The sequence below is a fragment of the Rhizobium azibense genome (assembly GCF_004342325.1).
Classification (GTDB): Bacteria; Pseudomonadota; Alphaproteobacteria; order Rhizobiales; family Rhizobiaceae; genus Rhizobium; species Rhizobium etli_B.
The window spans coordinates 170,795-227,942 of sequence record NZ_SMBJ01000002.1 but is presented as its reverse complement, the minus strand read 5'-3'; the positions used below and the strand labels follow the sequence as shown (position 1 = coordinate 227,942).

52 protein-coding genes and 2 pseudogenes are annotated in these 57,148 nt (G+C 59.3%); 26 read left to right on the top strand and 28 right to left on the bottom strand.

Features of this window, described 5'->3' with window-relative positions; all coding sequences use genetic code 11:
- The first annotated feature begins 28 nt into the window (after nucleotides 1–28).
- The 5 genes and pseudogenes from EV130_RS05230 to EV130_RS05210 all read left to right on the top strand — a co-directional run bounded on the left by EV130_RS05230 (nucleotide 29) and on the right by EV130_RS05210 (nucleotide 4,999).
- Nucleotides 29–1,278 (top strand): annotated as a pseudogene (locus EV130_RS05230) (sensor domain-containing diguanylate cyclase).
- Between the two features lie 391 nt (nucleotides 1,279–1,669).
- A complete protein-coding gene (locus tag EV130_RS05225) occupies nucleotides 1,670–2,083 on the top strand; it encodes a hypothetical protein (RefSeq protein ID WP_074064841.1) in 414 nt (137 codons plus the stop codon).
- Between the two features lie 67 nt (nucleotides 2,084–2,150).
- Nucleotides 2,151–2,399 carry a hypothetical protein gene (locus EV130_RS05220; protein ID WP_074064840.1) on the top strand — a complete coding sequence of 83 codons (249 nt, stop codon included), beginning with the start codon at nucleotides 2,151–2,153 and terminating at the stop codon, nucleotides 2,397–2,399.
- A 538-nt stretch (nucleotides 2,400–2,937) separates the two neighbouring features.
- Entirely contained in the window at nucleotides 2,938–4,020 is a 1,083-nt protein-coding gene (locus EV130_RS05215; protein ID WP_074064839.1) for a YihY/virulence factor BrkB family protein, read from the top strand.
- A gap of 577 nt (nucleotides 4,021–4,597) precedes the next feature.
- Complete coding sequence (locus EV130_RS05210; RefSeq protein ID WP_074064838.1) at nucleotides 4,598–4,999, top strand: hypothetical protein; 402 nt, start codon at nucleotides 4,598–4,600, stop codon at nucleotides 4,997–4,999.
- A 714-nt stretch (nucleotides 5,000–5,713) separates the two neighbouring features.
- On the opposite strand, the gene EV130_RS05205 is transcribed toward EV130_RS05210, so the two are convergent.
- Nucleotides 5,714–5,893, bottom strand: coding sequence for a hypothetical protein (locus EV130_RS05205; RefSeq protein WP_074064837.1), 180 nt, complete (start codon nucleotides 5,891–5,893; stop codon nucleotides 5,714–5,716).
- 148 nt (nucleotides 5,894–6,041) lie between these two features.
- On the opposite strand from EV130_RS05205, the gene EV130_RS05200 reads away from it, so the two are divergent.
- Nucleotides 6,042–6,554 carry a DUF2937 family protein gene (locus tag EV130_RS05200; RefSeq protein WP_074064836.1) on the top strand — a complete coding sequence of 171 codons (513 nt, stop codon included), beginning with the start codon at nucleotides 6,042–6,044 and terminating at the stop codon, nucleotides 6,552–6,554.
- A 788-nt stretch (nucleotides 6,555–7,342) separates the two neighbouring features.
- On the opposite strand, the gene EV130_RS05195 is transcribed toward EV130_RS05200, so the two are convergent.
- Nucleotides 7,343–7,636 carry a hypothetical protein gene (locus tag EV130_RS05195; protein WP_074064835.1) on the bottom strand — a complete coding sequence of 98 codons (294 nt, stop codon included), beginning with the start codon at nucleotides 7,634–7,636 and terminating at the stop codon, nucleotides 7,343–7,345.
- 409 nt (nucleotides 7,637–8,045) lie between these two features.
- On the opposite strand from EV130_RS05195, the gene EV130_RS05190 reads away from it, so the two are divergent.
- The 6 genes from EV130_RS05190 (at nucleotide 8,046) to EV130_RS05165 (ending at nucleotide 14,143) form a co-directional block, all read left to right on the top strand.
- On the top strand, nucleotides 8,046–8,768 hold the full coding sequence (locus tag EV130_RS05190; RefSeq protein WP_132554164.1) for a FadR/GntR family transcriptional regulator: 723 nt from the start codon (nucleotides 8,046–8,048) through the stop codon (nucleotides 8,766–8,768).
- A complete protein-coding gene (locus tag EV130_RS05185) occupies nucleotides 8,765–9,931 on the top strand; it encodes a PLP-dependent transferase (RefSeq protein ID WP_074064833.1) in 1,167 nt (388 codons plus the stop codon). Before EV130_RS05190 ends, EV130_RS05185 begins: the two co-directional genes overlap by 4 nt.
- Nucleotides 9,932–9,969: 38 nt before the next feature.
- Nucleotides 9,970–11,229, top strand: coding sequence for an ABC transporter substrate-binding protein (locus tag EV130_RS05180; RefSeq protein ID WP_074064832.1), 1,260 nt, complete (start codon nucleotides 9,970–9,972; stop codon nucleotides 11,227–11,229).
- An 86-nt stretch (nucleotides 11,230–11,315) separates the two neighbouring features.
- Nucleotides 11,316–12,248: a carbohydrate ABC transporter permease gene (locus EV130_RS05175; RefSeq protein WP_074064831.1), complete on the top strand. Its 933-nt coding sequence runs from the start codon at nucleotides 11,316–11,318 to the stop codon at nucleotides 12,246–12,248.
- Nucleotides 12,249–12,252: 4 nt separating this feature from the next.
- Entirely contained in the window at nucleotides 12,253–13,083 is an 831-nt protein-coding gene (locus EV130_RS05170; protein ID WP_074064830.1) for a carbohydrate ABC transporter permease, read from the top strand.
- A gap of 4 nt (nucleotides 13,084–13,087) precedes the next feature.
- A complete protein-coding gene (locus EV130_RS05165) occupies nucleotides 13,088–14,143 on the top strand; it encodes an ABC transporter ATP-binding protein (RefSeq protein ID WP_074064829.1) in 1,056 nt (351 codons plus the stop codon).
- Between the two features lie 66 nt (nucleotides 14,144–14,209).
- Here EV130_RS05165 and EV130_RS05160 read toward each other — a convergent pair whose 3' ends face one another.
- The 6 genes from EV130_RS05160 to EV130_RS05135 all read right to left on the bottom strand — a co-directional run bounded on the left by EV130_RS05160 (nucleotide 14,210) and on the right by EV130_RS05135 (nucleotide 19,954).
- A complete protein-coding gene (locus tag EV130_RS05160) occupies nucleotides 14,210–15,247 on the bottom strand; it encodes an MBL fold metallo-hydrolase (protein ID WP_074064828.1) in 1,038 nt (345 codons plus the stop codon).
- A 41-nt stretch (nucleotides 15,248–15,288) separates the two neighbouring features.
- Nucleotides 15,289–15,951 (bottom strand): peroxiredoxin, encoded by a 663-nt coding sequence (locus EV130_RS05155; protein WP_074064827.1) that lies wholly within the window; start codon nucleotides 15,949–15,951, stop codon nucleotides 15,289–15,291.
- Nucleotides 15,952–16,146: 195 nt separating this feature from the next.
- Nucleotides 16,147–17,190 carry a sulfate/molybdate ABC transporter ATP-binding protein gene (locus EV130_RS05150; RefSeq protein WP_074064826.1) on the bottom strand — a complete coding sequence of 348 codons (1,044 nt, stop codon included), beginning with the start codon at nucleotides 17,188–17,190 and terminating at the stop codon, nucleotides 16,147–16,149.
- Between the two features lie 10 nt (nucleotides 17,191–17,200).
- Nucleotides 17,201–18,073, bottom strand: a complete 873-nt coding sequence (cysW, locus tag EV130_RS05145; protein ID WP_074064825.1) for a sulfate ABC transporter permease subunit CysW — start codon at nucleotides 18,071–18,073, stop codon at nucleotides 17,201–17,203.
- Entirely contained in the window at nucleotides 18,063–18,920 is an 858-nt protein-coding gene (gene cysT, locus EV130_RS05140) for a sulfate ABC transporter permease subunit CysT (protein ID WP_074064824.1), read from the bottom strand. Before cysT ends, cysW begins: the two co-directional genes overlap by 11 nt.
- A gap of 8 nt (nucleotides 18,921–18,928) precedes the next feature.
- The gene (locus EV130_RS05135) at nucleotides 18,929–19,954 is read right to left on the bottom strand and encodes a sulfate ABC transporter substrate-binding protein (RefSeq protein ID WP_074064823.1); all 1,026 of its coding nucleotides are present in this window, start codon (nucleotides 19,952–19,954) and stop codon (nucleotides 18,929–18,931) included.
- Nucleotides 19,955–20,255: 301 nt separating this feature from the next.
- Between EV130_RS05135 and EV130_RS32875 the strand changes: the two genes are divergently transcribed.
- Nucleotides 20,256–20,588, top strand: coding sequence for a hypothetical protein (locus EV130_RS32875; RefSeq protein ID WP_155774559.1), 333 nt, complete (start codon nucleotides 20,256–20,258; stop codon nucleotides 20,586–20,588).
- A gap of 49 nt (nucleotides 20,589–20,637) precedes the next feature.
- On the opposite strand, the gene EV130_RS05125 is transcribed toward EV130_RS32875, so the two are convergent.
- The 12 genes from EV130_RS05125 to EV130_RS05070 form a co-directional block, all read right to left on the bottom strand.
- Nucleotides 20,638–21,330: a response regulator transcription factor gene (locus tag EV130_RS05125; RefSeq protein ID WP_074064822.1), complete on the bottom strand. Its 693-nt coding sequence runs from the start codon at nucleotides 21,328–21,330 to the stop codon at nucleotides 20,638–20,640.
- On the bottom strand, nucleotides 21,327–24,035 hold the full coding sequence (locus EV130_RS05120) for a sensor histidine kinase (protein ID WP_132659502.1): 2,709 nt from the start codon (nucleotides 24,033–24,035) through the stop codon (nucleotides 21,327–21,329). Before EV130_RS05120 ends, EV130_RS05125 begins: the two co-directional genes overlap by 4 nt.
- Before the next feature lie 63 nt (nucleotides 24,036–24,098).
- Nucleotides 24,099–24,668, bottom strand: a complete 570-nt coding sequence (gene kdpC, locus EV130_RS05115; protein WP_074064820.1) for a potassium-transporting ATPase subunit KdpC — start codon at nucleotides 24,666–24,668, stop codon at nucleotides 24,099–24,101.
- 12 nt (nucleotides 24,669–24,680) lie between these two features.
- Nucleotides 24,681–26,768, bottom strand: coding sequence for a potassium-transporting ATPase subunit KdpB (kdpB, locus tag EV130_RS05110; RefSeq protein ID WP_074064819.1), 2,088 nt, complete (start codon nucleotides 26,766–26,768; stop codon nucleotides 24,681–24,683).
- 185 nt (nucleotides 26,769–26,953) lie between these two features.
- Nucleotides 26,954–28,657, bottom strand: coding sequence for a potassium-transporting ATPase subunit KdpA (kdpA, locus tag EV130_RS05105; RefSeq protein ID WP_132659500.1), 1,704 nt, complete (start codon nucleotides 28,655–28,657; stop codon nucleotides 26,954–26,956).
- Between the two features lie 33 nt (nucleotides 28,658–28,690).
- A complete protein-coding gene (locus EV130_RS05100) occupies nucleotides 28,691–28,780 on the bottom strand; it encodes a K(+)-transporting ATPase subunit F (protein WP_074064817.1) in 90 nt (29 codons plus the stop codon).
- A 446-nt stretch (nucleotides 28,781–29,226) separates the two neighbouring features.
- Entirely contained in the window at nucleotides 29,227–30,414 is a 1,188-nt protein-coding gene (locus EV130_RS05095) for a galactarate dehydratase (RefSeq protein ID WP_074064815.1), read from the bottom strand.
- A gap of 12 nt (nucleotides 30,415–30,426) precedes the next feature.
- Nucleotides 30,427–31,644, bottom strand: coding sequence for a mandelate racemase/muconate lactonizing enzyme family protein (locus EV130_RS05090; RefSeq protein ID WP_132659498.1), 1,218 nt, complete (start codon nucleotides 31,642–31,644; stop codon nucleotides 30,427–30,429).
- A complete protein-coding gene (locus tag EV130_RS05085; protein WP_132554150.1) occupies nucleotides 31,641–33,368 on the bottom strand; it encodes an ABC transporter ATP-binding protein in 1,728 nt (575 codons plus the stop codon). The genes EV130_RS05090 and EV130_RS05085 overlap by 4 nt, the downstream gene beginning before the upstream one ends.
- Nucleotides 33,369–33,375: 7 nt before the next feature.
- A complete protein-coding gene (locus EV130_RS05080; RefSeq protein ID WP_132554148.1) occupies nucleotides 33,376–34,497 on the bottom strand; it encodes an ABC transporter permease in 1,122 nt (373 codons plus the stop codon).
- An 11-nt stretch (nucleotides 34,498–34,508) separates the two neighbouring features.
- Nucleotides 34,509–35,495, bottom strand: coding sequence for an ABC transporter permease (locus tag EV130_RS05075; protein ID WP_074064811.1), 987 nt, complete (start codon nucleotides 35,493–35,495; stop codon nucleotides 34,509–34,511).
- A gap of 95 nt (nucleotides 35,496–35,590) precedes the next feature.
- Nucleotides 35,591–37,528 (bottom strand): ABC transporter substrate-binding protein, encoded by a 1,938-nt coding sequence (locus tag EV130_RS05070; protein WP_074064810.1) that lies wholly within the window; start codon nucleotides 37,526–37,528, stop codon nucleotides 35,591–35,593.
- A gap of 287 nt (nucleotides 37,529–37,815) precedes the next feature.
- On the opposite strand from EV130_RS05070, the gene EV130_RS05065 reads away from it, so the two are divergent.
- From EV130_RS05065 to EV130_RS32870, 11 genes and pseudogenes are all read left to right on the top strand, one after another.
- Nucleotides 37,816–38,529: a FadR/GntR family transcriptional regulator gene (locus EV130_RS05065; RefSeq protein ID WP_074065687.1), complete on the top strand. Its 714-nt coding sequence runs from the start codon at nucleotides 37,816–37,818 to the stop codon at nucleotides 38,527–38,529.
- Between the two features lie 22 nt (nucleotides 38,530–38,551).
- Nucleotides 38,552–39,382: an NAD-dependent epimerase/dehydratase family protein gene (locus tag EV130_RS05060; RefSeq protein WP_074064809.1), complete on the top strand. Its 831-nt coding sequence runs from the start codon at nucleotides 38,552–38,554 to the stop codon at nucleotides 39,380–39,382.
- Nucleotides 39,379–40,254 (top strand): SMP-30/gluconolactonase/LRE family protein, encoded by an 876-nt coding sequence (locus EV130_RS05055; protein WP_132554146.1) that lies wholly within the window; start codon nucleotides 39,379–39,381, stop codon nucleotides 40,252–40,254. Before EV130_RS05060 ends, EV130_RS05055 begins: the two co-directional genes overlap by 4 nt.
- Before the next feature lie 15 nt (nucleotides 40,255–40,269).
- On the top strand, nucleotides 40,270–41,211 hold the full coding sequence (locus EV130_RS05050) for a dihydrodipicolinate synthase family protein (protein WP_074064807.1): 942 nt from the start codon (nucleotides 40,270–40,272) through the stop codon (nucleotides 41,209–41,211).
- An 83-nt stretch (nucleotides 41,212–41,294) separates the two neighbouring features.
- Nucleotides 41,295–42,881: an ABC transporter substrate-binding protein gene (locus tag EV130_RS05045; protein WP_074064806.1), complete on the top strand. Its 1,587-nt coding sequence runs from the start codon at nucleotides 41,295–41,297 to the stop codon at nucleotides 42,879–42,881.
- A gap of 6 nt (nucleotides 42,882–42,887) precedes the next feature.
- Nucleotides 42,888–43,985: an ABC transporter permease gene (locus EV130_RS05040; protein ID WP_132659496.1), complete on the top strand. Its 1,098-nt coding sequence runs from the start codon at nucleotides 42,888–42,890 to the stop codon at nucleotides 43,983–43,985.
- Nucleotides 43,986–43,990: 5 nt separating this feature from the next.
- Nucleotides 43,991–44,926 carry an ABC transporter permease gene (locus EV130_RS05035; RefSeq protein WP_132554144.1) on the top strand — a complete coding sequence of 312 codons (936 nt, stop codon included), beginning with the start codon at nucleotides 43,991–43,993 and terminating at the stop codon, nucleotides 44,924–44,926.
- Nucleotides 44,923–45,780, top strand: a complete 858-nt coding sequence (locus tag EV130_RS05030; protein WP_132659494.1) for an ABC transporter ATP-binding protein — start codon at nucleotides 44,923–44,925, stop codon at nucleotides 45,778–45,780. The genes EV130_RS05035 and EV130_RS05030 overlap by 4 nt, the downstream gene beginning before the upstream one ends.
- On the top strand, nucleotides 45,777–46,523 hold the full coding sequence (locus tag EV130_RS05025) for an ABC transporter ATP-binding protein (protein ID WP_074064803.1): 747 nt from the start codon (nucleotides 45,777–45,779) through the stop codon (nucleotides 46,521–46,523). Before EV130_RS05030 ends, EV130_RS05025 begins: the two co-directional genes overlap by 4 nt.
- A 177-nt stretch (nucleotides 46,524–46,700) precedes the next feature.
- Nucleotides 46,701–47,156, top strand: a pseudogene (locus EV130_RS05020) (SDR family NAD(P)-dependent oxidoreductase); the annotation flags it as partial.
- A gap of 116 nt (nucleotides 47,157–47,272) precedes the next feature.
- Nucleotides 47,273–47,620: a hypothetical protein gene (locus tag EV130_RS32870; protein ID WP_207900860.1), complete on the top strand. Its 348-nt coding sequence runs from the start codon at nucleotides 47,273–47,275 to the stop codon at nucleotides 47,618–47,620.
- Between the two features lie 96 nt (nucleotides 47,621–47,716).
- Here EV130_RS32870 and EV130_RS05010 read toward each other — a convergent pair whose 3' ends face one another.
- From EV130_RS05010 to EV130_RS05000, 3 genes are all read right to left on the bottom strand, one after another.
- Entirely contained in the window at nucleotides 47,717–48,118 is a 402-nt protein-coding gene (locus EV130_RS05010; protein ID WP_074064802.1) for a RidA family protein, read from the bottom strand.
- A gap of 122 nt (nucleotides 48,119–48,240) precedes the next feature.
- A complete protein-coding gene (locus EV130_RS05005) occupies nucleotides 48,241–48,981 on the bottom strand; it encodes an SDR family NAD(P)-dependent oxidoreductase (protein WP_074064801.1) in 741 nt (246 codons plus the stop codon).
- 267 nt (nucleotides 48,982–49,248) lie between these two features.
- Nucleotides 49,249–50,106, bottom strand: a complete 858-nt coding sequence (locus EV130_RS05000; protein ID WP_074064800.1) for an alpha/beta fold hydrolase — start codon at nucleotides 50,104–50,106, stop codon at nucleotides 49,249–49,251.
- Between the two features lie 134 nt (nucleotides 50,107–50,240).
- Here EV130_RS05000 and EV130_RS04995 point away from each other — a divergent pair, with 134 nt between their 5' ends.
- Both EV130_RS04995 and EV130_RS04990 read left to right on the top strand, forming a co-directional pair.
- Nucleotides 50,241–50,810 (top strand): TetR/AcrR family transcriptional regulator, encoded by a 570-nt coding sequence (locus EV130_RS04995; protein WP_081377250.1) that lies wholly within the window; start codon nucleotides 50,241–50,243, stop codon nucleotides 50,808–50,810.
- A 131-nt stretch (nucleotides 50,811–50,941) separates the two neighbouring features.
- A complete protein-coding gene (locus tag EV130_RS04990) occupies nucleotides 50,942–51,739 on the top strand; it encodes a carbon-nitrogen hydrolase family protein (protein ID WP_074064799.1) in 798 nt (265 codons plus the stop codon).
- A 113-nt stretch (nucleotides 51,740–51,852) separates the two neighbouring features.
- Here the strand turns inward: EV130_RS04990 and EV130_RS04985 are convergent, their stop codons facing one another.
- From EV130_RS04985 to EV130_RS04965, 5 genes are all read right to left on the bottom strand, one after another.
- A complete protein-coding gene (locus EV130_RS04985) occupies nucleotides 51,853–53,451 on the bottom strand; it encodes an MFS transporter (protein ID WP_074064798.1) in 1,599 nt (532 codons plus the stop codon).
- Nucleotides 53,448–53,891 carry a DoxX family protein gene (locus EV130_RS04980; protein WP_074064797.1) on the bottom strand — a complete coding sequence of 148 codons (444 nt, stop codon included), beginning with the start codon at nucleotides 53,889–53,891 and terminating at the stop codon, nucleotides 53,448–53,450. Before EV130_RS04980 ends, EV130_RS04985 begins: the two co-directional genes overlap by 4 nt.
- Before the next feature lie 168 nt (nucleotides 53,892–54,059).
- Entirely contained in the window at nucleotides 54,060–56,042 is a 1,983-nt protein-coding gene (locus EV130_RS04975) for an amidohydrolase (RefSeq protein ID WP_074064796.1), read from the bottom strand.
- Nucleotides 56,042–56,347: a XapX domain-containing protein gene (locus EV130_RS04970; protein ID WP_132552973.1), complete on the bottom strand. Its 306-nt coding sequence runs from the start codon at nucleotides 56,345–56,347 to the stop codon at nucleotides 56,042–56,044. Before EV130_RS04970 ends, EV130_RS04975 begins: the two co-directional genes overlap by 1 nt.
- A gap of 48 nt (nucleotides 56,348–56,395) precedes the next feature.
- On the bottom strand, nucleotides 56,396–57,091 hold the full coding sequence (locus EV130_RS04965) for a hydrolase (protein WP_074064794.1): 696 nt from the start codon (nucleotides 57,089–57,091) through the stop codon (nucleotides 56,396–56,398).
- Between the last annotated feature and the right edge of the window lie 57 nt (nucleotides 57,092–57,148).

Genomic DNA, 57,148 nt, shown 5'->3' with positions numbered 1-57,148 from the left:
CCATGAACCTTTGAGGAGAGACGCGGAAATGGCAGGGGCAAGACCATTCGGGAAGTCAGTTGCAGAGGCCGCCCAGCGGGAAAGAGCCCGCTTGGCTGCACTGGAACGCTTCGACTCGACACGCCAAGAGACGAAGGTTTCGATCGGGTGGTGCGGCTGATCAAGGAAATCTTCGCAATCGATATCGGAATCGTCTCGGTGATCGATGCACATCGTCAATGGTATAAGGCCTGCTCGGGCCTTTCATCCGATGAGGTGCCGCGCGAAAACACGTTCTGCCGCTACGTCGTGGACTGCGAAGAACCAATCGTCGTGGAGGATTCCACCAAGGATCCGCGGTTTTCGAAGCATCCGGCGGTGACGGGCGAGTCCCACATCCGTTTTTATGCAGGCGTCCCGTTGAAAACGCATGACGGACACGCAATCGGTACGGTGTGCGCGATAGATCGCAGGCCAAGATCATTCGGCAGCAAGGATCTGGCGATCCTCACCGAGCTTGCAGGTGCCGCCATGGACCGGATCGAATTGCTGCAATCGGCAGCCACCGACAGCCTGACCGAAGCTCTTACGCGGCGCGCCTTCAAGCAGGAAGCGGAGCAATTCATCTCTCTGGCTTTGCGGCACAAACACAGTCTTTCCTGTGTCGTCTTCGACATCGATCATTTCAAGCGGGTCAACGACACCTATGGTCATGCTGCCGGAGACGAGGTTCTCAAAACTGTCGCTTCAACATGCAGGACAGCCCTGAGGGCCAGCGATCTGTTCGGCCGCCTCGGAGGCGAAGAGTTTGCCATTATCCTTCCCCATATCGACCGGGAAGGCGCAATTGCAGTCGCAGAAAAACTGAGGACTGCGATCTCGTCGCAGGAAGTCTGCGGCGACTATGGCACGCTGAGCGCGACAGCCAGCTTCGGAGTTTCGGCACTCTCGATCGTCAGCAAAGACATCGAGACACTTCTGGCCCAGGCGGACGCGGCGATGTATCAGGCCAAGCATAAGGGACGAAATCGTTGCGTTTCGTGGAGTTCCATTCAAACGGACCCGACGACGGGTAGCCGTCGTCGGGTCCTGAAGGCCGGTTCCATCATTTTTAACGATCGACGTTCAACCATCGACTGCACCATTAGGTCTCTTGGTAGCGATAGCGCCGGGCTTTCCGTTTCAAACTCGGCCGGTATTCCTCCCGAGTTCGTTCTGGCCATTAAAGGAGAAGGTTTCGAAACGGGTTGTCAGGTGATCGCCCAGGACCGGCAACACATGGAGGTGGCGTTCAGATAACGTCAGGCACGTTTGAAGTGCACGCATAAGCGAATGAACTGCCGAGGGCAGTTTCGCGCGCCGCCTATGAAGGGCTGGACCAAAAGACCATGATGGAACTGGAGATGGTCCGCTACGACAAAAACGGGTGAAGGACCTCGACAGGTTGAGGACCCGGAAAGCTGCAAGCGCTGTATGCCGGACAGTTCCATAGGTTGCAGTCCTTCCGAGGCGGTGCATCGCTGGGATCCGCTTTTACAGCGCAGCCCATCGGGCTGGACTGCGCACCCAGACGCTGCATCATCCAGTTCGGTGCCGTAGCAATGCCACTGCGAGGTCCAAAGTCTAGTGCGCTTGAACCCAGGACCGGCTGCTCCAGTTAACGTGGAAAGACCATATTAGGGAGACCGCCATGCCGCCTCGCAAAAGAACCGATACCGCGCCCTTGGTTGCCAAGGGTGCCAAGATAGGCGAGCCTGTCCCCAAGGCGATTGTCGACACCAAAACCGCCGCGGTAGGCATTCCGCCTCAGCCGGACTATGATCCTCGTGAAGAGATCAGCGCCCTGCGAAAGCAGATGGAGGTGTTGCGGCAACAGATTTCCGAAGCCGCGCAAACCGTGAGGGGTGGCGCAAGACAAGCCGCACGCCAGACTGAAGCAACGGTCAAGCTCTATCCTGTTTCATCACTCCTGGCCGCCGCGGCGGTCGCCGGTGCGTTTGCCTTTGCGATCGCCAGTCTCCGGTCATCGACCCCTCGTTCACGCTACGACCGGGTGCTCGACGAAATCCGCGATCTTTACGACCGTATCCGCGACCGTCTTTAGTGACATTTAGGGATTGCCTATCGATCGATTCTCCCCCACGCTGCGTCATGCAAGCGAGGGGACACGCATGCTCGAAGTCATTATACGCCGCTGCCTGGACATCGTCGACCGGACCGAACGCTTGATCGAAAAGGCGAGAAGGCTGATCGGAAGTGGAAGTCTCGACGACGTCGAGGCATATCGAATACACACGGAGATCGAGCGCCTTACGGACCTCGTCTTCATTATGGACGACGCAGCGCGGATTCTTCGCCGGACATTCGAGCAACGTCCGGAGATGGCTCGTGCATATCCGGCTCACGTGACCCTGCAGTAAGACCGCCGCCACCGCCCCGATATGACGCACGCTGCTATATTCATTCGGGCGCATCTGGTGCCGTCAAGCTGCCTCCCAAGAAGCGGCTCCGTGACGCTGCTTCCGTGGCAGCAGAAAAAATCGGTCCAGCGAGATCGCTTACTCGTTGATGGGCAGCAATCCCTCATGATCTGCCGACACAGAGAAGCTCGCAGGCGCGAGGTTTTGCGAACCTTGTCACTGGCGAGGAACAAACCTACCCATTGATGGTTCATGAGATGCGGCAGCCGCCGTGCGTGATGCCGCATGCTGAAACCGAAGCACAAAAAACTCGGCGAAGCCAGGACGCGGAAAAAACACGCGCGTGGCTCTGTATTCGAAGATTGATCAACGCTGAAGATCGCAACAGAAGTCTCTAACAAGGCTGTTCAATCGCATACGACGTTCATGATGCTTTCAGGTCGGTCGAGGTGACGGACAAATCTTAGCGTCAGCAAGGCAACAGCGACATCAAGAAGAAGCGTGGCCAACTGCTATTTCTGCTGAAATGGAATTACCTATGCTCAGTCGTCCGCACATCAACCTGTCGAGCATCGCCACCCTCCTTGTCGTTGCGGGCTGCGTACTCGTCGCACTGAAGGGTACGCACGCAGACACGCCAAATGGATCAGTGGAGACCGAGCTCGAGGCTGGCCGAGGAAGGGACGCAAGCGTCCCCGAGGCGATACCTGTGAAGGGCTTACGCGACGTCTTCTGGCGGGTGGTTCACGAAGTCGTCGATGATCGTGTGACACTCATCGCAGCCGGAGTGACGTTCTACCTCTTATTGGGTTTGTTCCCCTCGCTGTCGGCACTCGTCGCGCTATACGGGCTGATTGCGGATCCGGCCACCATGGCTGACCATCTCCGCGAGCTGTCCGGACTGCTTCCGCCGGGCGCTTTCGATCTCATCGCCGATCGCATCAAGAGCCTCGCCGAAAGCCGCAACTCGACGCTTGGCATCACTTTCTTCATTGGCCTTGCCATCGCCCTTTGGAGCACCCACAGCGGGACTTTGGCGATCTTCGATGCGATGAACGTGGCTTATGAAGAAAAGGAAAAGCGGGGACTGATCAAGCTTAACCTCGTCGGGCTGTGCTTCACTTTCGGCGCGATGCTTTCTGCTGCCCTAATGATAGGGCTGGTCGCTGTCATGCCTGTAGTGCTTTCCTATCTTTGGCTCGACCTATTCAAGGAGCACCTGGCCCTGCTTCTGAGATGGCCGTTGTTGCTTTTGATAGCGGCGGCAGCGACCACCGCCGCCTATCGCTTCGGTCCGAGCCGCGAGCCCGCCAAGCTCCGATGGATGACATGGGGTGCCTTTCTCGTTACCCTTTCATGGTTTGCAATGTCGGTTGTATTTTCGTTCTACCTCAACCACTTCGCCAACTACAACGCGACCTACGGCACCCTGGGTGCGCTGATGGGTTTTCTGGTCTGGATCTGGCTGTCGATCGTCATCCTGATCGTGGGAGGCGAGCTGAATGCGGAGCTTGAACACCAGACGGCGAAGGACACTACCACGGGGGCGCCATTGCCAATGGGATCACGCGGAGCCTATGTGGCGGACACTCTCGGCGAGACCGCAGACGGGCTGCGCTGAGGGATGCCTTCGCAGCCAGTTTGGCGCCATCGAAATCTTCGAGAACCGCTGCCCCCTTATGCGAGTCTGCCCAATATTGGCAAAGAAAAGCCAAGCAGCCGTCGTAAGTCGCGCGTCCGCTTCATCGCCGCCGAAACTTCGATAGGAAACCAGTCCGTCCGCGTTTCCTTTGTCCATGAAGGACCGGTGGAACGAAGCCAGGGTTTGCTCCCAGCGCAGGGCAGGCGATATGACGCCGATGCTGGCACGAGAGAAGCGCGTGGAACACACCCGCTCGATCCGGCGGGAACAAGGATTTTGCCCATTCTGTCCGCCGTTCAGGGCCCCAAGCCTTGGACGTTTTAGGATAGTTCGACCTGAATACCGCTTGCCATTGAACAGTCTGATACCTGCATCTTGCCTTTTAGGCAGAGGCCATAATGCGTTCTCCAAACGCCGCCAGCCAGATGAACGGGCGCTCGAAGCACTGTAAGAATCAGAAACACTTTGTGACTAAGTTACTCCGAATGCTACGTTTTTCTCTCTTGTCGTCCTAACGGTCCTGACGGATATTAGCGAGCGATGAGAGGTAGTCACCATGATCAGAATGATTAATGACCCGGCAGAGCTGGCGGGCGAGGACATCACAGGAAAATATATACTCCGAAAGTTGAACTACCACTGGTTCGCCTATGGCAAGGCCGCCATTGTCACCGCGTGCAAGGGGACCATTCTGCACCTCGACCGTGAAGAGACTGTTTATTCGCAACGTTGGGGTCGCCGCGCTTATACCGGCACTGGCAAACGTTATCCAGGCGGCGTGTGTCCTATCTCGGCGGTCGCTTGCGTCTGTGACACGCCAGACGATGTGAACGCCGTTATCCAGCTGGACGTTGAAGCGCAGGACGAATTCTACCAGCTGATCGCCAAGACTGAAGCCAGGGTTCATGGCCTAGCCGCTTCCTCACAAAATAGGGTCTATCTAGCGGCTGCCGAATAAGGCGGGGGAACAGTCGCTGGTCCCAGATCTCCAGTTCGCCTACTCGTTAAGGGTATGGTCGTCTGCGGCCAGCTTAGTAGGCGTGCGGCAGAAAGTCAGCGATGACGGTTGGGTGGATGCGAAGAAGGTCTGGCTGCCACATTCTACTAGGTTGCGTCCGTTCATTGGCATCCCGACGACACACGCAGACCATCCAGGCCCTCGATGACCTCGACATTTGGGCGTGTCCGGTGAAGCGTTATCGCCGGGTTCTGAGCGGGTAGCGTCCTCAAGCAGGCGCTCACCGCGCGCTAGCAATCTCGTCTGTCGACTTTTAAGGGCATCCAGGTCACCGCGTGTAAGGGCTGAGCGCGTTGGGTAGCCGTCGCCATGTCTAGAATCCGACCAAAGGAGGAGCCCTCGACGCACGGCTGGTGATTGAGAAATCGCTCAGGTGGAACGTGAAGACTTAGAGTTCGCGCCGCGAGGGCCGGAATCTTCTCCGCCAGAGACCTTCAGATAGGCTGTGCCCTGATGCCCTGGACGGTCTGGGTCTCGCCGATGCACGACGCGTGCTAGAAAATATTGAACGTAGAAACAAGGCGATCATGTCGGCTCGCACCACCGGCTGGGCGTCGCATTGGCGGCACCTGACCAGAGTAGCCAATTTGTGCGCCACCGTGGCCAATGCGACGTCAAGGTCGATATGCACGGAGCTAGCGATTTCATGACGGATCAAAGGGAGACGCCGGTCACCGGGTCGACGATCGGACGCTCGCTCTCGTCCCGCGTACCGGCTGGCGGAACGGTGGGTGCGATCGACTCCTTGTCGGCAGGATCAGGCTTCTCGGGTACCGGCTTGACGTCTTTTGGACGGCGCTGTTCTCGAGTGGCGTTCGTGTCGTTGGTGCTCATGGCAATCTCCCTTGCACCAAGAACACCGATGGTGGCGATCTAGTTCCAAGAAGCCGCCACGCACGCCAGGATCGGACAAATTTCATCGCTCACACGCAACCATCCGAGGATCGCAGTCGTTTCGATATTTGACGACGCGAGGCTTCGGATGGGACTTCTGGCACGAGTGTTGACAATAGTCATGGCGCTACTGGGTGGCGTCGTTTTCTCGCAAGGACCTGAATTTGCCCAACAGTACCGCCAGCGCATCGGTGGGGCCCTGGACGAATTGAGGAAGATCGTCGATGCATTTGATTCCCAGGCCGTCCAAAACGGCCTCGACCGTCAGGAAGCCCTCAGCGTATATTCAGCCTCTCCTGAAGTGTTCCTCCGCAATCAAGGCGACGCGATGCGCCGGATATTCGGGCGTTACGACAGGCTTTCGGCACAGCAGCGGGAGTTGGCACTGGAGCCTCCAGTCACTAGACCATTGCTGCTGCTGCGCCGCCCCGACCTGACACTTGCCAAGAACACTTGGAATGACTTCGTTCCAGCGGTTCCCGTCGATCTGGCAGGGCTGATCTGGGGGGCAGCGGGATGCGTCTTGGGCTGGGCAACGGCAGCCGGTTTTGGTGCTGCGCGTCGTGGAATGACACGGGCGGCACGCGTCCGCAGGGCGTGATCTGGCAAAGAATTGTGCCGCTACCATGAATTGCCTCGGCCGGGGCGGGTGCCTGACGCGGACCATTGGAGCCGGCGAAATCGTAATACGTTGGCAAATGGAGACGACGCTTTCGTAGAGATAGGCGACCCTTTGTTCATCGATAAGATCCGTGAAATCGTCGATCTTTATCTGTCGCCGAGCTGTCGTCGCTGGTGCTTTTGAGGCCCTTTTGGAGGGTGCAAAAGGACATTTTGGGGAGCGGGTCCATCTACATCAGCTGCTAGCGAGGCTCTCTAGGTCTTCCTTCGCAATAATATAATTTTGATTTTATTACATAATATTCCTGACCTGATTGACTGTTCTCGCAGAAATTGGGCGGCCATGAGACTGGTCATGCGGCTTGACGGAGTGCGAGTCTCTTGTGCTCGAGCAGGTCGTCCATATTGATGTCATAACCGCGCAGAACGTGAATTTTGCGATACGCGCGTCGTAGGAAACACCGCATCGACCAATGCTTACAATCTTCCGGCCGCCGGTCGCTTAGTCGGCTGGTGGGCGCCGTGCGATTACACCCCCACGACTTAAGCCCCTCTGTTTAAAGGTGTCGGTGGCGCGACGCCGCTTCCCGTCGGAAATCACGAAGCATCCGCTTCTGCCAGGCGTGGCGGCCTTCGAAGGAGATGCCGCGCAGGCTTTGGTTCTCTGGCAGGTATTCGCCCCAGTTCTCGATGGGCATTCCCGTTCTTAACGAAACAACCTCGCTGATGAGGCTTGGGGGCAGCCAACCAAAAAAGAGAAACCATATGTCAGCTTCGCGCCCGCCGGCGGCAATGAGCCGCTGTCGCAGAGACGTTGTCGAGAGCCCAGTCCAACCATTTTTCGAGCCTGTCATCATTAGACAGATTCACGGTCAACCGGAATTCGGTTTTGTCGATAGCACTCCAGGAGAGACCGTGACCGAAGGCGTTCGGCGACGAGGTGAGCCAAACGGCGATCCTGCCGCCCGGCTTATGGAGATCGGTAACCACATCGCCCACTGTAAGCCCGTACTTATGAATGCCGCGCAGGTGTGCGGACGAGGTGAAATGGTAGAGTTGCAAGAGTTCTCCGGTCATACGCCATACAGAACGGCGCTTTGAAAACCGTCGTCAACATCCAGGGCGACCGCCCAGCGGAGCCGGCGGACTAGATGAGTGTGAAAGTTTTTTGGGGCCAGCGCCTTCGGAGGGAGCCCTGCCGCCAGGTTTACAGGCTCGGAGCAACGCCAAGCTTGGTCTTTGCATAAAATGATTGGAAGTCAGTTGGTTAGGCTTGCATTGCTAAGGGAGGGCGCGAGCGGGACATTGATAAAGTGAAAACACGGAAGAAGAATCGGGAAATGTGGCCACTGTGAAAGGGAATCCTCACCACCAGCTGCTCTGCCCACCTTGACGGCAACGGTTCTTTGCGAAATGCTAAGACGTCAGACCAATTTGACAAGCTGCTGCTTTAAGAGGTTACTGGGGAACCATGAAGGCAAATGTCAGCGATACCCCCTTGATCCGGCCGCTTCCCGCCATGGATCGGGCGCGTCAGGTGACTGAGGCGCTGGCTCATTATGTTGAAGCGGCGAAGCTTAAGGCAGGCGACAGGCTGCCTGCCGAGCGTGAACTTATGGCAGCCCTTGCCGTGGGCCGTTCGACTATTCGCGAGGCGATCCGACACTTTCAGGCCCTTGGAGTGATTGAGACGCGCATGGGAAGCGGCACCTATCTCTTGAAGCCGGTTTCCAAGGCGACCATCCACATGCCGCTGTCACTTGACACGGCGCATCTTCGTGACGTCCTTCTGCAGACGCTGGAGGTTCGCCGCGGTATCGAATGCGAAGCAGGCATGGTGGCTGCGCGTCGCAGGACGGCCAGTGACCTCGCCATCATCGAAGAGAAGCTCGACGAGATGGAGCGCGTGCACCAAGCGAAGGGCACGTCCGGTCCCGAAGACCTCGCATTTCATATGGCTGTTTATCACGCAACCCATAACCCGCTGTTCGGTCAGCTCCTCGAGCAGATGCGCGAGACCTTCGAGCGCTTTTGGACCCATCCATTCGACCGGGAGGATTTTGCGCGCCGGTCCTTTCCCTTCCACCGCACGCTTTTCAACGCCATCGCTGCCCAGGATCCAGAGGCTGCCCGCGCAGAAACATTGAAAATCCTCGAGATTGTCGAGGAAGACATCAAGGAAATGTCCAAATGAGCAACGGCTTGGAACCCTTCGAGCTTGCTTCGCTGATCACTGCGCATGACGAGGGTAACATCGCTGATGCGGTCGTTCCGCCGATTTTTCAGACGTCGCTTTTCACCTTCTCCGACTATGATGACATGATCGCTTCCTATCGCGGCGAGAAGGTGCGGCCGATCTATACCCGTGGGCTCAATCCGACTGTGCGGACGTTCGAGGAGATGCTTGCCAGGCTCGAAGGCGCCGAAGATGCGCTTGGTTTTGCGAGCGGCATGGCGGCGATCTCATCGGCGGTGCTGAGTTTTGTGGAGCCCGGTGACCGGATCGTCGCGGTCAGGCACGTCTATCCGGATGCATTCCGCCTGTTTGGCACGATCCTCAAGCGGATGAGGATCGAAGTCACCTATGTCGACGGACGAGACGAGGAGGCGGTCGCCAAGGCGCTTCCAGGTGCGAGGCTGTTCTACATGGAAAGCCCGACGAGCTGGGTCATGGAGGCCCATGACGTTGGCGCGCTTGCGGCACTCGGCAAGCAGCACGGCGCCGTTACGATGATCGACAACAGCTGGGCAAGCCCCTTCTTCCAACGGCCGCTGACGTTAGGTGTCGATCTCGTGATCCATTCGGCCTCAAAATATCTCGGCGGCCACAGCGACGTCGTCGCCGGCGTCATTGCCGGTTCCAAGGAGATGATCGCGCGCATCAAGGCCGAGGCCTATCCCTATCTCGGCGCCAAGCTTTCGCCCTTTGACGCCTGGCTTCTCATCCGCGGTATGCGCACGTTGCCGCTTCGCATGAAGGCACACGAGGCTGCGGCGATGGCCATCGCCCAGCGCCTGCAGAAATACGACATCGTCGAGCAGGTCTGTCATCCGGGACTTTCCAATCGCCTGCCCAATGGCCTCAACGGCACATCGGGGCTCTTTTCGTTCATTTTTCGCGAAGGTGTGGATATCCGCGTCTTTGCCGACCACCTCAAGCTTTTCAAACTGGGTGTGAGCTGGGGTGGGCACGAAAGCCTGATCGTACCGGGCGAGGTTGTGCTCCAGCAGAAAGCGCAGCCGAATTCCGCGCATGCCTTTGGCATTCATCCGCGGTCCGTACGCCTCCATGTCGGCCTTGAAGGAACCGAGGCGCTGTGGAGGGATATCGAAGAGGCGATTGCCGCCGCTTCATAACCGTCAACTGAAAGAACACCGAAAAGGGGGAACTGAGCATGAAAAGATTGATAACCGCAACGCTCTTCGCAGCGATGATGGCCGGCACTGCGTTTGCCGATACGACTCTGAAACTCGTCGAAGTCATCACCAGCCCGGAGCGCACCGAGACACTTAAATCGATCGTCGGCAAGTTCGAGGCCGAAAACCCGGGCACCAAGGTCGAAATCATCTCGCTACCGTGGAACGAAGCCTTCCAGAAGTTCGCGACAATGGTGTCGGCGGGCGATACGCCGGACGTGATGGAAATGCCGGATACCTGGCTTTCGCTCTACGGCAACAACGGCATGCTTGAAAGCCTTGAACCCTATCTGGAAAAGTGGGAGCACACCAAGGAACTGACGCCGCGCGCGCTCGAACTCGGCCGCGATGTCAAGGATACGGCCTATATGCTGCCTTATGGCTTCTATCTGCGTGCCATGTTCTACAATAAGAAGCTGCTCCAGGAGGCAGGCGTTAACGAACCGCCGAAGACAATGGACGAATTTGCCAAGGCCTCCGAGGCGGTCTCCAAGATCTCCGGAAAATACGGTTACTGCATGCGCGGCGGCCCCGGTGGCTTAAACGGCTGGATGATATTTGCAGCCTCCATGGCAGGCGACAACAAATACTTCAACGAAGACGGCACTTCGACCATGAACAGCCCCGGCTGGACAAAGGGCATCGAGTGGATGGTCGATCTCTATAAGAAGGGCTATGCGCCCAAGGATAGTGTGAACTGGGGCTTCAATGAGGTCGTTGCCGGCTTTTATTCCGGCACCTGCGCCTTTCTCGACCAGGATCCGGATGCTCTGATTGCCATTGCCGAGCGCATGAAGAAGGAAGACTTCGGCGTCATTCCGCTGCCCAAGGGGCCCGACGGCAAATCCTTCCCGACGATCGGCTATGCGGGATGGTCGATGTTTTCCACGAGCCAGAACAAGGACCTGTCCTGGAAGCTGATTGCAACGCTTGAAGGTCCTGAAGGCAACATTGAGTGGAACAAGAAGATCGGCGCGCTGCCGGCCTATACTGCGGCCGAGAAGGATCCCTTCTATGCCGGCGACCAGTTCAAGGGCTGGTTCGAGGAACTGGCTGACCCGAACACGGTTCCGACCGTGATGCCGACCTATCTCGAAGAATTCGCCTTCTTCAAAGATTCGCTGGCGATCAAGACCTCGCAGCAGGCACTTCTTGGCGACATTACGCCGAAGGAGCTGGCCGATCAGTGGGCCGACTACTTGACCAAGGCACAGCAGAAGTTCCTGGCCAAAAAGTAGGTGCCAGGGGCGGCGGAGCGATCCGCCGCCAGTTCTTCCCCACGAGACAGACGGCGCCCTCAGCGCCGCGAACCGGAATTTGGCCGATGACTATGATCGCCGACACGTTGCACAGGCACCACGATCGCAGGCCGTGGCTGAAGCGTCTGGCAGATGCCTCCCAACCCTATCTCTACAGCGCACCGTCGCTGATCCTCATCATCGCGGTAATGTTGGCCCCGCTGGCGGTGGGCATTTCCTACGCCTTTCGCGATATCCAGCTTCTGAACCCATTTTCCGGTGGTCTCATCGGACTTGAGCACTTCCGCGCCCTTTCGAAGGACGAGGCCTTTTACGGTGCGCTTCGCAATACTCTATGGTGGACGGGTGCTTCGGTGATCTTGCAGTTCGCCTTCGGGCTCATCCTGGCGCTTCTGCTCGACAAGCCGTTCTGGGGCAGGGGCATCGTGCAGGCACTCGTCTTTCTGCCCTGGGCGGTTCCGTCCTTCCTTGCGGGTCTCAATTGGGCCTGGCTTTTCAATCCGGTGATCGGGCCAATTCCGCACTGGCTCTTCGGCCTTGGGCTGACCGGCGCGCCTGGCAACATTCTTTCTGATCCGCAATATGCGATGTGGGGACCGATCATTGCCAATGTCTGGTGGGGCATCCCGTTCTTTGCGATCACGTTGCTTGCAGCGCTTCAGGCAATTCCTCGAGATCTTTATGAAGCCGCATCGATCGATGGAGCCGGCTGGGTCCAGCGCTTCCGTTCGATCACGCTTCCCTTCCTTGCTCCAACGATTGCCATCACCGTCTTGCTCCGCACCGTCTGGGTATCGAACTTTGCTGACCTCATTGTCGTCATGACCGGCGGCGGGCCGGCGGACCGGACGCAGATCGTCGCCAGCTATATCTTCACCCAGGCGTTCAGACGGCTCGATTTCGGTTACGCCTCGGCAATCGCACTGGTTCTGCTCGCACTGCTGCTTGCCTATTCCATGCTGATCATCCTGCTGCGGCAGACCCTGCTGAAGGATTGAATAGATGAGACGACCCACTATTGCGACCATCGCCCACAGGCTGGCAATCGTCTGCTATATCGGTTTCGCGCTCTTTCCGCTTTTCTGGCTGCTGAAGGTCTCGCTCACGCCGAACGACCTTCTTTATACCGAGGGCGTGCGCATGTGGCCGTCGCGGACGACCTGGGAACATTATTCCTTTGTGCTTCAGCACAGTGCTTTTCCAACCTTCTTCAAGAACAGCCTCATCGTGTCGGCTTCGACGGCGGTGGCGGTGACGATCTGCGCGTCGCTTTCCGGTTATGCGCTGTCGCGCTTCCATTTCCGGGCAAAATACTGGATCGTCGCGCTGATGCTTTTGACGCAGATGTTCCCGCTGGTCATGCTCGTCGCACCGATCTTCAAGATACTCTCGCCGCTGCACTTGACCAACAGTCTGACCGGCCTCGTCGTCGTCTATACAGCCTTCAACGTGCCCTTTGCGACGTTCCTGATGCAATCCTTTTTCGACGGCATTCCAAAGGATCTCGAGGAGGCTGCGATGATCGACGGAGCGACGCAGTTCACGGCCTTCCGGCAGATCATCTTGCCGCTGACACTGCCGGGAATCGCGGCAACACTTGGCTTCGTGTTCACCGCGGCCTGGAGCGAACTGCTCTTCGCGCTGATGCTTATCAACGGCAATGACGCGGCAACCTTTCCGGTCGGCCTTCTGACATTCGTATCGAAATTCTCCGTCGATTTCGGGCAGATGATGGCGGCGGGTATCATGGCGCTCATTCCAGCCTGCCTCTTCTTCCTGCTCATTCAGCGTTATCTCGTCCGCGGCCTGACAGCCGGTGCGGTCAAGGGTTAGTCACATGGCATCGATCGATATCCAGAACATCAAGAAAGCCTACGGCCACGTCCAGGTGCTGCATGACGTTGATCTCCAGATCAAGGATGGCGAATTCGTCGTCCTTGTGGGCCCGTCGGGCTGCGGCAAGTCGACCCTGCTGCGCATGATCGCGGGGCTCGAAGAGGTCACCGGCGGCGAAATCCGCATTGCCGGGAACCGGGTCAATGAGTTGCATCCGAAAGACCGGGATATCGCCATGGTGTTCCAGTCCTACGCGCTTTATCCCCATATGAACGTAGCCGGCAACATGAGTTACAGTCTAAGACTGAGGAAGACGGCGAAGGAAAAGATCGCCAGCGCGGTTGCAAATGCCGCCTCCAAGCTCGGCCTCGATCCGCTGCTTGAGCGGCGACCAAAGGCGCTTTCGGGCGGGCAGCGGCAGCGTGTCGCCATGGGTCGGGCCATCGTTCGCCAACCCAAGGCCTTTCTTTTCGACGAACCGCTCTCGAACCTCGACGCACGTCTTCGCGAACAGATGCGTGCTGAGATCAAGAAACTGCATGCCGACCTGAAGGCGACCTCGATTTATGTGACGCATGACCAGATCGAGGCAATGACGCTCGCCGATCGGATCGTCGCCATGCATGGCGGCGTGGTGCAGCAGGTCGGCAGCCCCCTCGAGCTTTACGATCGGCCTGCCAATCTTTTCGTCGCAGGTTTCATCGGTTCTCCTGGCATGAATTTCCTGGATGCAACATGCGAAGCGGGCGGGGTCAGGTTGAAGGACGGGACGCTTGTTGCGCTGTCGGCGCCGCTTTCGCTTGCGGGCGGCGCGAAAGTCACGCTCGGCATCCGTCCGGAGCATGTGATCATGTCGCACCCAGGCGGAATGCCTGCCAAGGTCGAGCTGGTCGAACCAACCGGCTTCGGCATCATCCTGCATCTGTCGCTGCATGGCCTGCCATTCAAGGTCTTTACGCTTGATCGCCAAGCGCTGACGGCCGGGCCTGAAGTCAGCGTATGTTTTCCGCCGCAACATCTGCACCTATTTGACAGCGAGGGAAACAGGGCCGGCTGATGTATGCTGTCCGCCTCGACCAAATGACGACAATGGCCGTGGCGGCCGGCGAATACCTCAGCCAGGCTATCGGATCACCGGACCGTTCGCCTTCTTCCAGGCGTCGATTCCGCCTTCGATGTGGCAGGCGCTGGCCAAGCCGGCGTCCTGGGCTGCCTGCACGGCCATTGCTGAGCGCTCACCGAAAGCGCAGTAGAATACGATTCGCTTGCCGGTTGCCTCTGCCAGTTCGTGCAACATGCCGCCGGTGCTGATGTTTTCCAGCAAATCCGGATAGGGCGCATGAAGGGAGCCAGGAATTGTTCCATGCTTTTCCCGTTCTCCCTTCTCACGAAGGTCGACGATTGTAATGTCGGGACGCCCGCTGAGCGCCAGGGCCTCTGCCGCCGAGACGGCCCAGCCCTTGCGTGCAATCTCGTCCTGATGCAGGCCGATATGGATATTTGCAGGCACGGCGACATCCATCATCTTCGGATTGGGAAGCTTCAGATTATTCATGAGGTCGGCGTACTCGTCGGCTGATCTGACCTTCAGGCGTGGATTGAAACGCTTTTCCTCGCCGATGGTGGAAACGGTGTCGCCCTTATAATCATGCGCCGGATAGACCAGGGTCTCGTCAGGCAGTTTGAGGAGCTTGTTGAAGATCGAGTCGTATTGCTGAAGCGGATTGCCGTTCTGAAAATCGGTACGGCCGGTGCCGCGGATAAGCAGGGTGTCGCCCGTAAAAACGCGGCCATTCATGAGGAATGAGTAGGAATCGTCCGTATGGCCCGGCGTATAAAGGACGTCGAGGCTCAGTCCCTCAATCGCCACGCGGTCGCCCTCGGCGACGCGCATGGAGACAACATCGGCAAGCGTCTGCTCGCCCATGACGGTAACGCAATGGGTCCGGTCGCGCAGCGCACCCAGTCCGGTAATGTGGTCAGCGTGGAGATGAGTATCCACAGCCTTGACCAGTTTGAGGTCGAGCTCCTCCACCAGCTTGAGATAGCGGTCGACCTTTTCGAGCACTGGATCGATGATCAGGGCCTCGCCACCCTTGCGGCTGGCGATGAGATAGGTGTAGGTGCCGGAGACACTGTCGAAGAGTTGGCGGAAGATCATCGGCACCTCCCTTTTGCGAACTGCTCCACCCCCTGCCGCACCTATGCCTCTGGTTGCGGTACGATCCGGATATAGGGCTTCGGTGCGGTCCATCCGCTCGGATAGATGGTCCTGGCCTCGTCGTCACTCACCGAACCGGCGATGATGACGTCCTCGCCCTGTTTCCAATTCACCGGTGTGGCAACCCTGTGCTTGGCGGTCAGCTGCAGCGAGTCGATTACACGCAGCACCTCATCGAAATTGCGGCCGGTCGTCATCGGATAGACGAGGATCAGCTTGATCTTCTTGTCAGGGCCAATGACGAAGACATTGCGCACGGTCTGGTTGTCGGCTGGCGTGCGCTTTGTCGGGTCGCCGGAGACTGCTGCAGGGAGCATGCCATAAAGCTTCGATACGTTGTAATCGGTATCGGCAATCATCGGGAAATTCGGCGCTGCGCCCTGCGTTTCCTTAATGTCGCTTGCCCAACCGGCATGGCGATCGACGGGATCGACCGACAGGCCGATGATCTTCACGCCACGCTTGTCGAATTCGGGTTTGATCCTGGCCATGTAGCCCAATTCTGTAGTGCAAACCGGCGTGAAATCCTTGGGATGCGAAAACAGGACAGCCCAGGAATTGCCGATCCAGTCGTGAAATCTGATCTTGCCGTCGGTCGTTTCTGCCTCGAAATCCGGTGCGGTATCGTTGATCGCGAGAGACATGAACCCCTCCATCTGACACATGGTTGCCGAACGTTTTAGCCGGTAGTGCTGGTCTATATTCCGCTAATTTAGGAAATGCGCAATAAGTAAGTGTAGCGGCTCCGATGAAAGCCGCCGGCAATATATTTCCAAAGGCGCTGGCAATAGGCTTGAACTTTCGGTTGCGCCATTCACCTATTTGGACGGCAAGGGTCGTCAGGCGTTCCTGAACAGCTTCCAGCGTTTGGGGCGGAAGGCGATGCGATTGCGGTCAAGGCTGTCAGCTTGCTCGGGCGGCAATTCGAGCTCGATCGACGGATGATCCTTGCCGATGTCGACCTCGATGTGGCGCGTACCGGCAACGCGGCGGCTGGAGACGAGAAGGCCGGCGATGCAGCCACCGCAGCCGTCGCGCAGTTCGATGTCGTGCGGGCGGAAATAGAGCTGCGCGCTGCCGTCCTCCTCATTGCCCGCCTTCAAGCCAAGGGGACGGTCTTCGAACCAAAGTTCGCCGTCGGCAACGCGCACATCCAGACAATTCGACTGGCCCACGAAACCGAAGACGAAGGGCGAATTCGGATTGTCGTAGACCTGGTCCGGTGTGCCGACCTGTTCGATCGCGCCCTGGCTCATGACGACGACGCGGTCGGCAAGTTCCATCGCCTCGTCCTGGTCATGCGTGACGAAAACCGTGGTGTGACCGGTGCGGTCATGGATCTCACGAAGCCATTTGCGCAGGTCCTTGCGCACTTGAGCGTCGAGCGCGCCAAAAGGCTCGTCGAGAAGCAGTACGTTCGGCTCTACCGCAAGAGCGCGTGCGAGCGCGACGCGCTGTCGCTGACCGCCCGAGAGCTGGGCCGGATAGCGCTTTTCCAGGCCCGAAAGCTGCACGAGATCGAGCAGTTCCAGTGAACGGCTGCGAATTTCGGACTTTGTGGGGCGGCGCGTTGCATCGCGCACCTTGAGCCCGAAGGCGATATTGTCGAGCACCGTCATGTAGCGGAAAAGAGCATAGTGCTGAAACACGAAGCCGATATTGCGCTGCTGCACGGTCTTTTTCGAGGCATCTTCATCACCAAAGTAGATCCGACCTTCGGTCGGGCTTTCGAGGCCGGCAATCAAGCGCAGGAGCGTCGTCTTGCCGGAGCCGGACGGGCCGAGCAGCGCGATCAGCTCTCCTGAACGGATATCGAGCGAGATGTCATGGAGCGCCGGGAAGCGATCGAATTCCTTGCGCAAGTTTTGAACGCGTACTTCCATTCTATTTCCTTCAGTGCCGCCGGCTGGCAGCGATTTCTTCGCTGTATCGCATTTCGAGCAGCGTCTTCAAAACAAGAGTCACAAGCGCAAGCAAGGCAAGCAATGTTGCAACGGCAAAAGCGCCGGTGAAATTATACTCGTTGTAAAGGATTTCCACCTGCAACGGCATGGTGTTCGTCTGGCCGCGGATGTGTCCGGAGACGACTGAAACGGCGCCGAACTCTCCCATGGCACGGGCGTTGCACAGAAGCACGCCATAAAGCAGGCCCCATTTGATGTTGGGCAGCGTCACATGCCAGAAGGTCTGCCAGCCGCTGGCACCCAGTGACAGGGCCGCTTCTTCATCCGCCGTTCCCTGTTCCTGCATCAATGGGATCAGTTCGCGCGCCACGAAGGGAAAGGTAACGAACATTGTGGCGAGGATCAGTCCGGGGGCTGCGAAGAGAATCTTGATGTCGTGCGCGTCGAGCCATTTTCCGAGATAGGTATTTGCACCGAAAAGCAGCACGAAGACGAGGCCGGAAATAACCGGAGAGACGGAGAAAGGAAGGTCAATCAGGGTCGTCAGGATGGCCTTGCCCTTGAATTCGAACTTGGCGATCGCCCATGCGGCTGCGACCCCGAAAAATAGGTTCAACGGCACGCTGATACCGGCAACGATGAGCGTCAGTCTTATCGCCGAGAAAGTCTCGGCGTCCTGCAGCGCCTCGAAAAAAGCACTCCCGCCCTTGCGGAAGGCCTCGACGAAGACGGCCGCAAGCGGCAGCAGCAGGATAAGGAGCAGGAAGACCAGCGACAGGACGATAAGCGTCCAGCGGGCGAGCCTTGTTTCGGTGACGACGGAGCGGACCTTGGTTGAGCGACCGGTTGTGTCAGATGCCATTACCGTACCTCCGCCTGCTCCAGCTCTGGATGAGATTGATCACGAGCAGCATGATGAAAGAGATGATCAGCATGACTGCCGCAATGCCTGTCGCGGCCGCGTAGTTGTATTCTTCCAGCTTGATGACGATCAAAAGCGGCGCAATCTCTGACTTGAACGGCAAGTTGCCGGCGATGAAGATGACCGAGCCATATTCGCCGACCCCGCGTGCAAAGGCCAATGCAAAGCCTGTCAACACGGCAGGCGCGAGTGCTGGAAGAAGGACACGGAAGATCGTCTGGAAACGATTGGCACCAAGCGTTGCGGCAGCTTCCTCCACCTCCTTGTCGATCTCTTCCATCACCGGCTGCACGGTGCGTACGACGAAAGGCAGGCCGACAAAGACGAGGGCAACGACGATGCCGACCGGTGTAAAGGCTATCCTGATGCCAAGCGGCGTCAGGAACTGGCCTATCCAGCCGTTCGGCGCGTAGAGCGTCGTCAGAGCGATACCGGCAACTGCGGTCGGCAGCGCAAAAGGCAGATCGACCATAGCATCGATTATCCGCTTGCCGGCAAAACGGTACCGCACCAACACCCACGCAAGGACGACACCGAAAACGGCGTTGACACAGGCCGCGACAAAGGCGGCGCCGAAGCTGATGCGAAGTGCGCTCAGCGTTCGCGGATCGAACGCAATTTGCGAGAACTTGTCCCAGCCGAGTTCGCTCGAACGCCAGGCGAGACCTGACAGGGGGATGAGGATCAAAAGGGTGAGCCAGGTCAAGGTAAGGCCGAGCGCCATTCCAAAGCCTGGAATGACGCTCGGCCGTTTGAACCGCCACCGCGTGGGGCTATGTGCTTTCATGCGAGGTATTATTGGGCCGGCTTGTAGATTTGGTCAAATACGCCGCCATCACCGAAGAATTTCGGCTGTGCTGCCTTCCAGCCGCCGAAGTCGTCGATGGTGGCGAGCTTCAGCTTCTGGAAGCGGTCGATGTCTGCCTTGTCGGCGACCTCCGGCCTGCTCGGGCGGTAGAAGTGCTTTGCAGCGATCTTTTGGCCTTCGTCGGAGTAAAGATAGTTGAGATAGGCTTCGGCAAGCTTGCGCGTGCCCTTCTGATCGACATTGCCGTCGACCACCGCAATCGGTGGATCGGCGCGGATGGACAAGGTCGGAGTAACGATTTCGAACTGGTCCGGCCCGAGCTCCTCCAAGGAGAGGTAGGCTTCGTTTTCCCAGGCAAGCAGAACATCGCCCAGGCCACGCTGGACAAAGGTCGTCGTTGCGCCGCGAGCTCCGGTATCGAGAACGGGAACGTGCTGCAGGAGCTTCGTTACGAAATCCTGCGCTTTGGTTTCGTCACCGCCGTTTGCCTGCTTTGCCCATGCCCAGGCGGCGAGGAAATTCCAGCGCGCGCCGCCCGAAGTCTTCGGGTTCGGCGTGATAACCTGAACGTCATCCTTGGTCAGGTCGCCCCAGTCCTTGATACCCTTCGGATTGCCCTTGCGAACCAGAAAAACGATGGTGGATGTGTAGGGCGCCGAATTATTCGGGAATCTGGATTTCCAGTCGGCTGGGATCTTGCCGGTCTTGCTGGCGATCGCATCGATGTCGCCTTCGAGTGCGAGGGTCACGACGTCGGCGTCAAGACCGTCGATGACGGAACGCGCCTGGGCGCCTGAACCGCCATGGGACGTCTGGATCGTGACCGTCTCGCCGGTGTCCTTCTCCCACTTCGCGGCAAAGGCAGCGTTGAAATCCTTATACAATTCACGCGTTGGATCGTAAGACACGTTAAGAAGCGTCTGATCGGCGAAAACCGGGGCAGTGGCGCCGATTGCGACGCTGCTTGCGAAGACAGCGGCCGCGAGGAATCGGGTCATCCGTATTGACGGCATGGGGGATCTCCTTCGTTCTGAGTAAACTCTATCAACTTGGTCGTATAACGAAAACGAAAGTTCTTCCGGTTCCTCGTGTGCTTTTAGAAACCCATCCCATTCCACCAGCAAAATTGAAACGGACGTGCCGACCTCAGCCCGCCCCGCCTGCAACACGCTTTCAAGCCAGGCTCAACAAACACAAGCGCGGCGCTCAAGCCGCGCTCGCCCGTGAATCTCCCATGAAACGCGGATAGAACGCAACGCGTTTATCGCCTCATGCATCGACTGAAGGACGCCTTCCGATTGCAGGGGTCGCGCCATGGCGGCAGGCACGCTGAGACACTTACCAGGGTTGCTTTCACCAAAATGCAGCAATAAGCCGATTTCGGTCGGCAGATCTTCGATCGCCTCCTCCAGCTACTGGGCGAAGCGACCGGAAGGCCGCGCGGGCTCGTCATGCCGGCAATCGCCGGCATGTGGTTCGGCAATGCCATTGACGATGCCTTTTGAGCAAAGGGTTCACGGCTTCCAGCACCTGGAGGATCGTCTAATCCCCAATGTCAAACGCATTGCCGGCTTTTTCGGCGAGGTTTTGCAGCGCGCGCCGCTTCGTCGTCACGGAAACGCCGATGAAGGTGCTCCGGCCGGTTGATGTCTGCGAGCTTCATGTCTTTGCGTATCGGCTGGTAAGATGCCGGAACTCAATCCGGCTCCCTGAGCCGATAGCCGACGCCGGTCTCGGTGGTGATGTATTGCGGCTGGTCCGGAATCTGCTCCACCTTTTGCCGCAACTGGCGGACGTAGACGCGCAGATACTGAACGTCGGCAGCCGGCCCCCAGACCTGTTTCAGGAGGAACTGATGCGTCAGCACCTTGCCAGCATGCTGGGCAAGGACGCGCAGGATATCGTATTCCTTCGGAGACAGCTTGATCTCCTTGTCGTCCCGCTTGACGATCCGCTTGACGAGATCGATGGAAAGACCGCCCGTCTGGAAGATTGCCTTTTCTCCCTGCTGTTGCAGCCGATGGCGGAGCGCCACGCGAATGCGGGCCCCGAGCTCATTGATGCCGAAGGGTTTCGTCACGTAGTCGTCGGCACCGGTTTCAAGCGCCTTGACAATGCCCGCTTCGTCGGTGCGGCTGGAAAGAATGACGACGGGCATCGAAAGACCGTCCTCGCGCCATTCGCGCAGCAGATCATGGCCAGGCTTGTCGGGAAGGCCGAGGTCCAGAACGATGAGATCCGGCTCACGATCCTTTACCGCCTGGTGGGCGCTGGCGGCATTCGGCGCCTCTTGAACCTCGTAGCCCTGTGCGCTGAGCCCGACACGAAGAAGTTTACGGATCGGCGGTTCGTCGTCGACGACCAGAATTTTCACGGCTGAACCGGTCATTTGAGTTCGTCCAGTTTTGGAATGTCATTGGGTTTTGGCATGCGGATGGTAAAGATGGCACCGGAGCGGTCCTTGCGGTTTCCGGCGAAGATCGTGCCGCCCATCGCTTCTATGAAACCGCGGCAGATGGAAAGGCCAAGGCCCGTTCCGGCGCGCACCTGATCGCCCTTGCGGAAGCGGTAGAAGGTGTCGAAGATGCGCGTCAGGTCAGCGGGTGGAATGCCGGGGCCCTCGTCGGCGACCTGAATGACGACCTCTCCGGCGTCGGACCATCCCTCGATGCGGATCGCCGAACCTTCGGGTGCATATTTAGCTGCATTGTCGAGCAGGTTGAAGAGCGCCTGTTCGAACAGCACCGGATCGACGCGCACCATCGGCAGGTCAGCCGACATGATCATCTCAGGCTTATGACGCTCAAGGATCTTGGCGGCCCGCCTCAGTGCGCTGCCGGCAATGTCGCCGGGATAGTGCAGACCATAGTTCGCCTCCATGGCTCCGGATTCGATTTTCGTCATGTCGAGCAGGTTGGCGATGAACCGGTTCAGCCGTTCGGATTCATCGACGACCGTCGCCAGAAGGTCGTTTCGGTCCTCCATCGGCATGGAACCGAAATAGTTGCGCAGCGTGCCGGCGGCGCCGAGAATTGCTGCGAGCGGGGTCTTCAGATCGTGCGAGATCGATGTCAGCAAGGCAGAGCGCAGGCGATCGGCTTCGGCGGCAAGCTTGGCGCGATCGACATCGGCCACAAGCTGTATGCGCTCGATGGCCAGTGCTGCCTGATCGGCAAGCGCATCCAGGAGCCGCTGCTGTTCGGGTGTAAAGAGCGGGCCGTCGCGGCGATCGCTATCGAGACCGATGACGCCGACGGCTGTGCGCCCGGTTCTAAGCGGCACATAAAGGCGCTTGGCGCCGGGGAGCGTATCGGCGCCGCGCCCGGCGGCGTGGTTGTGTTCCCAGGCCCAGCGTGCTGCGGCGATGTCGGCATCGTCCAGCGTATCGTCGGGCGGGTATCCAGCCTTGACTGCGATCGTATCGGCTTCGGGCAGGAGCAGGACGACCCGCACCTTGAGCATCGAGGCGATCTGAAAGGCCGTTGCCCACAGTACATCGTCGAGCGTGCCGGTGCTCGCGAGCTTGCGGGAAAAAAGATAAAGGTCCTCGGTGGTGCGCGCACGCTGGCGAGCGGCCGCTGCCTGGCGCTGAACAGTCGCTGTGAGATTGCTCGCAATCACGGCAACGCCGATGAAGAAGAAGAAGGCGACCACGCTTTCGGGGTCGCTGATCGTCAGGGTGAAACGCGGCGGCAGGAAGAAGAAGTTGAAGGCAAGTGCGCCCAAAATGCAGCTGTAGAGCGCCGGTCGCAAGCCGTGGAGTACGGCGGAGGTGAGCACGGCCATCAGGAAGACAAGAGCAAGGTTGCGTACATCCAGAACCTGATCGAGCACCGTGCTGAAGGCGAGTGCTGCCGCAACGTAGATCGTTGCAAGTAGATAGGCCCTGATGTTGAAGGCCGGCAATGCGGGTGCCGGCTTGACGCCGCGACCTTCATTGCCGTCCTTCTCGTTGCCGGAGATGACGTGAACGCTGATATCACCGGCGCCCCGGATCAGCTCGTCGACCGGCGAGTGCTGAAACCATTGGCGCCATGTCGCCTTCTCTGGGGACCCGACGACAATATGTGTTACGTTGTTGGCGCCTGCGTGGCGAAGCAATTCCTCGGCGACCCCTCGGCCGGGAAGCGTGAGAGCCTCGCCGCCTAACCGCTCGGCGAGCCTTAGCGTGGCAGCGATCGTATCGCGCTGTTCTTCTGTCAAACTGATCGACTGATTGGTTTCGATATAGACCGCTGACCACGGCGCGCGCAGCCGCGAAGCCATGCGCGTAGCATAACGCACCAGCGAGGCTGATCGCCGATGGTGATCGATCGAAACGAGCACACGCTCGCCGGCTGCCCAGGGACCGGAGATGGCATGCGCCTGCATATGGCTGACGAGTTGGTCGTCGACGCGCTGTGCGGTCTTGCGCAATGCGAGTTCGCGAAGCGCCGTCAGATTTCCTGGCGTGAAATAGTTGCTCAGCGCGCGCTCGGCCGTTTTCGGCACATAGACCTTGCCGTCGTGCAGGCGTTTGATCAGGTCGTCGGGCGTCAGATCGATGATCTCGACATCGTCAGCCATGTCGATCACCGAGTCGGGTACGGTCTCGCGAACGCGGATACGGGTGATCTGCGACACGACGTCGTTCAAGCTCTCGACGTGCTGGATATTCAACGTCGTATAGACATCGATGCCGCGGTCCAGCAGCTCCTTGACATCGAGATAACGTTTCGGGTGGCGGCTGCCTTCTGCGTTCGTATGGGCGAGCTCATCGACGAGGACGAGATCCGGATTGCGGGCGAGGATGGCGTCGAGATCCATCTCCTCCAGGGTGTGGCCCTTATACTGGACCTTCGCCCGCGGAACGATACTGAAGCCGTCGAGCAGCGCCTGCGTTTCCTTGCGGCCGTGAGTCTCGACGACCCCAACAACGACGTCGATGCCGTCTGCAAGCTTTGCCCGTCCGGAAACCAGCATTTCATAAGTCTTGCCGACGCCAGGGGCGGCGCCGAGAAATATCTTCAGCCGTCCGCGCGTTTCGGCCCGCGCCTTCTCGAGAAGCGCGTCCGGCGAGGGCCTTGGGGCCCGGTCGCTTCTGTCGTCCGGCATGTGTGTCGTCTTTCCTCAAAGCCAGGCCCGGCCCGCTCAAGTGAGTGCCGGGGCCCTCAGCCTTTACTCAGTCATAGAAGCATCAAGGGACAGGTTCAATGCCAGCACATTGACGGTGGGTTCGCCAAGGATGCCGAGTTCACGATTGCGAAGGACGCTGTCTACCAGGGCTTTCACCGCGGCCTCGTCCATGTCGCGAGCCTTGGCGACGCGCGGCACCTGGAAGTAAGCCGCTTCCGGCGAGATATCCGGGTCAAGCCCGCTTCCGGAGGCGGTCACGAGATCGATCGGGACCTCTGCACCAGGGTTGATGGCCTTGGCCGCTTCGTAGTCGGCCTTCACGCGGTCGATCAGCTTTCGGCTGGTAGGGCCAAGGTTCGAACCGCTGGAGCTTGCCGCATTGTAGCCGTCGCCTGCCGCCGAAGGACGGCCGTGGAAATATTTGTCTGTGGTAAAGGCCTGGCCGATCAGCGCCGATCCGATAATCTGGCCGTCTTTCTCGACCAGGCTGCCGTTTGCCTGCGCCGAAAAGAGTGCTTGCGCAGCGCCTGTCATGGCGAGTGGGTAAAGCAGGCCGGTGATGGCCGTGGTGGCAAGGATCATGACGATTGCCGGACGAAGTTGTTTCAACATTGCTCGTACTCCTTAGGCGAGGTGGGCAGCAGAGATCAGCATGTCGATCGCCTTGATGCCGACGAAGGGGACGACGATACCGCCAAGTCCATAGATCAAAAGGTTGCGCGAAAGCAGCGCGCCGGCACCAATCGGACGGTAGCGCACGCCTTTGAGCGACAAGGGGATCAACGCAATGATGATCAGCGCATTGAAGATGATTGCCGACAGGATAGCGCTTTGCGGCGACGACAGACCCATGACGTTCAGTGCGGAAAGCTGCGGATAGAAGGTCAAGAACATCGCCGGGATGATGGCGAAGTACTTGGCGATATCGTTGGCGATCGAAAAGGTCGTCAGCGCGCCGCGGGTCATCAACAGCTGCTTGCCGATTTCGACGATCTCGATGAGCTTCGTCGGATCGCTGTCGAGGTCGACCATATTGCCTGCCTCACGGGCGGCGACCGTGCCGGTATTCATCGCAACACCGACATCGGCCTGGGCAAGGGCTGGTGCGTCGTTGGTGCCATCGCCGCACATGGCGACGAGCTTGCCTTTCGCCTGCTCCTGGCGGATCAGTGTCAGCTTGTTCTCCGGCGTTGCCTGTGCCAGAAAATCGTCAACGCCGGCTTCTGCGGCGATTGCAGCAGCGGTCATCGGATTGTCGCCGGTGATCATCACTGTGCGGATACCCATGCGACGCAATTCGGCGAAGCGTTCGCGGATGCCGCCCTTGACAATATCCTTGAGCTGGATGACGCCAAGCAGACGGCCGTTGCGGGCGACGGCGAGCGGCGTGCCGCCGGCCTTGGCAATCTGGTCGGCAATTGCCTGCAGCTCCCTCACCACGTCGCTTTTGTTTCGAATGGCGACCGAAGCCGTGCCCGAGATGGACGCAGAGCTTGAGCCGACATAGGAAAGCACTGCGTCGACTGCGCCCTTGCGTATTGACGAGGCCTCGAGGTCGACGCCGCTCATGCGGGTCTGGGCAGTGAAGGGCACGAAATTTGCCTTCAGGTTCGCCATCTCCCGGCCGCGGATTGCGTACTTTTCCTTGGCGAGCACGACGATCGAGCGACCTTCGGGCGTTTCGTCGGCAAGCGAAGCGAGCTGGGCTGCATCGGCAAGCTCCTCTTCGGAAACGCCGCCGACTGGATGGAATGCGGTCGCCTGACGGTTGCCGAGGGTGATCGTGCCGGTCTTGTCGAGCAAAAGCGTGTCCACATCGCCGGCGGCTTCGACGGCGCGGCCGGACATGGCCAGCACGTTGAAGCGGACGAGGCGGTCCATGCCGGCAATTCCGATCGCCGAGAGCAGGGCGCCGATCGTCGTCGGGATCAATGTCACGAAGAGTGCAACGAGGATGATGACCGGGATCGAGCCGCCGGCATAGATCGCAAAGCTCGGGATCGTCGCGGTGGCAAGAACGAAGATCAGCGTCATGCCCGCGAGCAGGATATTGAGCGCGATCTCGTTCGGTGTCTTCTGGCGTTGCGCACCTTCGACAAGCGAGATCATGCGATCAAGGAAGGTCGATCCGGCAGCCGCCGTGATGCGAACACGGATCCAGTCGGAAAGCACCTGCGTGCCACCGGTAACAGCCGAGCGGTCGCCGCCGGATTCGCGGATGACCGGGGCAGACTCGCCCGTGATGGCGGCTTCGTTGACCGAGGCTACACCTTCGACGACTTCGCCGTCGGACGGGATGATGTCGCCGGCCTCGACGAGGACGAGATCGCCGACCTTGAGGCTCGTACCGGGCACCAGGCGATAGCCGCTGCCGTTGTTGTCGGTAAGCAGCTTGGCCTGCGTCTCCGTGCGGGCCTTGCGGAGTGAGTCGGCCTGCGCCTTGCCGCGGCCCTCGGCGACAGCCTCCGCGAAGTTCGCAAAGAGCACCGTGAACCAGAGCCAGAGATTGATCTGGAATGAGAAGCCCAGGTCTGAGCCGCTGCCTACAAGATCGCGGATAAAGAGGATCGTTGTGAGGGCGGAAACCGTGGCCACGACAAACATGACGGGGTTCTTGGCAAGGGTGCGCGGGTTAAGCTTCTTGAAAGCGGCGCCCACGGCCGGAATGAAGATGCGAGAATCCACGATGCTCGCTGACTTTGCCTGGCTCATAAGAGACTCCAGCTTGAAAGAGTAAGGTGACCGTTGGGGCGGTCAGCCGTGAAGAATTGGAACGGCGGCGAGGATGACGAGGATGATGTTGGAGGCGCGCGTCATCCGCTCGCTTTCACGTCCCGGCAAACCGGGACGTGAATTGAAGAACGTCGGAGCCTGTGATGAAGGATCATGACATCACCTCAGAAGGCCTGGCCGGTGATCATCATCAGGTGCTCGACGACCGGGCCGAGGGCCAGCGCCGGAAAGAAGGTGAGGCCACCGACGATCAGGATCGTGCCCGTCAGAAGCCCGACGAAGAGCAAGCCATCGGTCGGGAAGGTGCCTGCGGAGGCCGGAACCGTCTTCTTGGTGACCAGCGAACCTGCGATTGCCAGCGCCGGAATGATGACTAGGAAGCGGCCCATCAGCATGCCGATACCGAGCGTGATGTTGTACCAGGGGGTATTGCCCGTCAGGCCACCGAAAGCCGAACCGTTGTTTGCTGCTGCCGACGTGTAGGCATAGAGGATTTCCGAAAAGCCGTGCGGACCCGTCGTGCCGACTGAGGCAACGGCGGATGGTAGCACCGTGGCAATCGCGGTGAAGACGAGCATCGCCAAAGGCAGGCAGAGAATGGCAAGGACAGCCATCTTCATTTCCTTGGCTTCGATCTTCTTGCCGAGATATTCCGGTGTGCGGCCGACCATAAGGCCTGCCACGAAAACGGCAACGATGATGAAGAGCAGGATGCCGTAGAAGCCAGCGCCGACACCGCCTACGATGATCTCGCCGAGCTGCATGTTGACGAGAGGGACCAGCCCGCCGAGTGCCGTAAAGCTGCCATGCATGGTATTGACCGCGCCGCAGGAAGCGGCAGTCGTGATGACCGCAAAGAGCGAGGAGAGCGAAATGCCGAAGCGGACTTCTTTGCCTTCCATATTGCCGCCATTGAGGCCGAAGGCGTGCATCAGCGGGTTGCCGGCGGCCTCTGCCCAGTAGGTGATGCCAACGCCGACGACGAACAGGATGCCCATGGTGGCAAGGATCGCCCAGCCCTGACGCTGGTTGCCGACCATGCGACCGAAGACGTTGGTCAAGGCTGCGCCGATCGCAAAGATCGACAGCATCTGGACGAGGTTTGAGATGGCATCGGGATTTTCAAAGGGATGGGCGGAATTGGCATTGAAAAAACCGCCGCCATTGGTGCCGAGCATCTTGATTGCGAGCTGCGAGGCGACGGGGCCAACAGCGATCGTCTGTTTGGCGCCCTCAAGGGTCGTCGCTTCGACGTAAGGGCCGAGCGTCTGCGGCACGCCGAGGTAAACATAGATCAGCGTCAGTACAATGCAGAGCGGCAGAAGCACGTAGAGCGTGCCGCGGATCATATCGACCCAGAAATTGCCGATTGCCTTGCCGGAGGCGCGCGCAAAGGCGCGGATCAAACCGACGGCGATGGCGATGCCGGTTGACGCCGACACGAAGTTCTGAACCGTCAACCCTGCCATCTGCGTAAGGTAGGACATTGTGCCTTCGCCGCTGTAATTCTGCCAGTTCGTATTGGTGACGAAGCTGACGGCGGTGTTGAACGACAGGTCCGGCGGCACGGAGGCCATGCCGGCGGGGTTATAGGGCAGACCGGCCTGCAAGCGCATCAATCCATAAAGCATGAGTACGCCCAGGAAATTGAAAAGCAGCATTGAAAAAGCATAGGAGGTCCAATGCTGTTCCTCGCGATCGCTGGTGCCGGCAATGCCATAGAGCCCCCGTTCGATCGGAACGAGGACCGGCGAGAGGAACGTGCGCTCACCGTTGAAGACACGCGTCATGTAGCCGCCGAGCGGTTTGACGAGCACGAGGACAATCCCGCAGTAAAGCAGGATCTGAAGCCATCCGTTGAGGGTCATGGGAGGTAACTTTCAGTACCCGGTGCTTCCTAGTCAGAAGCGCTCGGGGCGAATGAGGGCATAGGTGAGGTAAACGGTCAGAAACACCGTCACCGCACCGCCTAGGATATGATCGAGCGTCATGATGTGTTTTTCCGTTCAGAGCCGGTCGCAGGCGCTGGTATAAGCAGAGCACAGTGCGAAGAATGCCACCACGATGCCGAGCAGGATGATGTCCATCATTGATCTTGGCTCCTGTTGTTGTTCTTTGGAGTCAGACAGGACGAGAGGCACCGTTCTTAAAAAAGACGGACACCTTTCATGCTTTCTGGCGCGAAGATGATCTTGTCGATCTCTCGGCCTTCAATATGTGGCCGAACCGCATAAAGGTTCGAGACGGGGTGAAGGACGCCAATATAAAAATCTCATAAGTGCCTTGGGCTGGCCCTTGCCTGCTACCGCATCCCGGATGAGGGGTTCAGCACGAACAAAACCAGCATTTTACAATGACTATGGTGAAAAATGATGTGGCAACCCGTTGACCGCCGGATGCGCCGGTCAGCGGGCTGCTCTTGGAGCGCGTCTCGCTCTCAAGCAAAGGCATAGGAGCCGTCTGGCCGTTTCGGGACGCGCCGTTGCCAATGAACGTAGCCTTCCTCAGTCATTGCCTCTTCGTCCATCTCCACGCCCCAGCCGGGCCGATCGGGCCGAAGCTCTAGATAGCCGTCCTTCGGCAGATAGGGATCGAGGACATATCGCGTCTGCCCCTGCCGCTTCTCTATGTCGTTGCCGCCATAGACATAGGCCTGGCCCGTCGGCAATCGGTACTCGAGAATGCGGAAGTTCTGGGCGGCTGCCGAAAAGTGAACGTTGACCGCAGTTGCCAGCGGGCCCATCGGATTGTGGGGTGCCACGCCGACGAAGAATGCCTCGGCGAGAAACGCAATCCGCCGCATTTCGCTGATGCCGCCGACCACGCAGATGTCGGGTTGTATCAGATCGGCGCCCTTCACCTGCAGCAGACGCAGGAACTCGTTTCGATTGTAGAGCGATTCCCCGGTAGCGAGCACACAGTTGAGCCCCTGCTTGAGGTCGCCCCAGGCTTCGATGTTTTCCGGACGAAGCGGTTCCTCGTAAAACAGCGGATCATATGGTGCAAGCGCATTGCCGAGCTGGCGGGCTGCAATCGGCTCGAAGATCTTGGCATGCGCGTCAAACGCGATTTCATAGTCGTCGCGCACGGTCTCGCGCAATGTGCGAAAATAATCCGCCGAGGCTTTGACGACGTTGCCCCAGCGATGGGTGTGCATGTCGATGCGCCACGGGCTGAGCTTGAAAGCGGTAAAACCCCATTCAGCGTTCAGTCGGTCGAACTCGTCGCGGGCCGCCGGCGCATCCGGTGCTGTATAGACGCCCGCATAGACCTTGATGCGATCGCGCACTTCGCCACCCAGAAGCTTGTAGACGGGGACGTTTGCGGCTTTGGCCGCAAGGTCCCACAGGCAGTGATCGAGGGCGGAGATTGCTGCCAGCCCCAATGCGCCAGGCGGAAATCGGCTCTGCTGGATGAGCAGATTGACGAGATAGTCGACACGTGTCGGATCCTGGCCGGACAGGAAGGCGTAGAGATAATCCAAGAGCGGCGGAAGCGCCTTGTCCGGACCATGGTTATAGCATTCGCCCCATCCTGTCAGGCCGTCATCCGTGTCGAGTGCGACGATGACGCGGGGACGGTCCTTGTCGCGGGTCATGAAAACCCGCATGCGGTCGATCTTCATCTTGATGTCCTTCTACCGATTGAAATAGGCGCGGCGCGACAGTCGCGTCTGCACATAGAGATGCTCGTTGTAGGTTCCGGGATTGTACGAGCCGGCGTCCTCCGGCACGGGTATCGAGACGTTGCCGCCACTTGGGAAGCGAGCCACGAAAGTCTCATCGATGTCGCAGCCGAGCCCTGGCGCATCAGGAACTGCAACCAATCCGTCGACCTGCTCGGGATGAGGCACGATCGTCTGCCGGCGGCCGTCCCAGTCGTCATCGATGCGCTCGAGGATGAGGGCGTTGGGGATCGCAGCAAGCACGTGCAGGGCCGCATATTCGGCGACCGGGCCAAGCGAGCCGGAATGTGGTGCCACCTGGATATGATGCGCCTCGGCCATCGCCGCAATCTTCTTCATCTGCGTAATGCCGCCGGCCCGGCCGGTATCCGGCTGGATCACGTCGACCAGTTCTTCCTCGATAAGTTCTCGTTCGCCGAAGATGGTCGCCGAACGCTCGCCGGCCGCCAAAGGCACGTGCGCCGCATCGCGAATACGCCGATAGCCATCGGTGTTGTCAGGGGCAATCGGATCTTCGACCCAGAAGAGTTCGTAAGGCTCCAATGCACGCACCAGCCGGCAGGCATCGGCAGGCGTCAGCCAGGGCGGTCCGTGCAGATCGATCGCAATGTCGATATCGTTGCCGACGGCCTCGCGCAAAGCAGCGACCTTGCGGACCGGATCGGCTACCCCGCCACACTTGATCGCCTTGATGCCGCGCTCCTTGGCTGAAAGCGCCCGCTCGGGGGAGTTTGCATGGGTGTAGATCGGGATCCGGTCGCGCACCTTGCCGCCGAGCAACATCCAGACCGGCACGCCGAGGGTTTTTCCCTTGATGTCCCAAAGCGCCATGTCGATGCCAGTCATGGCGCCGGCGCCAACTGTTCCCAGTATGCCGTGGCTCATCATGGCGATATGGATCTTCTGCCAGAGCCGTTCGATATTGGCGGGGTCCTCGCCGATAAGCAATGGTGCGAGATCGTGTATCGCCGTCTCGATGACCCGCGGCCAGCCTGAGCATTCACCGATGCCGGTGATGCCTTCGTCGGTATCGAGCTTCAAGAACAGCCAGTTTCTGGTGCCCGGCAGCAGTTTGGGCGCGTCGTCTCGCGAGAGCGCCTCCAAGGCCCATTTCGAGGAAAAAGGTTGGCCCGCATGCATGAGAAAGGTTCTAATTCCGGTGATCTTCATCGCACAGAACTCCCGTTCTTCAAGTTGCCTGGTTCGACGTAGCGAAAACGCCGCGAGCGATCGCGATCGCGCGGGTCGGGGCGCGGAATGGCGGAGATGAGGGCTTGGGTGTAGGCGTGCTCGGGCGCTTTGCAAACCTTGTCCGCATCCCCGACCTCGACAAGCCGGCCCTTGTACATCACGCCGACGCGGTCGCACATGTAGCGAATGACGCCGATGTCGTGGCTGATGAAGATGTAGGCAAGGCCGAGTTCATCCTGCAGGCGCATCAAAAGGTCGAGCACCTGGGAGCGGACGGATACGTCGAGCGCCGAAGTCGCTTCGTCTGCAACGATGACCCGCGGGTTGAGCGTGATGGCGCGGGCAATTCCGATGCGCTGACGCTGGCCTCCCGAAAAGGCATGAGGATAGCGTTCACGGCTCGCAGGATCGAGACCGACTTGTTCCATCAGGTGGCAGACGCGCTCGTCGAGCACCCGCCCGCTCGCGACGCCGTTGACAAGCAGTGGCTCGCCGATGATTTGAGAGACAGTCATGCGGGGATTGAGCGAGCCGAAAGGATCCTGAAACACCATGCGCAGTTCGCGTCGGGCCGTGGCAAGCGTCGGTCCCTTCGCGGTCGCCAGATCGATCGTGCCACCATCGGCACGGCGATAGACGATCTCGCCTGCCGTCGGATCGATGAGGCGCATGATCGAGCGGCCCATCGTCGTCTTTCCTGAGCCGCTTTCGCCGACGATACCCAGCGTCTCGCGTGGCAGGAGCGAAATGGAAATATCGTCGAGCGCTTTGACCTCTCCGAAATCCACGGAGACGTTGCGCAGTTCGAGGATAGGCGCTGCCGTCGTGTCGAGCGGCGTTCGCGCCAGCCTGATTTCGGCCTTGGCCTCAAGCTTCAGTACGGAGCTGATCAGCATTCGGGTGTAGCTGTCTTTCGGCGCATGAAAGATCTGCTCGACCGGCGCATATTCCTTGGCAACGCCGTTGTGCATGACAAGCACGTCGTCGGCGATTTGCGCCACCACGCCCATGTCGTGCGTTATGAAGAGCACCGCCATCCCATAGGCCTTCTGCAGCCGGGCAATCAGGTCGAGGATTTCGGCTTGCGTGGTCACGTCCAGAGCCGTGGTTGGCTCGTCGGCGATGAGCAGTTGAGGTTTGCATGCAAGTGCCATTGCGATCATGGCGCGCTGGCGCATGCCACCAGAATATTGGAAGGTATAGCGATCGACCGCTTTTTCCGGGAAGGGAATTTCCACCTGCTGCAGGAGGGATATCGCTTCGCGGCGTGCTTGCGTCTTGCTCATCCTGGTGTGAAGGCGGAGGGCTTCGATGATCTGGTCGCCCACCGTGTGCACCGGGGAGAGTGACGACATTGGTTCCTGGAAGATCATTGCGATATCGCGGCCACGTATGGCGCGGATTTGACGCCCGCGCGGGCTGAGGCTGACGAGGTCAATGGGGCGGCCGTCTTTGCCGTTCAGGACGATGGAGCCTGCGGCGATGCGGCCAGGCGCGTCTACAATCTGCAGAATGGAGCGCGCCGTCACCGACTTGCCCGAGCCGCTCTCGCCGACGACGCAGAGGGTTTTTCCCGGATCGATCGAAAAGGAAAGACTGTCAACTGCGCGAAAGACGCCGTTGCGCAAGGCAAAGTCGACGGTCAGGTTGTTCACCTGCAGGAGCGGCGGTCTGCTGCCGGCGATGGGAACCACGTCAGTCATGCCGGTCTCACTTGTTATAGGGGTCGGCTGCATCACGCAGGCCGTCGCCGAGAAGGTTGAGCGCCATGACGGCGACGACGACGGCAACCCCTGGCATGAACAGCCACGGCGCCGTAGCGATTGAGCGTATGTTTTGAGCCTCGCGCAAAAGGACACCCCAGGAAATGGTCGGCGGCTGCAGGCCAAGGCCCAGGAAGGACAGGGAGGTTTCCGCAAGGATCATCGCCGGCACGGCAAGCGTGATCGACGCTATGACGTGGCTTGCGAAACTCGGCAGCATGTGACGAAAGATGATGCGCCTTTCGCGAACACCATCGAGTCTTGCGGCGGCTACAAATTCCTCGGTGCGCAAGGACAAAAAACGGCCGCGCACGACACGGGCAAGCTGCGCCCAGCCGGTCAGCGACAGAATGATGGTAATCATCATGTACTGAAGCGTTGCTGGCCAACCCTGGGGCAGGGCCGCCGCCATCGCAAGCCAGATCGGGATCGTCGGCAAGGAGAGTACGAAATCGATCAGCCGCTGCATGAAGAAATCGATGCGGCCGCCGTAATATCCGGAAATGCCGCCGAGGACGACGCCAAGCATCAGCGAGAAGAAGACGCCGACAAGACCGATCGACAGCGAAATCTGAGACCCTTGAACCGTCCGGCTGAAGACGTCGCGCCCAAGCCTGTCGGCTCCGAACAGAAGAAGGGGCGAGGTCTTCTCGGATGACGCGAGCAGATGGATGTCGGTGCTGAAGAGGCCGAGCACGGAATATTCATACCCGCGCCCGAAGAATTGCACGTCGATCCGCTTCGTCCTGTCCTCCTTGTAGATCGCCGCAAGCGTTTGCGGATCACGGGTAAGCTTCAGCGGGTAGTAGTGCAGGCCAATGGAGATCCCGTCGCCGGTATCGACGAGGTGCAATCTCTGCGGTGGATGAAAAGTCGCCCGAGCGTTCTGCAGGTTCGGATCGTTGATGGTGAAGAACCCCGGAATGACGGCTACGGCGTACATCAAGAAGGTGACGACGAGGGATATCATGGCAAGCCGGTGCCGACGGAAAGCCCACCAGATGAGCTGCCATTGCGAGGCGACAGCGGCGCGATCCGGCGCGAGATTTGTGACTGCAATGTCGGCCATGAGGCCTCCCCCTATTCCAAGCGGATGCGCGGATCGACCAGCGCAAGCAAGATGTCGCTGATCAACGAGCCGATCAGAGTGAGCGCGCAGATCAGCAGTACGAAGGCGCCAGCCAGGTACATGTCCTGTGCCATCAGCGCCTGCAGCAACAAGGGCGCTGCCGTCGGCAGATTGAGGACGATTGCCACGACGACGGAGCCGGAAATCAGGTTTGGAAGGAGCCAGGCGATCGTCGAGATGAACGGATTGAGCGCAATTCTTAAGGGGTATTTCACGAGCAGCCTGAACTCGGAAAGACCTTTTGCCCGTGCCGTGGTGACGTAAGGCTTCGGCAGTTCATCGAGCATGTTCGCGCGCATCACGCGGATCAGGCTCGCGGTAGAAGACACGGCCAGAATGATGACGGGAAGCCATATATGTGAAAGAAGGTCGAGGACCTTGGCGATGCTCCAGGGCGCGGTTTCGAACTCGGATGAAAAGAGGCCTCCGACATCCTGGCCGAACTCGACGGCCGCGATATACATGAGCACCAGCGCCAGCAGGAACGATGGAATAGCCAGGCCGAGGAAGGTGAAGGCGGTGAAGAAATAGTCGCCGATCGAATATTTGCGAACCGCAGAAAAGACGCCGATCGGCAATGCGATTGCCCAGGTGGCGATGAGTGTCGAAAGAGCGAGCACCAGCGTCAGCGCCATGCGCTCCCAAATGAGGCCGGAGACCGGTTGCTGCCATTCAAAGGAAATGCCGAAGTCGCCGCGGGAAAGGATGCCCCATATCCATTTAAAGTACTGCACGAGCATCGGCTCATCGAGTCCGAAGCGCTCACGCAATTGCGCCGCGGTGTTCTGATCGATGACTTCGTTGGATGCCGCAAGCGTTGCAATATAAGTCGTGACGTAATCTCCCGGCGGCAGCTGGATAAGCACGAAGGCAAGGAAGCTGACGGCGAAAAGGGATGGCACCATCCATAAAAGGCGTTTAGCGATGAAGATCAGCATGAGACGTCTCTTGCATTAAACACCGCGCCCGAGCTGCGGGCAGCGCGCTTGAAAGGAGCGCCGTCGCGCAAAGGGACGGCGCTGGAGCGGCAAAATCAGCTCGTGAAGCTAAATTGCTGGGGCAGTGCAGGGCCTGGATTCGGCCAGGACCAGCTGTCGGGCTGCTTTTCTGGAACGTTGTGAAGATTGTTGCGGATGATCCCGAAACCGCCGACGGCAAGGCAAAGACCCACTGTCTCGAATTCGTCAGCGGCAATGTCGAAGATCTGCGTCATGATTGCGCCACGCCTGGAAAGATCGGCGGTGGAACGGGCGTCGTCAAAAAGCTTCATGCGTTTCTTCTGACTTTCCGGCGGTTCTTCGCCGCGAGCGCCGTTTGACGTATACCAAAGCGACCAGGGAATGGCGTAGCGCGAGCCCTGCGGGTGGAAGGCGAAGAAGTCGCGCGGGTCAAGCATCGGATCGAGACCTCCAGGACCTGGCCAGACTGCCGCATCATGCGCGTTGTCGTCGCCGCGTGTGTAATAGAGGGCACGCTCGATCGTGTTGACCTTCATCTCGATGCCGATCTGTGCCCAATGCGCCTTGACCAGTTCCAGGGCGTCAACGAGATCGGGATAGAGCGTCGGAATGACGTCGACTGTGAAAAACACCTTCTGACCGTCTGGCCGCAGGCGCAACCCGCTCCCATTCATCTTGTAACCGGCCTCATCCAGCATCGCGCCGGCCCTATCAGGATCATACTCGCAAAACTGACGCGCGAGCCTTTCGTGGTACCAAGGATGTTCCGGGCGGGGGCCGGCCTGGTAGGATTCGCTTTGGCCGAAATAGACGATGTCGATCAATTCCTGCCGGTTGATCGCAAGCGAAAGCGCCTGTCTGAACGACTTGTCGGCAAACATCTTGCGCAGGGCCGGATCCTTGTGGGTCATGTTGAAGTAGATCTGGCACTGCTGGGAGGCGGAAGGCACCAGCGACAGCAGGCGATAGCCGCCTTTTTCCATGTTTTGGGAGAGTGTCGGCTTGTTTGAAAGAACGCTGATATGGCGCTCCTGGATGTCGATCTTTCCCGAGATGACATTCAGCATCAGCGACTCTACATCCTGCGAGATGCTGAAATTGATCTCGTCGATATAGGGAAGCTGGTTGCCCTGAGTGTCGACCTGCCAGAAATAGGGGTTCCGGGTCATGACGACGCGCGTCGCGCCACCGCTATAAGGCTCCTTCACAACCCATGGATCGAGAGTCGGCTTGTCGGGGTTGCCCCATCGCGACGGGATCTCGATATCGCCGCAACGCGCGCGGAAGAGATCGGTCCAACTGCCCACTCCTGCTTTTTTCACTTCCTCGGCGATATTGGGATTGTACTTCGGAAGGAACTGGCTGCAGTAGTGCTTCGGAAAGAGTGTCGGATGCTGGCCAAGCGGTGTTGCCAGGTTTTCCAGATAGAGTGCGTTTGCCGCAGCAAAGGTGAACTTCACCGTAAAATCATCGATCTTCTCGACCTTGACGGCTTTGCCGGCAACAGACAGCTGCGCAGGTGTCGAGCTGTAGAGCTCGCTGTTCTTGACGCAATCCTCAATGGCGAAGACGATGTCGTCGGCGGTAAAAGCATGTCCATCGGACCAGCGCACCCCTTCGATCAGGTAAAAGGTGAATTGCGAGGCGTCGTCGTTGATCTCCCAGCGTTCAGCGAGGTTGGGCACAACTTGCGTGAATTCCAGGTTCCAGCGCACGAGGCTTTGGTTGCCGACCATGCGCAGAATGCCGTTATGGTCGGATGAACCTCTGAGGCCGCGGCGGAGCGTTCCGCCATAGGTTCCGGCCTTTTCGAAAGGTGTCACGATCATCGGCTTCTTTGGCAGCCGTTCGGCAAGCGGCGGCAGCTTTCCGTCCCGGGCAAGCTGCGCCCATGCGGGCGCCTCGCCGCCTGCCGCAACGACGCGTCCGGCAATCGACAGAGCTGCCACACCGGCCATACCTCCGAGCACGGCGCGCCTGGTCACGCCGCGAGACAATAGTTCATCGCGCATTGAAGTTCCTCCCCTTTTTGTGCCGGAACGACTCTGGTGTGAACCGGCGCGACGAGCTCCCACTCGGCGCAAGACGCCCTTCTCGGCGCCATGAGCCGACCATAGACATGTTCTCAAATAATTACAAGAGTTGACAGATAATGACAGATTTAGTAGCCCTTCGACATGGAAAATGGTTGCAGTCGCCGCAAAAGACGGTCGCGCCGGAGCATATTCGACCCTGACGCTCCCGGTGATGGGGCCTTTGCGGAATTTGCTGCCTGGCGGCAGAAAGAAGAAGGACGATGATGAAACTGTCGGCCGTTGCCGACCCCAACAGGGGCGCAACACGTTTCAGCGACATCATCTACGAGAAGATCGTGGGGATGATCGCGGACGGTAACTTTCCGGTGAATGAACGGCTGCCGCCCGAATCGAAGCTTGCCGTCATGTTTGGCGCATCGAGGCCGGTCGTGCGTGAAGCGCTCGAGCGTCTAAGGGTCGACGGGCTGGTCGTGTCGCGCAAGGGGTCCGGCTCCTATGTGCGGCAGCGGCCGGACTCGTCCATGCTGAAAATGGTTCCGGTCGGCTCGCTTGCCGACGTGCAGCGCTTTTTTGAGTTCCGTGCCGGCCTGGAGGCCGAGGCTGCCGAACTTGCCGCACGCAACTGGCAACCCGCCGACAAGGAAAGGATAACGGCTACCCTTTCTGCGATTGAACAATGCTTGAGAGACGGCAAGCTTGGCGCCGAGGAGGATCAGGCGCTTCACGATGCGATTGCCATGGCGACGGGGAACCAGTTCCACATCACGGTACGCGAATGGTTCAGGCCGCATTTCGCAATCGGACATTCCGTGACGCGAAGCTTGAGCCTCAAACGGACACCCGAACAGATACGCAGCGTCCAGGACGAACACGCCGTCATCGTGGCGGCGATCTTTGCGCGAAACGAAGCCGAGGCCCACGACGCTATGAAGAGGCACATATTGAATGCGCGCGCTCGCATGTTCCAGGGCGTTTGAGCGACAACGGGAGGAAGACACGATGAAACGGCTGGCCCTCACAGGCGCTGCCGGACGCGTAGGCACATTGCTGAGGCCGCTTCTTCGGCCGCATGCCGAATACCTGCGTCTGATCGACATCGACGAGCCTGAAGCGCTGGGCAAGAACGAAAGCTTCGTGAGAGCCGACCTTGCAAGGCGTGACGAGGCAAATGCTGCCCTGCAAGAGGTAGATGGCGTGATTCACCTGGCCGGGATAGCAAGCGGCGTCGACATGCGCGCTATTTTGGATGCGAATGTCCTGGGCACCTACAATCTCTACGAGGCAGCGAGGATCAACAAGGTTGAACGGGTGGTTTACGCCTCAAGCAACCATGTGACCGGATTTTATCCGCGCGGCCAAGTCGTCTCGCCGCTGGATCCTATGCGTCCCGACAGCCCCTACGGGCTTTCCAAGTGCTGGGGCGAACTGGTGGCAGGCCTGTATTACGACACCTGCGGCATTCGCACTCTTTCCATCCGCATCGGCAACGCGGGCACCTATCCGACCAGCGAGCGGTCCGTGGCAATCTGGATCAGTGCACGTGACCTGGCACAACTGGTGGCGATCGGCCTTACCCATCCCCTCATCGCCGCAACCGTCGTCTACGGCGTTTCCGACGCCGAGGAGAGGTGGTGGAACAACGGATTGGCAAGCAGGCTTGGCTACCAGCCGCAAGACCGGCCTCGTGACTATGCTCGCATCGAGGAGCCGTCCGAAGGGGCGATCGCCCGTGCATTCCAGGGCGGAGCGTTCTGCGAAACCAACCACGACGGCAACATCCGCATGCGCAATGGCGAGGGTTTGGCCATGAGCCCGGAGACGGTTCCATGACGCCGCCGCGGATCGTCCGTCCGCAAGTCCGTCCGGTGCTGCAACAGCCGCTGGGAGTGGGTGAATCGCCTGTATGGGACGAAGAGAGCGGTACGCTCTGGCTTGTCGACATACAAGCGCCAGCCGTCATCCGGATCTCGCCGCAAGGAAAGGTCGATCGCTTTGACATGCCGTCGGCGATCGGCAGCCTTGGGCTTTGCCGCGACCGGCGTGTCGTGGTCGCGCTTCGAACAGGCCTGCATCTTTTCGATCCAGTTTGCGGAGACTTCGAGCTTTTGTGCGATCCGGTGGGGGGCGCCAACTGTCGTCTCAACGATGGGAAGGTTGGCCCGGACGGCCATTTCTGGGTCGGGTCCATGAGCGAGGCCAAGCCGCAGACCAATGACGCGGCGCTCTACCGCCTGGGGGCGGACGGCAGCGCACGGACCGTCGCAACAGGGCTGACCAGCTCCAACGGGCTTGCCTGGTCACCAGACGGCCGGCGCATGTATCACTCCGACAGCCGCCAATGTTTCCTGCAGGCTTTTGATTTCGACCCGGAAAGGGGCGAACTCGCCAATGCCAGCCGGCTTCGCGTTTTTTCGGAGGAGGAGGGCCGGCCCGATGGCGGCGCAACCGACCGGGATGGCTGCTATTGGAGTGCGGGCGTTTCGGCGGGCCGGCTTAACCGGATTTCTCCTGCCGGTGAGATCCTCGAAATCTACATTCTGCCGGTCGCCGCGCCGACGATGCCGTGTTTTGGCGGTCCTGACATGCGGACGCTCTTCGTCACCAGCCTGTCGACCAACCGCAGCGGATATTTCGAAGCGGGCACGGTCGTTGCTTTCGACGTGGACGCTGAGGGCTTGGCGCCCTTCCGCTTCGGCAATTGATGGAAAGGGAAGAAGATGGGCATTGCAACCATACGTCGGGCGCTGTTGGGTGTGTCGGGTGTGCCGGTGACGGCCTATGACGAAAATGGCGAAGTCGAACCGCAAATCACGGCAATGGTCTACCTCAGGGTGGCAGCCGCTGGGATCCACAATATTGTTGCTGCAGGAAACACCGGCGAATTCTATGCTCTGACGCCGCAAGAGATCCGCCGCGTCCATGAAGCGGCGGTTTACGGCGTTGACAACAAGGCGCCGGTGACTGCGGCGGTCGGCAGATCGCTGCGCGAAGCAATCGGGATGGCGAAGGATGCCGCCAGCATCGGCGCATCTGCGGTGATGTCGCACCAACCCGTCGATCCCTTTGCTGCACCGTCGGCTCAGATCGACTATTTCTGCAATCTTGCGGACGCTTCGCCGTTGCCGTTGGTCGCCTATGTGCGGGCGGATGGCTTTAGTGTCGATGATATGATCCGTCTTGCCGGTCACGGCAACATTGCCGGCATTAAGTTCGCAACGCCGGACCTGATGCTGCTTTCCAGGGCGATTGCGGCGTCGGATCCGGCAGGCGCGCTGTTCGTCTGCGGTCTTGCGGAGAGCTGGGCGCTGTCGTTCACCGCCGCTGGTGCACGTGGCTTCACATCCGGCCTTGTCAATGTTGCGCCGCAATTGTCGCTCGCCGTCCACGATGCGCTCTCCAAGGGCGATTTCGCTGCCGCACGCGCCATCATCAACCGCCTCGAACCGTTCGAACGCATGCGCACGAAGTTTCGCAATGGTGCCAATGTGACGGTCGTGAAGGAGGCTGTGACCCATTGCGGCCTCGACGTCGGGCCCGTGCGCGTGCCGGGACTGCCACTCCTCGATCAAACGGACCGCGAAGAATTGGTTCGCTTGCTCCAAGGTTGGGAGGCTGCAGGCGACATCCACGGGCTTGGAGATCTGCGGCCTTCCCGCTGAGGCGGCGGGCTGAGTTCGACACCATGATTTCAGGCAGGCAAGAGGCGCTTAACCACTGCGCCACGAGATTGGGAGGTCTTGAGATGCTGAAGAACTTACTGACGACGATCGCACTGGCCGGTGCTTTGGTCACGGCACAACCGTCCTTTGCGGCGTCACCGCCGAACATGCTGGTGATCGGTACCAATCTTACCGGTATTCGAACGCTCGATCCGGCCCAGAACAATGCCCGCACGGTCTCCGAGCTGATCTCCAACCTCTATGACAACCTCGTCCAGTTGTCGCCCGATGATCTTAAGACACTGAAGCCGATGCTTGCCACAAAATGGACTGTCTCTGAAGACGGCAGGCTCATTACGCTAACCTTGCGCGACGACGCGGTCTTCCAAAGCGGCAATGCTGTCACGGCCGAAGACGCCGCATGGTCGATCCAGCGCGTCATCAAGATGGGGCAAGTCGGCTCCACCGATGTCGCGCTTTGGGGTTTCACGTCCGAAAACGTGGACAAGCTCGTCCGGGCCAAAGACGAGCAAACGCTGGAGATCGAACTGCCACACGCCGTTAATACCGATCTTGTGCTTTATTCTCTCGCGGGCTCTTCGATCGGCATCATCGACAAGAAGACGGCACTGTCGCATGAGGCGAACGGCGATCTCGCCGGCGCGTGGCTGTCGGCCAACTCGGCAGGAAGTGGACCTTTCACCCTCGCGCAATGGCGGCCAAACGATGTCGCGATTTTCAACGCGCAGAAGAATTATTGGGCTGGCCCGCCGGCCATGGCACGGGTTGTCGCTCGCCACATCCCGGAATCTGGCAATCTGCGCCTCCAGCTCGAAGCCGGCGACGTCGATGTCGGGCAATATCTCGCAAGCGGCGACCTGGATGCATTGGCCAATAACAAGGAAATGGTGATCGATAGCGTTCCGGGGCTCGGTTTTTACTATATCGCTCTCAATCAAAAGGATCCGGACCTGCAGAAGCCCAAGGTCCGCGAAGCATTCCAGCATGCTTTCGACTGGAAGGCGATCTCCGGCAATATCATGCGTTATACCGGTTTTCCGTGGCACTCGATGATCCCTCGCGGCATGATTGGCGCACCACAGGACGCGACGTCCCGCCACGATTACGATCCCGCCAAGGCCAAGCAATTGCTGGCCGAGGCAGGATACCCGAATGGCTTGAAGAAAGTGCTCAATCCGTCGGGAGCGGCGACCTTGCCGTTCGCCGAAGCGCTGCAGGCGAGCGCCCGTGCCGCCGGTCTTGATCTTAATCTCGTGCCCGGCGAATTCACGCCCGCATTTCGCGAACGGAAATATGAAATCCTGCTTGGCAATTCGGGTGCCCGGCTGCCGGATCCTTTCGCGGTTGCCACGCAGTACGCCTACAATCCCGACAACAGCGACGAGGCGCGTCTCGGCAGCTATTATCTCTGGCGAGCCGGGATGAAGGTGGACGAACTCAATACTCTCGTCGATCAGTCCATGAAGGAACCTGATGCGGGAAAGCGCACGGAAATCTTCCAGAAGATGGACGGCATCTACAGCGGCATGAATGCCCCGCTCGTCATCTTCTTCCAGCGCACCGACCCCTATGTCATACGTGCCAATGTCAAAGGTTATCATGGGCATACGACCTGGTCGACGCGCTGGCATGGCGTGACGAAGGAGTAATGGGCCGTGGCGAGCGCCGATCTGACATCGAAACGGGATGCGGAGCGCAATCTGGATGAGGACGGCCTGGTACATGCGCCGTCCCATCCGCTTGCGATGGCCCTGCGACGGTTGGCAGGGCGCGTCTTGGCGGTGATAACCACACTCCTTGGCCTGCTCTTCCTCACCTTTTCGATGGGACGTCTGCTTCCTGCCGACCCGGTGCTTGCCATCACCGGAGCGGAGGTCAGCAAGGAGGTCTATGATCGCGTCTACAACGAACTGGGACTGGGGCGCCCGATCTGGGCACAATTCCTAGACTATGTGCAGAAGGTTGCAACCGGCGACCTCGGCACATCGGCAACGACCGGTCAGCCGATCCTCACCGATCTGCTGACCATCTTTCCCGCAACCATCGAGCTTGCCGTCATCGCCATGATTGTCGGTGCCCTTGTCGGCGTGCCGCTCGGCATCACCGCTGCTGTCAGGCGCGGCACCATCATTGATCACATCGCACGCATCATCGCGCTTGCCGGCCACTCCATCCCGATCTTCTGGACCGGGCTGATGGCGCTTTTCGTCTTCTATGCGAAGTTGAAGCTGGTCGGCGCATCCGGGCGGGTCGACGTATTTTACGAGGGGTTCGTCACGCCGGTGACCGGTTTTCTCCTGATCGATTCGGCAATCGAGAGACAGTGGGACGTCTTTCGAAGCGCGCTCGGACATATCATCCTGCCGGGCACGATCCTTGGCTATTATTCGGTGGCCTATATCAGCCGCATGTCACGCAGCTTCATGCTGGAGCAGCTCGGCCAAGAATACATTACAACGGCGAGAGCGAAGGGGCTTGGACTGCGGAAGGTCGTCTGGCGTCATGCCTTTAGAAATATTCGCGTGCAGCTTCTGACCATCATGGCGCTCACCTTCGGGGGCCTCCTTGAAGGGGCAGTGCTCATCGAGACCGTTTTCGGCTGGCCGGGACTCGGCCAGTATCTTACCCGGGGACTTCAGATGAACGACATGAACGTCGTGATGGGCGCTGTGCTGACGATCGGCGCCGTCTTCCTAACCATCAACATCCTTTCGGATGTCCTTTATCGCATTCTTGATCCGAGAACACGGTGATGCCGATGACAATGTCCGCCCAACATGCAGATCGCGTCAATGCAAGCAGCCTTCGCAGATGGTTGCTTGCGCCCGAGCCGCAGGGCCGGTTTCAGTCCTCGGTGCAGCAATTCCACCAGGGCTGGCTGAAGTTCAGACTTCATCCCCTCGGCCTGGCGGGGCTCGCAATCATCACCCTGCTGATCCTGGTCGCGCTCGCTGCGCCATTGCTGACGCGTTACGATCCGATCGTCCAGGATATGGCAGGGCGGCTCGCACCACCTTCGGCACAACATTGGCTCGGCACCGACAATTTTGGCCGCGATGTCCTTTCAAGGGTAATTTACGGTGCGCGCACGACGCTTTACATCATCATGCTGGTTTCCGTCATCGTCGCTCCGATGGGTCTTATGATCGGCACCTGTTCGGGTTATTTCGGTGGTATCGTCGATGAAGTGCTGATGCGCATCACCGACATCTTCCTTTCTTTTCCAGGCCTGGTACTTGCGTTGGGATTTGCCGCAGCACTCGGTCCCGGCATCACCAACGCGATCATCGCAATTTCGTTGACAGCATGGCCACCAATCGCCCGGCTTGCGCGCGCCGAGACGCTCAGTCTGCGCAAGGCCGATTTCATCGCCGCCGTGCGTCTGCAAGGGGCGACGCCAATGGCGATCATCACTCGCCACATCCTGCCGATGTGCATTCCCTCGGTGATCGTTCGCGTGACCCTGAACATGGCCGGCATCATCATTACGGCGGCTGGCCTGGGGTTCCTCGGTCTTGGCGCGCAGCCGCCTTGGCCGGAGTGGGGAGCAATGGCCGCGACCGGGCGTGAATTCATGCTCGACAGCCCATGGGTCATTGCAGCGCCCGGCATTGCCATCGCGCTTGTCAGCCTTGCGTTCAATCTTGTCGGCGATGCCCTTCGCGACGTTCTTGACCCGAGAGGTTCGGAATGACGTCTTCGCTCATCGACATCCGCAATCTCGAGATTGCCTTCGGCGGTGGAACCGTGCGCGCCGTGCGCGGCGTCAGCTTCTCGCTGGGACACGAAAAGCTAGGCATCGTCGGCGAATCCGGGTCGGGCAAGTCGACTGTCGGGCGCGCCGTCATGAAGTTGCTGCCGCCGAAGGCAATCGTGCGCGCCGAGAAGATGACGTTTCGCGACATGGATCTGCTCAAGGCCGACGAGCGTATGATGATGACAATAAGGGGACGGCGCATTGGACTGATCCTGCAGGATCCGAAATATTCGCTGAACCCTGTTATGCGGATCAGCGAGCAGATCGCCGAAACCTTTCGCTTCCACTATCCGAAGTCGACTGCAAAACAGGCTGACCGGAAAATGATCGAGATGCTCGAAGCGGTCCAGATCCGTGATGCCGAAAGGGTGGCTCGGCTCTATCCTCACGAAATTTCAGGCGGCATGGGTCAGAGGGTCATGATTGCGATGATGCTGATTGTGGAACCCGAGGTTCTGATTGCCGACGAGCCGACGTCTGCCCTCGATGTGACGGTGCGGCTCGAGATCCTGGCACTCCTTGATGAACTCGTGGCCGGCCGCAACCTCGGGCTGATCTTCATCAGTCACGACCTGAACCTCGTCCGCAACTTCTGCGATCGCGTGCTCATCATGTATGCCGGGCGGGTCGTCGAGGTGCTCAAGGCTTCCGAGCTTGAGAATGCAAGGCATCCCTATACGCAAGGGCTGCTTGCATCCTTGCCCTCGATCGAAAACCCGCCCGCCCGACTGCCGGTGTTGAAGCGTGATCCGGCCTGGTTCGATGACATCACTTTGGAGACGCCGCATTGATCGAAATTGACAATCTCACGATTCGTTTCGGTTCCGGTCAGAGGCCGGTCGTCAGGAATGTCAGCCTGCGCATCAAGAGGGGCACGGCATTCGGTCTGGTTGGTGAATCCGGCTGCGGAAAGTCTACGGTCCTGCGGGCAATATCCGGTCTCAACCCGAACTACGAAGGGGGAATCAAGCTGGATGGAGACATGTTGGGTCGGCAGCGCGACCGGCAGTTCTTCCGCCGCGTGCAGATGGTCTTTCAGGACCCTTATGGTTCACTTCATCCCCGCAAGACGATACGCTCACAGCTTAAGGAGCCGCTCCGCAACCAGGGGCTTGCCACCAACTCGGTGGACATAGATGCCCTGCTGCTGGCGGTTGGCCTCGATCCGTCGCTAACCTACCGCTTCCCGCACCAACTTTCGGGAGGGCAACGTCAGCGCGTGGCCATCGCTCGAGCCCTCGTGCTCAATCCGGCCGTGCTGTTGCTCGACGAGCCGACGTCGGCGCTCGACGTATCGGTTCAAGCGGAAATTCTCAATCTGCTGGAAGACCTGCGCAAGGATCGCGGCCTGACCTATCTGCTCGTCAGCCACGATCTGGCCGTCGTCTCCCACATGTGCGGTCGCGTCGCCATCATGGAGGCAGGCGAGATCGTCGAAGAGGTGGATATCGAACGGCTGCGCAAAGGAGCCGTCGAGCACGGCTATTCCAGGCACCTGCTGGATGCGAGCAGAAACTACGGAAAGACGCATTGACTGAGCAGCGAAAAGACAGAACGCTCCGGATATCCTTCAGACATGTGGTCAGATGGCGCGAACCCGGCGCCATTTCCAAGCATTCGTTGAAACTGTTGAACGCCATCAACAACTAATCAGCCCGGCTGAAACGCGCGATACTTGCTCCATCGACACCGAACCTTTGGAGTTATCGCTATGACCGAAGCAATCGAGAACCTTTCGGGAAAGACTGCCCTTGTCACCGGCGGCTCGCGCTCGATCGGAGCTGCCATCGCAAAACGGCTGGCGGCTGCGGGCGCTGCCGTCGCCATCACCTACAATCAGTCGCCGGAGAAGGCCGCAGCGGTCGTAACGGACATCGAGAAAGCCGGCGGACATGCCATTGCCATCAAGGCCGATGCCGGCGATCCGGGGGCTATGCGCGCCGCCGTCGCCAAGACCGAGGAAACCTACGGCCGGTTCGACATCCTCGTCAACAACGCCGGTATCGCACTCGGGGGTGCGATCGAAGATATCAAGTTCGAGGATTATGAGCGCATGGTTGCCGTCAACGTGACAGGCGTCTTCGTCGCCACCCAGGAAGCAGCACGCAGAATGAAACCGGGCGGCCGCATCATTCACATCGGATCGTCGATGTTCCGCTATGCGGCGATCGCCGCCGTGCACCCTGATTTGTGGCCGATAGAGTCATTCGGAATCCCTGCATAGGGCGCCAACTCACGGGCATGGTGGAGCGGCATGGCTTCCACGTTTCGAAAGTTTTGCCCATGACGACGGTTTTTCGGAATGTCACCGATGCCGACCAAATACTTGGTCTTTATCGTGTGACAGAGCGTGCTATTGCCCCGCGCTATATCAAGCCGGATGCTGCCCGGGTGTGGCTTGATAGCTTGGCTAATGCAACATTTTTTGCGTCGGTTACTTTGTTTCTTACAGTTGCCTTCGTCCCCACCAAACCGGAAGCGCAGGCGGGCACGAAAAGCTGGGACAAGGCGCTGCTCGCAGTCATCCTGCCGGCGATGGTGGCTGTCCTGCCGGTTGCGGCTCTCGATGCCGGACGGTTCCACTGGTCGGCTGTCCCGGCCTGGGTGTTGCTATCGGGCTATGTCGACTGATCGCGTTGAGGCGGTCAGCTGGCTACAGCCATGGTTCGGCCGTTGCTCAGCGCGACTAGTCATTGCGCACTAATGCGGCCGTGGCAGGCGCCAGTGTCATTCCAGGATGGCAGTGACACGGATCTCAATTCGCATGGCGGGGAGCCCAAGGGCTTCCACACCGGTTTGCGTCCAAATGGGAGCGCGATCGGGCATGTACTTTCGGAAAAGACCGGCAATCGTCTCGTTTACAATCGGTGGAAAGCCTCCAACGTGATAAGAATTGACATGGACGACATCCCTCCACTCCGCGCCGGCCGTGGCCAAGGTTCGCTGGACATTCTCAAACGCTCTCTCGATCTCGCTCACCATCGAATCCGGGATTTCGAGTTCATCATTCCATCCGCCCTGGCCGGAGATCTCAATGCGATCACCAATCTTGAGCGCTTGTGAAAAGTGCAAAAGCTCATGGAATTTCTGCCCGTACCCGGGTGTGACGAAAAGTTCAGGCTTGGCCATCAAGGTCTCCTATTGTCAAAAGTAAAAGCATGGAGAAGGCGCCCACCGAAGTGATCAATGGCCGGCATGCACAGGCGATCAACGGTGGGTACCATTATCCTATTCGGAATTTTACGAGAAAATCAGGCTATCGCGCCGCCGTCTGCGGTCAGAATAGCACCCGTGATAACACTCGCAGCCGGACTTACGAGAAATACGACGGCGTTGGCGATTTCGCGCGGTTCGCCGTAGCGCCCCAGGGACGTCAAGCTCTTCTGCAAGTCTGCAGCTGGTCCATCCGCCGGGTTGCTCTCCGTGTCGGTTGCTCCAGGTTGCACGAGATTGACGGTGATACCACTCGGACCAAGTTCACGCGAAAGACCGCGTGTGAAGGATGTGAGTGCAGCCTTGGACATTGCGTAGGGTGTAATGCCGCGAAACGGTACCCGCTCACCCAGAGCCGAGCCGATTGTGACGATGCGGCCGCCTTTGCCGAGATGCGGGATAACGGCTTTCGCGAACAGGACCGGACCCCGTACGTTGACATCCATCAACGTCTGATACGCTGAGACGTCAAGGTCCGCGATCATTCCATTGTGGCCAATCGCTGCGCTGTTCACAAGGATGTCCAGCCCGCCCAAAACGGAGACGGCCTCGCTTACTGAGCTAGAAATCGCCTCGGGGTCGGCACTATCGGCCTGGATTGCAGCCACGCGACGCCCCATCTTTTCGATCGCTTCCGTTACCTTTGAAGCCTTTTCGGCGGAGCGTTGGTAGGTGAACGCGACATCCGCGCCGTTTTCCGCCAGCGCCAATGCGATCGCAGCACCAATACCTCGCGACCCGCCAGTTACCAATGCTCGTTTGCCTTCAAGATTGATCATGTATCTGTTCCTTTCTTCGAACGATAAGTTGATGTGTTTCAAGTCATTTGCGAAAGACGCCGAAGGCGCGAACCGAACCAACGAACAATATTTCGTGGAGCTTGCTGGCATCCTGTAGGTGCGCGACGCGCAAAACTCTGTTGCGTGAGCTGGAACGCTGGGACTGGTTCATAAAACCCGTACCTGTCTCCCCCGCGAAGCTTCACCCATTGTTTCCTTTTCAGTGATCCTGGAGCCAAACTCGACCACGAGACTGTCGTATTGAGCTTAGACGTGTCTGATCAGGAAGCTCCGGATGAACTGAGCGATCTCATCAGCATGTGTTTCCAAAGCGAAATGGCCGGTATCGAGCAGATGGACCTCCGCGGCGGGCAGGTCACGCTTATAGGCGTCGGCACCCGCCGGTACGAATGCTGGATCGTGTCTGCCCCAGACCGCCAGGAACGGTGGTTGGTGATCCCGGAAATACGCCTGAAACTCTTCATACCGGTCGATGTTTGTTCTGTAGTCGAGGATTAGATCCAGTTGAATGTCTTCCGCGCCAGGCCGCGACATGAACGCGGTATCAAGCTGGTAACCATCGGGCGAAAGACGCTCTTTTGATGCCCCGGTGCGGTATTGCCATTTCTCGATCACCTCAGGCGAGAGGGATGCCCTACATGCCTCCCTGTTTTCGGCGGAGGGGTCACGCCAATAGGCCTCCCACGCCGTCCATTCATCGCTGAACCCTTCCGTGTAAGCGTTGCCATTTTGGCTGATTAAGGCGGTGATCCGCTCTGGATTGGCCGTCGCCATCCTGAACCCGACCGGTGCGCCGTAGTCGAACACGTAAAGTGCATAGCGGCTGAGGCCGAGCGCCTCTGTGAACCCAGTCACGACAGCGGCGAGGTTATCGAATGTGTAAGCAAACTCCCCACGTGGAGGTGTGATCGTTCGACCGAACCCGGGAAGGTCTGGTGCGATGACGCGGTACCGATCTGCCAACAGCGGGATCAGATCACGGAACATGTGGCTGGATGACGGAAAACCGTGGAGCAGGAGTAGGACCGGCGCTTCCTTTGAACCGGCCTCTCTGTAGAAAACCTCGATGTCTCTAACCTTTTGCGTTTTGTAGCTTACGACCATTTTGGAACTCCTTCTCAAAGGTCTGGGCAAACCAACAGTCGACGGATGGATGTAAAATACGACCGAACGGTCGGTTGTCAACCTTTCAAGGTTCCTGTATCAAGTGTCGTAGAACCTCAGCTCGGAGAAGACGTATGAAAGTCATGAGAGAAACGATCGTATCGACTGCGAGGGAATTGTTTCGATCAAGAGGGTATGCTGGCGCGTCGATGAACGACCTCGCGGACGCCGTGGGCCTGAAGAAATCATCGCTATACGTCCGCTTTCCCAACAAGGAAGCTCTCGTTCCGGCGGTCCTGGATCTCACCTTGCAAGAGACATTCGGTCAAAAAGACCTAGGATCAAGGCAATGGGACGCCGAGTTCGTCGAGGTCATAGAACTGATTGCAACCACTCTCACCGATCGCGGGCGATGCGTAGGCCTGCATCTTGCTTATGGCACGAGTGACGAGACCCCGATTGCCAAGGATGCAGTCCGAGCCTTTTTTCAAGCGCATCGCGATTATCTGTCCAGCATCTTGTCCCGCGCGATGCCTGTCGATGTAGCTCGAGACATTGCGACAGACACGTTAGCCCGTTTGGAAGGTGCCACGGCTTTTGTTGCGATATTCGGGGAGAAGGATGCCATGAAAAGGGCCGTTCGCCTTTCCATTGCTGAAGCCCAAAAGGCAGCCGCCGCGAATTCACTTTCTAGCCCATCCTAAGCAATGCCAGTCACGGTGATCCGCTACCTCATTGAGAATACCGGGCCGTCCAGCGGGAAGCTCATGGCAGCCCAGGAACTCTGACCTGCTACGCCAAGCACTAATCTCAATCTCTTGAGTTGGAGGAAATAATGCCTGTTTGTGCTTACGTCGAGATGACGGATGGCTTGCAGCCGCATGGAGCGGCGTGGGACCAATTTGCCCAGGCTCTTGCCAAGCGCCGGCCCGATATACTGGTGATGAATGAGATGCCCTTCGGCCAGTGGCTGGCTCGAAAGGAGGATTTTGCCATGGAGGACGCACGGCAAAGTGTTGAGATCCACGAAGCTGGAACTGCTGCTCTCGCCGCACTGAACATTCCGGCTGTTATAACAAGTCGCCCAATGCTGCTCGCCGACCGTCTTGTCAATGAGGCGATCGTCATCGAGAACGGCCAGGTTCGCCCCCTGCATACGAAGACATACCTTCCGCAGGAGCCCGGTTGGTCCGAGGTGTCCTGGTTCAGTCGAGGCGATGGGCGCTTCAACATCCAGAATATTTGCGGGCTAGGCGTAGGCGTCCTCTTGTGCACCGAACTCATGTTCAACGAACATGCCAGACAATATGGCCGACGGGGAGCCGATTTGATTGCCGTTCCTCGAGCGACCGGTTCTTCCCACGAAAGCTGGATAACTGCCGGCAAGATGGCCTCAATCGTCTCTGGGAGTTATGTCGTCAGTTCGAACAGAATTGGGCAATCTGGGGATGGTCCACGCTTCGGCGGAGGCGGCTTCGCCATCACTCCCGGGGGCGGTCTGGTTGGGCGGACTGAAGCCAGTTCGGCCGTCATGCTCATTGACATTGACGCGCAGGTCTCTGCCCGCCAGCGGCAGGAGTATCCCTGTTACGTGGACGAACTGCATGACGCTGTCGGCATCGAGGTCCCCTGATATCGATATTTAGTTGTCAAAAAACTCAGTCACCGTAGTTCTCGGCAGGACTGCCACTACGTTGCACTGCAATGGACTCGATCCTGCCTGTTCCTCTTAAAGACGGCTTCGGATCAGGTTTTGCCGGGCCGGTTGATCGCCAGGAAATGGCGCACGACCGGCTTGCCGGGTCCTTTGTGATAGGTCAGAAGCTTGCCCTGCAGATCGGCATCGGCATTCGAGACCCGCCTGTGCTGGCGCAGGTGCTCGGCCCAAGATTCGACCATGAACCATTCGACCATCTTTTGCGGATCGGCGCTGTCCTCGGTCACGCCCCATCCATAGGCGCCATCGCGTCGTCTTTCGTGCGAGAGCCGATCGATCGCATGGAGAAACGCCGTGCGATTGTGCTTTTCGACATGGTATTCGATGAGAATGAGGACCGGGCCGCGATCATGGCCGACCGGTTCCGCAACAAGCGGTTCGGGCCAATGGTTGGACGGCACCATGTCCGCATCGCCGGCCGGCAGTTTCAGCCGGTGCATGACGATGCCGGCGACAGCTAGGCCGGCGGCGCTGATCAGCAGCGTACCGGATAGGCCGGCGGCCTCGCCGACCGCGCCCCAGCCGATACTGCCCGCCGTCATCGCGCCGTTGAAGACGGTCAGATAGACGGCAAGCCCGCGCCCGCGCACCCAATTGGGAAGGACGGCCTGCGCAGTGCCGTTGAGCGTCGTCAGTGCCGTGATCCATGCAGCTCCTAGGAACAGGAGAGCGACGATGGCGATCCATTTCGGCGGGGCAAGCGACAGGGTGGCCATGACGGCCGCAGCGGTCAGCGCAGCACCAAGCAGAAGCCCGTCGGGGCTCAACCGTTCGCGCAGCTTCGGCATGACGAAGGCTCCACCGATCGCGCCGGCCCCGACGGCGCCGAGCAGGATACCGTAGAAGCTCGCATCCCCACCAAGCATTTGTCGGGCAACGAGCGGCAGGAGAGCCCAGACGGCGCTGGCGAAGGCAAAGAAGACTGCCGCGCGCAGCAGCACGACATGCAGCGGTCGGCTGGCGCGGGTGTATCGCAGGCCGGCCCGGAAGGCGCCGAAGAAACCTTCGGCCAGCGCATCATCGGTTTTGCTCGCCCTCGGCCACCAGATCAGTGCGGCGATGACCACGAGATAGCTCGCGACATCGACGCCATAGGTCACGCCCGCTCCCAAAGCGGCGAGCAGCAGCCCGCCGGCCGCAGGGCCGATCGACCGGGCTATGTTGATGCCGAGCGAATTGAGTGCGATGGCGCTTTTGACATCCTCGCGCTTAACCAGTTCCGGCACGATTGCCTGCCAGGTCGGCCCCATCAGCGCGGCGCCGACGCCGCCAAGGAAGGTGAGCCCGATCAGGGCGCCGACCGAGAGCATTCCCGTCTGCGCCAGGATCATCAGCGTGATGCTGACGGAGGCCAGAAGGAGTTGCACCGCGATCAGGAACTTGCGGCGGTCAAGGATATCGGTCAGCACCCCGGCGGGGATGGCCAGCAGGAAGATCGGTAGGGTTCCCGCCGCCTGGACCATCGCTACGGCGGCGGGTGAGGCGGAGAGATCCGTCATCAGCCAGGAACTCGCAACGTCGCGCATGAAGCTTCCGGTATTGCCGAGCACCGTCGCTGCCCAGAGCACGGCGAAGACCGGCTGGGCGAGCGGCGCGAAACTTCCCCCCGGGGGGCTTGCCGGGCTCATGCGCCCGCACCTTTCTCTAGATCGAAGGCGGCCACGAGAATAAAGGCGCCGGCGAGCCCGACATGCTCGAAAAAGGCATTGGTGGCCATCATGCGCTCCATGCCCGGTGCCATTTCCCAGAAACGGAGGGCAATAAAGGTTGCGAGGAGCGTGAAGCCGGACAGGGCAAGCGCGCCTGCCCAGCGCAGGATGCCGGACACCACCATGGCAGAGGCGACGAGTTCGAAGACGATGACGGAGACAGCGAAGAATGGCGCCGGGTGCAGGCCGAAATGCGTCATCTCGGCCAATGCGCCGTAGAAATCTAGGATCTTGGTAATCGGACCCTGGATATAAGCGGCGCAGAGGGCGAGCAGTGCCAGCGTGCGGATCGGCGAAGCGGAAACGAGCCGGGCGGTCAACGAGCCCAGGCGCCTTGCGGATGGAAGGTTATCGGTCATCTGTGCGTCTCTCAAAGTGACCTGCCCGACCGGGTCGTCGGTGTCAGGAGGGGCAACCACCGATAAACCGGCTTGGACGAGCAACTGAAAATCGAAGATGCAATTCTATCGGAGTTGGTCGATCAGGGATGGGCAGCGATCGCCGCTGCCCATCCGGTTCTCGCCGGATCACACCGCCCAGCAGGAGCAGCCGAGAGCGCCGAAGAAACCCTTCAGGTCCGCGACCGGCAGTTTCGAGGTCCAGGCACCGGCATGATCGTGGCCATGGACGCCGCAATCGCTGGCGCAGCCGCATGTCGAGATCGCCGTTCGGCGTAGCGAGTTGCGGCCGGCGCCGTCGGGTTCGCCCCAGGCGGCATAACCGCCGAATGTACGCACCGGAGACCAGTCTGGCATCGCGGGCGGCACGTTGTTCTCGTCCAGCGCCCTGAAATCACCGGCGCCGTAGACGACCTTGCCGCCGACCATGGTGAGATCCGACGTGAGGAAAGAGATCTCGTCCTCGGGGCAGGAAAAGAAGTCCTTGTCCGGCACGATCAGATCGGCGAACTGGCCTTTCTCGATGCGTCCCTTCTTGCCTTCCTCGTTGGAAAACCAAGTGACCTTATCCGTCCACATCCTGAGCGCCGTCTCGCGGTCGAGGCAGTTGGCGCGCGGATAAAGCTGCATGCCGCCGATGGTCTTGCCGGTGATCATCCATGACAGCGAGACCCATGGATTGTAGGAGGCGACGCGGGTCGCGTCGGTTCCGGCAGAGACATTGACGCCCTTGTCCAGCATCTTACGGATCGGCGGGGTCGCTTCGGCAACACCATGGCCATAGCGCTCGACGAAATACTCGCCCTGGAAGGCCATGCGATGCTGGGTGGCGATGCCGCCGCCGAGCGCCGCGATCCGATCGATCGAACGATCCGAGATCGTTTCCGCATGATCGAAGAACCAGTTCAGTCCCTGGAAGGGGATATCCCTGCTGACCTTTTCAAAGACGTCGAGCGCGCGCGAAATCGTTTCGTCATAGGTGGCGTGCAGACGCCAGGGCCAGCGGTTTTCGGCAAGGATGCGGACGACGCCCTCAAGCTCGCCCTCCATTTCGGGCCGCAAGTCGGGCCGCGGTTGACGGAAGTCTTCAAAATCTGCAGCCGAGGCCACCAGGTTCTCCCCCGCACCATTGTGGCGGAAATAGTCGTTGCCCTGCTTGTATTTGACCGACGACGTCCAGTTGAGGAAGTCCTCCTTTTCCTGCTTCGCCTTCTGCGTAAAGAGATTGTAGGCGAGGCGTACCGTCATCTGATTTTCATCGGAGAGCTTCTGGATGACCTGGTAGTCGTCCGGGTAGTTCTGGAAGCCACCGCCGGCGTCAATAACGCCCGTCACGCCAAGCCGGTTGAGCTCGCGCATGAAGTGCCGGGTGGAGTTGACCTGATAGTCGAGCGGCAGTTTTGGCCCCTTTGCCAGTGTTGCATAGAGAATGGTGGCATTGGGTGTAGCGATCAGCATGCCAGTGGGATTGCCGTTGGCATCGCGAGTGATCTCGCCGCCCGGCGGGTTCGGAGTATCCCGCGTGTAGCCGACAGCACGCAGAGCTGCGCCATTGAGCAATGCGCGGTCGTAGAGATGCAATAGGAAGACTGGCGTGTCAGGCGCGACAGCGTTGATCTCCTCGAGCATCGGCAGTCGCTTTTCGACGAACTGATGCTCGGTGAAGCCGCCGATCACGCGGACCCATTGCGGCGCTGGCGTAATCGCCACCTGTCGCTTCAGCATGTCCATGGCGTCGGCTAGTGACCGGACACCGTCCCAGCGCAGCTCCATGTTGTAGTTCAGGCCGCCGCGAACGACGTGGGTATGGTTGTCGATCAGACCGGGCAGCACGCGCTTGCCCTTGAGATCGATGATTTTGGTCTCGGGACCGGCAAGACGCATGATGTCCCCATCCACGCCCACCTCGAGAAAGAAACCATCCATGATGGCAACGGCGGTTGGGCTCGGGTTGGTTCGATCGAGCGTGGTTAGCTGTCCGTTGTGCAGGATGATATCAGGATGCATCTTACTAGCCCCGGTTCTCACGGGATCGGCGGCATGGGCCGATGAGAAGAGCGATGGAAAGGCGAGGCTGGATGCTGCGCCGAGAAGGGTTCTGCGTGTAGGCATCAGATTTTCTCCTTTGCGGGCGGTATCTGGCGACCGGCGATCTCGGCGCTGCCATGATTGCCCTTCGGCAGATGGCCGAACATGTGGGGCTTGATGTCGTTGAGCCACGAGATGGCTGCGGGTTGCCTGCCCCAGATTGTTTTCGCAAGCGGGACGATCTGCTCGCCGACGAGAATGCCGAGCGGCCCCACCAGCGCGATGACCGGCGGCGCCGGCGAGCGGACATTGAGCAGGCTATAGACGACGCCGACGAGCAGCCCAGCGCCAAGCGACAGAAGTAGAGTTTCACGGCAAAGCTCCTCCAGCGGCGGAAACCGCTCCGACAGGGACTATCGGAGCGGTGCGATCAGGCCTTACCGTGCAGCCGGGTTCGGGCCGATCCGCTTGCCGTGCTTGACGCGCTCAGCGCCGCCATGGACGTGAGTGACGGCGTAGTCGATGCCCATGCCGTAAGCGCCGGAATGTTCGCGCACCAGCGACGTGACGGCGTCGTAGGTTTCCTTGCGCGCCCAGTCGCGCTGCCATTCGAGCAGCACCTGCTGCCAGGTCACCGGGATCACACCGGCTTGCACCATGCGATCCATGGCGTATTTGTGCGCGTCGAGCGAGGTGCCGCCCGAAGCGTCTGCGACCATGTAGATCTCGTAATCCGGCACATCGTGGAGTGCGGAAAGCGCGAAGGTGATATTGCATACCTCAGTCCAGAGGCCCGCCACGACGATCTTCCTGCGGCCATCGGCAGCATTCTTCGCCAGCGCATCGCGCACATTCTGATCATCCCACGAGTTCATCGAGGTCCGCTCGAGGATGTCGTGTTCCGGGTAGACGGCAAGCAGCTCAGGAAAGGTGTTGCCGGAAAAGCTGTCCGTCTCGACTGTCGTAATCGTCGTCGGAATGTCGAAGATCTTCGCAGCCTTGGCAAGGCCGACGACATTGTTCTTCAGCGTTTGACGATCGATCGACTGGACGCCAAACGCCATTTGCGGCTGTTGATCAATGAAAATAAGCTGAGAGTTTGATGGAGTTAGCACCTGTAGATAATTTGCCATCTGGATATCCTTGCATTCAGCCACGGCGAAAGGCGCCGCCCAGCCTAAGTGGCCATC

Bases quoted from the DNA above. Each gene is read 5' to 3' on its own strand.
- EV130_RS05225 (WP_074064841.1), top strand. From the start codon at position 1,670: ATGCCGCCTCGCAAAAGAACCGATACCGCGCCCTTGGTTGCCAAGGGT.
- EV130_RS05220 (WP_074064840.1), top strand. From the start codon at position 2,151: ATGCTCGAAGTCATTATACGCCGCTGCCTGGACATCGTCGACCGGACC.
- EV130_RS05215 (WP_074064839.1), top strand. From the start codon at position 2,938: ATGCTCAGTCGTCCGCACATCAACCTGTCGAGCATCGCCACCCTCCTT.
- EV130_RS05210 (WP_074064838.1), top strand. From the start codon at position 4,598: ATGATCAGAATGATTAATGACCCGGCAGAGCTGGCGGGCGAGGACATC.
- EV130_RS05205 (WP_074064837.1), bottom strand. From the start codon at position 5,893: ATGAGCACCAACGACACGAACGCCACTCGAGAACAGCGCCGTCCAAAA.
- EV130_RS05200 (WP_074064836.1), top strand. From the start codon at position 6,042: ATGGGACTTCTGGCACGAGTGTTGACAATAGTCATGGCGCTACTGGGT.
- EV130_RS05190 (WP_132554164.1), top strand. From the start codon at position 8,046: ATGAAGGCAAATGTCAGCGATACCCCCTTGATCCGGCCGCTTCCCGCC.
- EV130_RS05185 (WP_074064833.1), top strand. From the start codon at position 8,765: ATGAGCAACGGCTTGGAACCCTTCGAGCTTGCTTCGCTGATCACTGCG.
- EV130_RS05180 (WP_074064832.1), top strand. From the start codon at position 9,970: ATGAAAAGATTGATAACCGCAACGCTCTTCGCAGCGATGATGGCCGGC.
- EV130_RS05175 (WP_074064831.1), top strand. From the start codon at position 11,316: ATGACTATGATCGCCGACACGTTGCACAGGCACCACGATCGCAGGCCG.
- EV130_RS05170 (WP_074064830.1), top strand. From the start codon at position 12,253: ATGAGACGACCCACTATTGCGACCATCGCCCACAGGCTGGCAATCGTC.
- EV130_RS05165 (WP_074064829.1), top strand. From the start codon at position 13,088: ATGGCATCGATCGATATCCAGAACATCAAGAAAGCCTACGGCCACGTC.
- EV130_RS05160 (WP_074064828.1), bottom strand. From the start codon at position 15,247: ATGATCTTCCGCCAACTCTTCGACAGTGTCTCCGGCACCTACACCTAT.
- EV130_RS05155 (WP_074064827.1), bottom strand. From the start codon at position 15,951: ATGTCTCTCGCGATCAACGATACCGCACCGGATTTCGAGGCAGAAACG.
- EV130_RS05150 (WP_074064826.1), bottom strand. From the start codon at position 17,190: ATGGAAGTACGCGTTCAAAACTTGCGCAAGGAATTCGATCGCTTCCCG.
- cysW (WP_074064825.1), bottom strand. From the start codon at position 18,073: ATGGCATCTGACACAACCGGTCGCTCAACCAAGGTCCGCTCCGTCGTC.
- cysT (WP_074064824.1), bottom strand. From the start codon at position 18,920: ATGAAAGCACATAGCCCCACGCGGTGGCGGTTCAAACGGCCGAGCGTC.
- EV130_RS05135 (WP_074064823.1), bottom strand. From the start codon at position 19,954: ATGCCGTCAATACGGATGACCCGATTCCTCGCGGCCGCTGTCTTCGCA.
- EV130_RS32875 (WP_155774559.1), top strand. From the start codon at position 20,256: ATGGCGGCAGGCACGCTGAGACACTTACCAGGGTTGCTTTCACCAAAA.
- EV130_RS05125 (WP_074064822.1), bottom strand. From the start codon at position 21,330: ATGACCGGTTCAGCCGTGAAAATTCTGGTCGTCGACGACGAACCGCCG.
- EV130_RS05120 (WP_132659502.1), bottom strand. From the start codon at position 24,035: ATGCCGGACGACAGAAGCGACCGGGCCCCAAGGCCCTCGCCGGACGCG.
- kdpC (WP_074064820.1), bottom strand. From the start codon at position 24,668: ATGTTGAAACAACTTCGTCCGGCAATCGTCATGATCCTTGCCACCACG.
- kdpB (WP_074064819.1), bottom strand. From the start codon at position 26,768: ATGAGCCAGGCAAAGTCAGCGAGCATCGTGGATTCTCGCATCTTCATT.
- kdpA (WP_132659500.1), bottom strand. From the start codon at position 28,657: ATGACCCTCAACGGATGGCTTCAGATCCTGCTTTACTGCGGGATTGTC.
- EV130_RS05100 (WP_074064817.1), bottom strand. From the start codon at position 28,780: ATGACGCTCGATCATATCCTAGGCGGTGCGGTGACGGTGTTTCTGACC.
- EV130_RS05095 (WP_074064815.1), bottom strand. From the start codon at position 30,414: ATGAAGATCGACCGCATGCGGGTTTTCATGACCCGCGACAAGGACCGT.
- EV130_RS05090 (WP_132659498.1), bottom strand. From the start codon at position 31,644: ATGAAGATCACCGGAATTAGAACCTTTCTCATGCATGCGGGCCAACCT.
- EV130_RS05085 (WP_132554150.1), bottom strand. From the start codon at position 33,368: ATGACTGACGTGGTTCCCATCGCCGGCAGCAGACCGCCGCTCCTGCAG.
- EV130_RS05080 (WP_132554148.1), bottom strand. From the start codon at position 34,497: ATGGCCGACATTGCAGTCACAAATCTCGCGCCGGATCGCGCCGCTGTC.
- EV130_RS05075 (WP_074064811.1), bottom strand. From the start codon at position 35,495: ATGCTGATCTTCATCGCTAAACGCCTTTTATGGATGGTGCCATCCCTT.
- EV130_RS05070 (WP_074064810.1), bottom strand. From the start codon at position 37,528: ATGCGCGATGAACTATTGTCTCGCGGCGTGACCAGGCGCGCCGTGCTC.
- EV130_RS05065 (WP_074065687.1), top strand. From the start codon at position 37,816: ATGAAACTGTCGGCCGTTGCCGACCCCAACAGGGGCGCAACACGTTTC.
- EV130_RS05060 (WP_074064809.1), top strand. From the start codon at position 38,552: ATGAAACGGCTGGCCCTCACAGGCGCTGCCGGACGCGTAGGCACATTG.
- EV130_RS05055 (WP_132554146.1), top strand. From the start codon at position 39,379: ATGACGCCGCCGCGGATCGTCCGTCCGCAAGTCCGTCCGGTGCTGCAA.
- EV130_RS05050 (WP_074064807.1), top strand. From the start codon at position 40,270: ATGGGCATTGCAACCATACGTCGGGCGCTGTTGGGTGTGTCGGGTGTG.
- EV130_RS05045 (WP_074064806.1), top strand. From the start codon at position 41,295: ATGCTGAAGAACTTACTGACGACGATCGCACTGGCCGGTGCTTTGGTC.
- EV130_RS05035 (WP_132554144.1), top strand. From the start codon at position 43,991: ATGACAATGTCCGCCCAACATGCAGATCGCGTCAATGCAAGCAGCCTT.
- EV130_RS05030 (WP_132659494.1), top strand. From the start codon at position 44,923: ATGACGTCTTCGCTCATCGACATCCGCAATCTCGAGATTGCCTTCGGC.
- EV130_RS32870 (WP_207900860.1), top strand. From the start codon at position 47,273: ATGACGACGGTTTTTCGGAATGTCACCGATGCCGACCAAATACTTGGT.
- EV130_RS05010 (WP_074064802.1), bottom strand. From the start codon at position 48,118: ATGGCCAAGCCTGAACTTTTCGTCACACCCGGGTACGGGCAGAAATTC.
- EV130_RS05005 (WP_074064801.1), bottom strand. From the start codon at position 48,981: ATGATCAATCTTGAAGGCAAACGAGCATTGGTAACTGGCGGGTCGCGA.
- EV130_RS05000 (WP_074064800.1), bottom strand. From the start codon at position 50,106: ATGGTCGTAAGCTACAAAACGCAAAAGGTTAGAGACATCGAGGTTTTC.
- EV130_RS04995 (WP_081377250.1), top strand. From the start codon at position 50,241: ATGAAAGTCATGAGAGAAACGATCGTATCGACTGCGAGGGAATTGTTT.
- EV130_RS04990 (WP_074064799.1), top strand. From the start codon at position 50,942: ATGCCTGTTTGTGCTTACGTCGAGATGACGGATGGCTTGCAGCCGCAT.
- EV130_RS04985 (WP_074064798.1), bottom strand. From the start codon at position 53,451: ATGAGCCCGGCAAGCCCCCCGGGGGGAAGTTTCGCGCCGCTCGCCCAG.
- EV130_RS04980 (WP_074064797.1), bottom strand. From the start codon at position 53,891: ATGACCGATAACCTTCCATCCGCAAGGCGCCTGGGCTCGTTGACCGCC.
- EV130_RS04975 (WP_074064796.1), bottom strand. From the start codon at position 56,042: ATGCCTACACGCAGAACCCTTCTCGGCGCAGCATCCAGCCTCGCCTTT.
- EV130_RS04965 (WP_074064794.1), bottom strand. From the start codon at position 57,091: ATGGCAAATTATCTACAGGTGCTAACTCCATCAAACTCTCAGCTTATT.